The 57,671-nt window shown below is 71.1% G+C and carries 45 protein-coding genes (1 of these 45 running past the window's edge); 16 read left to right on the top strand and 29 right to left on the bottom strand.

Features of this window, described 5'->3' with window-relative positions:
- The 3 genes from K7C98_RS29705 to K7C98_RS29695 form a co-directional block, all read right to left on the bottom strand.
- Positions 1 to 130 carry the start of a PP2C family protein-serine/threonine phosphatase gene (locus K7C98_RS29705; RefSeq protein ID WP_096328098.1) on the bottom strand. It extends 689 nt beyond the left edge of the window, so the window shows 130 of its 819 coding nt (coding positions 1–130); the start codon lies at positions 128 to 130; the stop codon falls past the left edge of the window.
- 202 nt (positions 131 to 332) lie between these two features.
- Entirely contained in the window at positions 333 to 1,886 is a 1,554-nt protein-coding gene (locus tag K7C98_RS29700; protein ID WP_224195173.1) for a SpoVR family protein, read from the bottom strand.
- A gap of 3 nt (positions 1,887 to 1,889) precedes the next feature.
- Complete coding sequence (locus K7C98_RS29695; RefSeq protein ID WP_224195172.1) at positions 1,890 to 3,002, bottom strand: DUF444 family protein; 1,113 nt, start codon at positions 3,000 to 3,002, stop codon at positions 1,890 to 1,892.
- 155 nt (positions 3,003 to 3,157) lie between these two features.
- On the opposite strand from K7C98_RS29695, the gene K7C98_RS29690 reads away from it, so the two are divergent.
- A complete protein-coding gene (locus K7C98_RS29690) occupies positions 3,158 to 5,209 on the top strand; it encodes a PrkA family serine protein kinase (RefSeq protein ID WP_224195171.1) in 2,052 nt (683 codons plus the stop codon).
- A gap of 85 nt (positions 5,210 to 5,294) precedes the next feature.
- On the opposite strand, the gene K7C98_RS29685 is transcribed toward K7C98_RS29690, so the two are convergent.
- The 3 genes from K7C98_RS29685 to K7C98_RS29675 form a co-directional block, all read right to left on the bottom strand.
- Complete coding sequence (locus K7C98_RS29685) at positions 5,295 to 7,136, bottom strand: PAS domain-containing sensor histidine kinase (protein ID WP_224195170.1); 1,842 nt, start codon at positions 7,134 to 7,136, stop codon at positions 5,295 to 5,297.
- Between the two features lie 288 nt (positions 7,137 to 7,424).
- Positions 7,425 to 8,210, bottom strand: coding sequence for an exodeoxyribonuclease III (gene xth / locus K7C98_RS29680; RefSeq protein ID WP_224195169.1), 786 nt, complete (start codon positions 8,208 to 8,210; stop codon positions 7,425 to 7,427).
- A gap of 11 nt (positions 8,211 to 8,221) precedes the next feature.
- Complete coding sequence (locus tag K7C98_RS29675) at positions 8,222 to 9,565, bottom strand: APC family permease (RefSeq protein ID WP_224195168.1); 1,344 nt, start codon at positions 9,563 to 9,565, stop codon at positions 8,222 to 8,224.
- Positions 9,566 to 9,712: 147 nt separating this feature from the next.
- On the opposite strand from K7C98_RS29675, the gene K7C98_RS29670 reads away from it, so the two are divergent.
- The 8 genes from K7C98_RS29670 (at position 9,713) to K7C98_RS29635 (ending at position 17,823) form a co-directional block, all read left to right on the top strand.
- A complete protein-coding gene (locus K7C98_RS29670; RefSeq protein ID WP_224195167.1) occupies positions 9,713 to 10,639 on the top strand; it encodes an outer membrane protein assembly factor BamD in 927 nt (308 codons plus the stop codon).
- Entirely contained in the window at positions 10,636 to 11,901 is a 1,266-nt protein-coding gene (gene truD, locus K7C98_RS29665; protein ID WP_224195166.1) for a tRNA pseudouridine(13) synthase TruD, read from the top strand. Before K7C98_RS29670 ends, truD begins: the two co-directional genes overlap by 4 nt.
- Before the next feature lie 74 nt (positions 11,902 to 11,975).
- Positions 11,976 to 12,632, top strand: coding sequence for a MotA/TolQ/ExbB proton channel family protein (locus tag K7C98_RS29660; protein ID WP_224195165.1), 657 nt, complete (start codon positions 11,976 to 11,978; stop codon positions 12,630 to 12,632).
- Between the two features lie 10 nt (positions 12,633 to 12,642).
- The gene (locus K7C98_RS29655; protein WP_224195164.1) at positions 12,643 to 13,086 is read left to right on the top strand and encodes an ExbD/TolR family protein; all 444 of its coding nucleotides are present in this window, start codon (positions 12,643 to 12,645) and stop codon (positions 13,084 to 13,086) included.
- A gap of 15 nt (positions 13,087 to 13,101) precedes the next feature.
- Entirely contained in the window at positions 13,102 to 13,893 is a 792-nt protein-coding gene (locus K7C98_RS29650) for an energy transducer TonB (RefSeq protein WP_224195492.1), read from the top strand.
- 114 nt (positions 13,894 to 14,007) lie between these two features.
- On the top strand, positions 14,008 to 15,213 hold the full coding sequence (locus K7C98_RS29645) for a hypothetical protein (protein ID WP_224195163.1): 1,206 nt from the start codon (positions 14,008 to 14,010) through the stop codon (positions 15,211 to 15,213).
- 262 nt (positions 15,214 to 15,475) lie between these two features.
- The gene (locus K7C98_RS29640) at positions 15,476 to 17,386 is read left to right on the top strand and encodes a TolC family protein (RefSeq protein WP_224195162.1); all 1,911 of its coding nucleotides are present in this window, start codon (positions 15,476 to 15,478) and stop codon (positions 17,384 to 17,386) included.
- Between the two features lie 197 nt (positions 17,387 to 17,583).
- Positions 17,584 to 17,823, top strand: a complete 240-nt coding sequence (locus K7C98_RS29635; RefSeq protein ID WP_224195161.1) for a hypothetical protein — start codon at positions 17,584 to 17,586, stop codon at positions 17,821 to 17,823.
- A gap of 21 nt (positions 17,824 to 17,844) precedes the next feature.
- Here K7C98_RS29635 and pgeF read toward each other — a convergent pair whose 3' ends face one another.
- The 3 genes from pgeF to K7C98_RS29620 are packed head-to-tail and all read right to left on the bottom strand — an operon-like array spanning position 17,845 to position 19,833.
- Positions 17,845 to 18,579: a peptidoglycan editing factor PgeF gene (gene pgeF, locus K7C98_RS29630; protein ID WP_224195160.1), complete on the bottom strand. Its 735-nt coding sequence runs from the start codon at positions 18,577 to 18,579 to the stop codon at positions 17,845 to 17,847.
- Between the two features lie 9 nt (positions 18,580 to 18,588).
- Positions 18,589 to 19,527 carry an RluA family pseudouridine synthase gene (locus K7C98_RS29625; RefSeq protein WP_224195491.1) on the bottom strand — a complete coding sequence of 313 codons (939 nt, stop codon included), beginning with the start codon at positions 19,525 to 19,527 and terminating at the stop codon, positions 18,589 to 18,591.
- A gap of 36 nt (positions 19,528 to 19,563) precedes the next feature.
- Positions 19,564 to 19,833, bottom strand: coding sequence for a hypothetical protein (locus tag K7C98_RS29620; protein WP_096328116.1), 270 nt, complete (start codon positions 19,831 to 19,833; stop codon positions 19,564 to 19,566).
- 152 nt (positions 19,834 to 19,985) lie between these two features.
- Here K7C98_RS29620 and K7C98_RS29615 point away from each other — a divergent pair, with 152 nt between their 5' ends.
- Positions 19,986 to 20,702, top strand: coding sequence for a hypothetical protein (locus tag K7C98_RS29615; RefSeq protein WP_224195159.1), 717 nt, complete (start codon positions 19,986 to 19,988; stop codon positions 20,700 to 20,702).
- Positions 20,703 to 20,733: 31 nt separating this feature from the next.
- Here the strand turns inward: K7C98_RS29615 and K7C98_RS29610 are convergent, their stop codons facing one another.
- Positions 20,734 to 21,924 carry a hypothetical protein gene (locus K7C98_RS29610; RefSeq protein ID WP_224195158.1) on the bottom strand — a complete coding sequence of 397 codons (1,191 nt, stop codon included), beginning with the start codon at positions 21,922 to 21,924 and terminating at the stop codon, positions 20,734 to 20,736.
- 548 nt (positions 21,925 to 22,472) lie between these two features.
- Here K7C98_RS29610 and K7C98_RS45090 point away from each other — a divergent pair.
- The 3 genes from K7C98_RS45090 to K7C98_RS29595 all read left to right on the top strand — a co-directional run bounded on the left by K7C98_RS45090 (position 22,473) and on the right by K7C98_RS29595 (position 27,912).
- Entirely contained in the window at positions 22,473 to 24,581 is a 2,109-nt protein-coding gene (locus K7C98_RS45090) for a sensor histidine kinase (RefSeq protein WP_224195157.1), read from the top strand.
- A 45-nt stretch (positions 24,582 to 24,626) separates the two neighbouring features.
- Positions 24,627 to 26,135, top strand: coding sequence for a sigma-54-dependent transcriptional regulator (locus tag K7C98_RS29600; protein ID WP_224195156.1), 1,509 nt, complete (start codon positions 24,627 to 24,629; stop codon positions 26,133 to 26,135).
- A 304-nt stretch (positions 26,136 to 26,439) separates the two neighbouring features.
- Complete coding sequence (locus K7C98_RS29595) at positions 26,440 to 27,912, top strand: hypothetical protein (protein ID WP_224195155.1); 1,473 nt, start codon at positions 26,440 to 26,442, stop codon at positions 27,910 to 27,912.
- Between the two features lie 276 nt (positions 27,913 to 28,188).
- Here the strand turns inward: K7C98_RS29595 and rsmI are convergent, their stop codons facing one another.
- Together rsmI and K7C98_RS29585 are read right to left on the bottom strand one after the other, a co-directional pair.
- Positions 28,189 to 29,061 (bottom strand): 16S rRNA (cytidine(1402)-2'-O)-methyltransferase, encoded by an 873-nt coding sequence (rsmI, locus tag K7C98_RS29590; protein WP_224195154.1) that lies wholly within the window; start codon positions 29,059 to 29,061, stop codon positions 28,189 to 28,191.
- Positions 29,058 to 30,191: an RNA polymerase factor sigma-32 gene (locus K7C98_RS29585; protein WP_224195153.1), complete on the bottom strand. Its 1,134-nt coding sequence runs from the start codon at positions 30,189 to 30,191 to the stop codon at positions 29,058 to 29,060. The genes rsmI and K7C98_RS29585 overlap by 4 nt, the downstream gene beginning before the upstream one ends.
- Positions 30,192 to 30,386: 195 nt before the next feature.
- On the opposite strand from K7C98_RS29585, the gene K7C98_RS29580 reads away from it, so the two are divergent.
- Positions 30,387 to 33,599, top strand: a complete 3,213-nt coding sequence (locus K7C98_RS29580; protein ID WP_224195152.1) for an MXAN_5808 family serine peptidase — start codon at positions 30,387 to 30,389, stop codon at positions 33,597 to 33,599.
- Positions 33,600 to 34,346: 747 nt separating this feature from the next.
- Here the strand turns inward: K7C98_RS29580 and K7C98_RS29575 are convergent.
- The 15 genes from K7C98_RS29575 to K7C98_RS29505 all read right to left on the bottom strand — a co-directional run bounded on the left by K7C98_RS29575 (position 34,347) and on the right by K7C98_RS29505 (position 51,769).
- Complete coding sequence (locus K7C98_RS29575) at positions 34,347 to 35,783, bottom strand: carboxypeptidase-like regulatory domain-containing protein (protein ID WP_224195151.1); 1,437 nt, start codon at positions 35,781 to 35,783, stop codon at positions 34,347 to 34,349.
- 316 nt (positions 35,784 to 36,099) lie between these two features.
- The gene (gene clpX / locus K7C98_RS29570; protein ID WP_224195150.1) at positions 36,100 to 37,362 is read right to left on the bottom strand and encodes an ATP-dependent Clp protease ATP-binding subunit ClpX; all 1,263 of its coding nucleotides are present in this window, start codon (positions 37,360 to 37,362) and stop codon (positions 36,100 to 36,102) included.
- Positions 37,359 to 37,997, bottom strand: coding sequence for an ATP-dependent Clp endopeptidase proteolytic subunit ClpP (gene clpP / locus K7C98_RS29565; protein ID WP_224195149.1), 639 nt, complete (start codon positions 37,995 to 37,997; stop codon positions 37,359 to 37,361). Before clpP ends, clpX begins: the two co-directional genes overlap by 4 nt.
- A 194-nt stretch (positions 37,998 to 38,191) precedes the next feature.
- Positions 38,192 to 39,550, bottom strand: a complete 1,359-nt coding sequence (gene tig / locus K7C98_RS29560) for a trigger factor (protein WP_224195148.1) — start codon at positions 39,548 to 39,550, stop codon at positions 38,192 to 38,194.
- A gap of 132 nt (positions 39,551 to 39,682) precedes the next feature.
- Positions 39,683 to 44,266, bottom strand: a complete 4,584-nt coding sequence (locus tag K7C98_RS29555; protein WP_224195147.1) for a hypothetical protein — start codon at positions 44,264 to 44,266, stop codon at positions 39,683 to 39,685.
- A gap of 20 nt (positions 44,267 to 44,286) precedes the next feature.
- Positions 44,287 to 45,714: an acetyl-CoA carboxylase biotin carboxylase subunit gene (accC, locus tag K7C98_RS29550; RefSeq protein WP_224195146.1), complete on the bottom strand. Its 1,428-nt coding sequence runs from the start codon at positions 45,712 to 45,714 to the stop codon at positions 44,287 to 44,289.
- Positions 45,714 to 46,223, bottom strand: a complete 510-nt coding sequence (gene accB, locus K7C98_RS29545; protein WP_224195145.1) for an acetyl-CoA carboxylase biotin carboxyl carrier protein — start codon at positions 46,221 to 46,223, stop codon at positions 45,714 to 45,716. Before accB ends, accC begins: the two co-directional genes overlap by 1 nt.
- Before the next feature lie 39 nt (positions 46,224 to 46,262).
- On the bottom strand, positions 46,263 to 46,718 hold the full coding sequence (gene aroQ, locus K7C98_RS29540) for a type II 3-dehydroquinate dehydratase (RefSeq protein WP_224195144.1): 456 nt from the start codon (positions 46,716 to 46,718) through the stop codon (positions 46,263 to 46,265).
- A 7-nt stretch (positions 46,719 to 46,725) separates the two neighbouring features.
- Positions 46,726 to 47,076, bottom strand: coding sequence for a roadblock/LC7 domain-containing protein (locus K7C98_RS29535; protein ID WP_224195143.1), 351 nt, complete (start codon positions 47,074 to 47,076; stop codon positions 46,726 to 46,728).
- 120 nt (positions 47,077 to 47,196) lie between these two features.
- Positions 47,197 to 48,315: a 3-dehydroquinate synthase gene (locus K7C98_RS29530; RefSeq protein WP_224195142.1), complete on the bottom strand. Its 1,119-nt coding sequence runs from the start codon at positions 48,313 to 48,315 to the stop codon at positions 47,197 to 47,199.
- Between the two features lie 56 nt (positions 48,316 to 48,371).
- The gene (locus tag K7C98_RS29525) at positions 48,372 to 48,938 is read right to left on the bottom strand and encodes a shikimate kinase (protein WP_224195141.1); all 567 of its coding nucleotides are present in this window, start codon (positions 48,936 to 48,938) and stop codon (positions 48,372 to 48,374) included.
- 17 nt (positions 48,939 to 48,955) lie between these two features.
- Entirely contained in the window at positions 48,956 to 49,573 is a 618-nt protein-coding gene (gene pilO, locus K7C98_RS29520; RefSeq protein WP_224195140.1) for a type 4a pilus biogenesis protein PilO, read from the bottom strand.
- Positions 49,574 to 49,582: 9 nt separating this feature from the next.
- On the bottom strand, positions 49,583 to 50,137 hold the full coding sequence (locus K7C98_RS29515; protein WP_224195139.1) for a hypothetical protein: 555 nt from the start codon (positions 50,135 to 50,137) through the stop codon (positions 49,583 to 49,585).
- A complete protein-coding gene (gene pilM, locus K7C98_RS29510; RefSeq protein ID WP_224195138.1) occupies positions 50,134 to 51,180 on the bottom strand; it encodes a type IV pilus assembly protein PilM in 1,047 nt (348 codons plus the stop codon). Before pilM ends, K7C98_RS29515 begins: the two co-directional genes overlap by 4 nt.
- 151 nt (positions 51,181 to 51,331) lie before the next feature.
- Positions 51,332 to 51,769, bottom strand: coding sequence for a helix-turn-helix transcriptional regulator (locus K7C98_RS29505; RefSeq protein WP_224195137.1), 438 nt, complete (start codon positions 51,767 to 51,769; stop codon positions 51,332 to 51,334).
- Positions 51,770 to 52,135: 366 nt separating this feature from the next.
- On the opposite strand from K7C98_RS29505, the gene glpK reads away from it, so the two are divergent.
- A complete protein-coding gene (gene glpK / locus K7C98_RS29500) occupies positions 52,136 to 53,620 on the top strand; it encodes a glycerol kinase GlpK (RefSeq protein WP_224195136.1) in 1,485 nt (494 codons plus the stop codon).
- 152 nt (positions 53,621 to 53,772) lie between these two features.
- Here the strand turns inward: glpK and ppx are convergent, their stop codons facing one another.
- Both ppx and K7C98_RS29490 read right to left on the bottom strand, forming a co-directional pair.
- Positions 53,773 to 55,287: an exopolyphosphatase gene (ppx, locus tag K7C98_RS29495; RefSeq protein ID WP_224195135.1), complete on the bottom strand. Its 1,515-nt coding sequence runs from the start codon at positions 55,285 to 55,287 to the stop codon at positions 53,773 to 53,775.
- A gap of 206 nt (positions 55,288 to 55,493) precedes the next feature.
- Entirely contained in the window at positions 55,494 to 55,880 is a 387-nt protein-coding gene (locus tag K7C98_RS29490; RefSeq protein WP_224195134.1) for an amphi-Trp domain-containing protein, read from the bottom strand.
- Between the two features lie 140 nt (positions 55,881 to 56,020).
- Here K7C98_RS29490 and K7C98_RS29485 point away from each other — a divergent pair.
- Positions 56,021 to 57,671: hypothetical protein (locus tag K7C98_RS29485; protein ID WP_224195133.1), on the top strand; the 1,651-nt coding region annotated here is incomplete at its 3' end.

The raw sequence follows: 57,671 nt of genomic DNA, 5'->3' as shown, positions 1-57,671 counted from the left end.
CCCCGCCGGCGTGGCCACCCATGCCGTCGGCGACGAGATACAGCCCGAGCGAGCTGTCGACGAGGAAGCTGTCCTCGTTCGCCATGCGGACGCGGCCGACGTCGGTGGATGCCCACGCGATCAAACGCACAGCCTGGACGATACCACGTACGGCGGCAGTTCGAGACGAATCGCTGCGGGAGGGTGAGCGCTCGGCGTCGGTTGCTGGCGCAGCCGGGGCCGCGCCGGCAGCGCGTGAGTAAACCGACGGCCTCCGCACGCCCCGGCGGGCGCTGCGGCGGCCGAAGCGGTCTCGCGGCCAGGTGCGGCGCGGGGGCCGGTGTGCGGCCGGATCACACGCGGAAGGCCGCCGGCTCGTCGGACATGGAGATCTCCGCGCCGTCGAAGCGGATCCGCTTGGGCTTGTCGTCGAGGACGGTGAGGATGGAGACGGGTCGCCGCCAGATGCGCTCGACGTTGCGGAGGGTGTCGCGGGCGTAATCCATCTTGAGGTCGATGCCCTCGTGGCGGTGGCCGAGCAGCAGCTCGCTGCGATTGAGGTAGTTGGCGTCGACGACGTAGATGAACGGCTGGCCGAAGTTCGACAGCTGCTGGAGGATCTGCTGCTTGATCTTGCTGAACTCGCGGCCTTCGATCTCGAGCCGACCGGTGCGGCGGTTCTCCTTGTAGGTGAAGAATTTCTGCTCGCGGCAGAAGTCCTCGGTGAAGAACTCGTCGAGGAAGGTGACGTCGTTGTGCATGCGCCGGACCTCGTAGAGCTTCTGGCGCCCGAGGCCGAGCTTCTTGTCCCACGCCGCGCGCTGCGACAGCGAGGTGCACTCGTCGTACTCCTTGCCGAAGCGGCCGGTGTTCCAGCGGTCTTCGATGTGGCGGTAGAGCTCGACGCCGAGCTTGTACGGGTTCAGCTGGCCGGGGCCCATCGCGGTCACGCCGCTGGCGGCGTCGGCGTAGTCGATGAGCTCGTCGTCTCGCAGCGCGCGGGTGGTCATGATGCGCGAGTGCCAGTAGGTGGCCCATCCCTCGTTCATGATCTTCGTCTGCATCTGCGGCAGGAAGTAGTAGGCCTCCTCGCGGATGATGCCGAGCACGTCGGCCTCCCACGCCTCGAGCGGCGCGTACTGCATGAGGAAGCCGAGCACGTCGCGCTCCGGGTGGGGCGGGTTCTTGCGCTTCTGGGCCTCGTCGGCCTGCTTCTTCTTGGCGCGCTGGGCGGCGATGAACTCGGGCGGGTTGATGTAGCCCTCGAGGTAGCTGCGGGTGTTGTGCAGGCGGCCGGGCTCGGGGCCTGACGACTCGGGGTCGCCCTCCGCGGCGGGGGCGGCGGCGGGCTCGGGCGCGCGGCGGGTCTCCTTGCGGCGGAACGGCAGCCACGGGTCGATGAGGTTGTCGACCGAGAGGCAGGTGTCGACGAACGTCTCGACGTTGGACACGCCCTGGCGGTCCATGTAGCGGCGCACGCGGGCGGCGTTGTTGGCCATCCCGTCGATCATGCGGCGGTCGGTGTGCGAGAAGAAGTAGTTGTTCTTGAAGAAGTCGCAGTGGCCGTAGACGTGGGCCATCACCAGCTTCTGGTCGACGAACGAGTTGCCCTCGAGCAGGTACGCGTAGCAGGGGTTGGTGTTGATGACGAGCTCGTAGATCTTCGACAGCCCGTACGTGTGGCTCTTGAGCATGTGGTCGTACTCCATGCCGAAGCGCCAGTGGGGGTAGCGGACGGGGAAGCCGCCGTAGGCCGCGATCTCGCACATGTGGCGGTAGTCGATGGTCTCGAACACCACCGGGAAGGTGTCGAGGCCGAACTCGTCGGCGTACGACTTGATCTCGTCCTGGAGTTCGCGGAGCGCCGGCGGCAGCTGGCCGGAGGGGCTGTAGAGCGAGCGCGACATGGCTTAGCGGCCCCCCTTCAGGAATTCGCGGATCGAGTCCATGATGTCGTCCTTGCTCTTGATCTCGCTGGTGACGAGGGCGATGTTCTTGGCGAACGCGGACCGCAGGTCCTTGATGAACTGGCCCGAGCCGTAGGGCGACTCGACCTGGCCGTAGCCGAACTGGTTGCACTTCGGCAGCAGCTGGTGCTTCACCAGCTGGATGCACGTGGCGGTGTCGTCGACCGACCAGTTGTCGCCGTCGCTGAAGTGGAACGCGTAGATGTTCCACTGCTCGGGGCTGAACTCGGCGTCGATGAGCTCGGCGCACAGCTTGTAGGCCGAGCTGATCATCGTCCCGCCCGACTCGCGGGTGCGGAAGAAGACCTCGCGCTCGACCACCCGCGCCGTCGCGTCGTGGATGATGTAGCGCGACTCGAGGCCCTTGTACTGGCTGCGCAGCCAGGTGTCGATCCAGAACGACTCGATGCGGACGATCTCTTTCTGCTCGTCGCCCATCGAGCCCGACACGTCCATCATGTAGATGATCACCGCGTTGGTCTGCGGCCGCGGGTCGGTGCGCCACGAGCGGTAGCGGCGGTCCTCGCGGATCGGCACGATCACCGGGCGCGCCGGGTCGTAGGAGCCCATCGCGACCTGGCGGCGGAGCGCGCGCTTGTAGGTCGCCTTGAAGTTGCGCAAGCTCTCGGGGCCGCTGTTGCGCAGGCCGACGTAGCGGTCCTTGCGGGTCTCGAGCGAGTGCGTGCCCTTCGGCTGGATGTTGGGCAGACCGAGCTCTTCACCCATGATCTGAGCGAGCTCTTCGAGCGTGACCTCGACTTCGAGCGCCTTGCCACCCTCCTGCTCGCCGGCCTTGCCGGCGCCGCCCTGCCCGTCCTTGCCGGTGCCGCCGACCGGGTCGCCGGGCTCGCCGTCGCCCTGACCGACGCCCTGGCCGCTGTTGTCGCCGTGGACGAACCGCGGGATGTTGATCTGCGGCATCGGGATCGCGACCGTGCCCTGACCCTTCGGCGCGACCATATCGCCGCGAGAGATGTATTTGCGCAAGTTCTGCCGAATTTTGCCGCGAATGATCTCTCGGAAGCGGCTGTGGTCCTGCTCGATGCGCGAAATCATGGACAACCAGAGTATGCGAGGTGCGCGGCGGATGCGAGGGCAAGCGCGCTCGGCGGCGCATTTGCCTGTTTCTCCGCGGTGCGCGCCGACGCGGCTCCGCGCGCGTCGCTTCCGCGGTGGCCGCTTCCGCCACCCTCGTGTACCATCTGGGGACGATGTCATCCGTCTCGCTCGTCGACCGCGTCGCCGCCCTTCAGGACCAAAAGCGCTACGAAGACCTGCACTGGAGCGGAACGTTCGAGGAGTACCTCGAGCTCGTGCGCAAGAACCCGCGGGTGGCCCGGACCGCGTACGAGCGCCTCTACGACATGGTGCTGTCGCACGGGACCGAGGAGTACGTCGACAGCAAGAAGAAGATCACGCGCTACCGGTTCTTCCAGGACGAGGTGCACGAGGGGCGCGACGCGATCTTCGGGCTCGACATCCCGCTGATGCGGCTGGTCAGCGTGCTCAAGGCGGCGGCGCTGCGCTACGGGACCGAGCGGCGCATCATCCTGCTCCACGGCCCGGTCGGCTCGTCGAAGAGCACGATCGCCAGGCTGCTCAAGAAAGGCCTCGAGGAGTACAGCCGCACGCCCGAGGGCGCGCTCTACACCTACGAGTGGACGCTGCCCGAGGGGCTGCGCTACCTGACGGCCGGCAACGAGAGCTTCTCGTCGCCGATGAACGAGGAGCCGCTGAAGCTGATCCCGGCCGACGTGCGCGAGCAGGCGATCACGTCGCTGGGGCTCGAGCGCGACGGCTTCCGCCCGTACATCCGCGGCAACCTCAACCCGGCCTGTCGCTTCATCTTCCGCGAGCTGATGCTGCACTACAAGGGCGACTGGTCGAAGGTCGTGCGCCACGTGCGGGTCAAGCGGCTGCTCCTGTCCGAGGAGGACCGCATCGGCATCGGCACCTTCCAGCCGAAGGACGAGAAGAACCAGGACTCGACCGAGCTGACCGGCGACATCAACTACCGCCGGATCGCCGAGTACGGCAGCGACACCGACCCGCGCGCCTTCAACTTCGACGGCGAGTTCAACGTCGCCAACCGCGGCGTCATCGAGTTCGTCGAGATCCTCAAGCTCGACGTCGCCTTCCTCTACGACCTGCTCGGCGCCACGCAGGAGCAGAAGATCAAGCCGAAGAAGTTCGCGCAGACCGACATCGACGAGGTGATCATCGGCCACACCAACGAGGCCGAGTACAACCGCCTGCTCGAGAACAAGTTCATGGAGGCGCTGCGCGACCGTACGGTCAAGATCGACGTCCCGTACATCACGAAGCTCAGCGAAGAGATCAAGATCTACGCCAAGGACTACAACCCGAAGAAGGTCCGCGGCCGCTTCATCGCCCCGCACACGCTCGAGATGGCGGCGATGTGGGCCATCCTCACCCGCCTCGAGGACCCGAAGAAGCACCAGCTGTCGCTGCTGCAGAAGCTCAAGCTGTTCGACGGCAAGACCCTGCCCGGGTTCACCCAGGACTCGGTCAAGGAGCTGCGCAAGGAGGCCGTGCGCGAGGGCATGGAGGGCATCTCCCCGCGCTACATCCAGGACAAGATCGCCAACTGCCTGGTGTCCGAGCGCGGGCAGATGAGCATCAACCCGTTCATGGTCCTCAACGAGCTCGAGGGCGGCCTGCGCAGCCACAGCCTCATCAACAACGACGACCAGCGCAAGCGCTACACCGAGCTGCTCGCCGTGGTCAAACAGGAGTACGAGGACATCGTCAAGAACGAGGTCCAGCGGGCCATCAGCGCCGACGCCGACGCCATCGCGCGCCTTTGCGGCAACTACATCGACAACGTCAAGGCGTACACCCAGCGCGAGAAGGTCAAGAACCCGTACACCGGCCAGGACGAGGAGCCCGACGAGCGGCTGATGCGCTCGATCGAGACCAAGATCGACATCCCCGAGTCGCGCAAGGACGACTTCCGCCGCGAGATCATGAACTACATCGGCGCGCTCGCCATCGAGGGCAAGCAGTTCGACTACCGCACCAACGAGCGGCTCTACAAGGCGCTCGAGCTCAAGCTGTTCGAGGACCAGAAGGACAGCATCAAGCTCACCAGCCTGGTCTCCCAGGTGGTCGACCGCGAGGCGCAGGAGAAGATCGACGTGGTCAAGCAGCGGCTCATCCGCAACTACGGCTACGACGAGATCAGCGCGTCCGACGTGCTCACCTACGTCGCCTCGATCTTCGCCCGCGGCGAGATGAAGTAGCCGGCGGCCCGCCGCGAATGTGACTGCGGGGGCCCTGGCGGCCCCCGCGGCCGTTCATTGCCGTATCTTGCCGTATCTTGCCGTATCATGGCGGCGCCAGCGGCAGGTCGACGCGGAAGGTCGTACCGACGCCGAGCTCGGAGTCCAGCGTGATGGTCCCGTGGTGGGCCTGGACGATCTCGCGAGCGATGTAGAGGCCGAGGCCGAGGCCGCCGAACGAGACGGCGCGGTGGGCCCGCTCGAACGGCTGGAACAGCTTCTCGCGCGCCTCGACGGCGATGCCGATGCCGTGGTCCTCGACCTCGATGCGCGCGAGGCCGCGGGCCGGGAAGCTGAGCCGCACGGTCACCGGCCGGCCCGCGCCGTACTTGAACGCGTTGCTGACCAGGTTGTCGAGCACCTGCTCGATGCGCCGCCGGTCCCACGACGCGAACACCGGCGGGCTGGTGGGCGCCGGCAGCTCGAGGTGCAGGCCCGCGCTGGCGCGCGGCTCGTGGTCGACCGTCTGCGCGACGTAGGTCGACAGCAGCTCGACGACGTCGGTGCGCGTGCGGTCGAGGAACAACTTCTTGTGCGACAGGCGGGTGGCGTCGAGCATGTCGCCGACCAGCGAGTCGATCTTGCGCGCCTGGCGGATGATGAGCTCCAGGGCCGCGACGAGCGGCTGGGGCTTCGTCGACGCGGGCTCGGGCGCCGGCATCTTCTTCAGCAGCGACTCGGCGCGCAGCAGGATCGAGGTGATCGGCGTGCGCAGCTCGTGGCTGGCGACCGACAGGAATTCGTCGCGCACGGCGATCGCGTCGCGCAGGACCTGCTCGGCCTGCTTGCGCGCGGAGATGTCGACGAGGGTGCCGGACATCCGCACGCCGTCGCCGGCGTAGTCGGAGAACACGCCGCCCTGCGAGAACAACCAGCGGTCGCGCAGCTCGGGGTCGCGCAGGCGGAAGTCGGCGCGGAAGGTCGAGCGGGCCGCCAGCGAGTCGGACAGCGCCTGGCGCACGCGGTCGCGGTCGTCGGGGTGGATCAGCTTGAGGAACTCGTGGATGTCGTGCGGCTGGTACTCGGAGGCGCAACCCATCAGCGTCCTCGTCGTCTCCGACCAGATGACCTGGCCGGTGCGCGCGTCCCAGTCCCACACGCCGGTCTCGGCCGCGCGCATGGCCTCGTTGACGTCGGCGTACTGACGCAGGCGCGTGCTGAGGTCGACGACGTAGCCGATGAACTGGTTCTGCCGCGGGCGCACCAGCGTGTAGCCGATCAGCACCGGCACGCGGCTGCCGTCCTTGCGCAGGTAGTCCTTCTCGTAGGGGCGGCACTTGCCGGTGCGCAGCGCCTCTTCGATGCCCTGGTGGTCGCGCATCAGGTGCTCCGGCGCGGTGCAGCGGTCCCAGCGGAAACTGCCGCTCTCGAGCTCCTCGCGGGTGTAGCCGAGGATCCGCAGGTACTCGTCGGTGGCCTCGACGAGCTGGCCGTGCATGTCGCTGACGAACAGGCCGACCAGCTGGGCCAGGCCGCCGGCCTTGGCGGCCTCGTAGAGCGCCGTCTCGCGCAGGCTCTCGACCACGCACACGGCGCCGAGCAGGCTGCCGTCGAGCCCGAGCACCGGGCGGGCGGTCTCCCGCACGCGGAGCTGACGCCCGTCGCGCCAGCCGATCGCGTAGGTCTGCGCCGGCGTGCGGGCTCGCGTGCGCAGCGCGAGCGCGACGGCGGTGTCCTCGCGGCGCAGCGGCGTGCCGGTCAACGTGGCGAACTCGTCGGCGGGGCAGTACGGCGGGGCGTCCGACGAGCTCAACCTCAGCAGCGCGGCGGCGTCGGCGTTGAACGCGACCAGCTCCCCACGCGCGTCGCAGACGTAGGCCGCGAGCGGCAGCCCCTCCAGCAGGTCGCGCGCGCCGAGCATGCCGATGGTGGCGTCGGTCCCGTTCATTGGCAGCGCAGACACAGAGTACCGCGGGCGACAGTCGTGCGGCGGACCGTGCCGGACGTGGGATTGAGAGCCCGCCCGCGGGTCTCGCGCGCTTGCGAACGCAGACCTATCGCAGCGGCACGACGGGCCCCGAGCTCGCCCTCTCGCCGCCGCATCGGCGGGCGCCTCCTGCGACTCTCGCCACCCGCAGGCTCGCCTTCACGTGAGGCAGGACAGGAGCGGCGCCACCGCGACGCACCGGCCGGGCACGCCGCCAGGGGACCGCGCGGCGGACCCGGCGTCCGCCCCTCACGGCCCGCGGAAGGTGGCGATGACCGGGATGTGGTCGGACGGCGCGTCCCAGCCGCGCGGGGTCTTGTCGTGGACCACCGCGTCGCAGCGGGCGTACAGCGGGGCGCTGGCGTAGACGTGGTCGATGCGCATGCCGCGGTTGCGATCGAAGTCGCCGCGGCGGTAGTCCCACCAGGTGTACTGGCCGGCGCGGTCGTCGTGCTTGCGGAAGCAGTCCTGCAGGCCGAAACCCAGCAGCTCGCGCAGGGCCGCGTGCTCCTGCGGCGAGAAGTGCGTGCAGCCCTCGAGCGCCCGCGGGTCGACGACGTCGCGCTCGTCGGGGGCGATGTTGAAGTCACCGCACAGGATGAGCGGCGTGTCGGGCGTGTAGTGCTCGACGAGCTCGGCCTTGAGGCGCGCCAGCCAGGCCAGCTTGTAGGCGAACGCCTCGGTGCCGAGCGCCGTGCCGTTGGGGACGTAGAGGTTGTAGAGGCGGAGGCCGTCGATCTCGGTGTTCAAGATCCGGCAGTGCGAGTCGGCGTCGCCGCCGCGGAAGCCGGTGACCACCTGCGTCGGCTTGACCTTCGACAGCGTGGCCACGCCGGCGTAACCCTTGGCCCCGTGGACGTCGACGGTGTAGCCGAGCTCGGCGAACGGCACCCGCGGGAACACCTTGTCCTCGCATTTGGTCTCCTGCAGGCAGGCGACGTCGGGGTTCCGCTCGGCGAGGAAGCTCAGCACGTCGTCGAGGCGCGCGCGGATCCCGTTGACATTCCATGTCAGCAGCGTGAAGGGCCGGTTCATGGCCGCGAACCTTAGCGCAGCCGCGGCGCGACGACGAGGCCGTGGAACAGCAGCGCCAGCGCGAACCACCCGGCCGCCATCAGCACCGAGAGGTCACCCTTGACCGCCAGCGCCCCGAGCACGAACACGCTCGAGACGACGTAGATGAGCGGCGCCCACGGATAAAAGCCCAGGCGGTACGGCCGCGGGTGCGCGGGGTCCTTGCGCCGCAGCGCGATCACGCTGGCGACCGCGAGCGAGCCGGAGATCAACATCGCCGCGGCGGCGTAGTCCATCAGCTGGTCGAACTGACGGCTGAGGATCAGCGCGGCCGCCAGCGCGGCCTGCAGCCACAGCGCGACCACCGGGGTGCCGAAGCGCGGGCTCAGCTGCCCGGCCGCGGCGAAGCAGTGGCGCTGCCCGGCCATGGCGTAGGCGATCCGCGAGCCGGCCATGACGGTGCCGTTGATCGAGCCGAGCATCGCCAGCAGGATCATCAGCGTCACCACGATCACGCCGGCGTGGCCGAACAGCGCCCCCGCGGCCGCGGTCCCGGCCTCGCCGGCGCCCGCCAGCGCGCTCATGTCGAACACCGCGAGGTAGCCGGCGCACAGCACGAAGTAGAGGACCGCGACCATGGCCGTGCCGCCGACCACCGCGCGCGGCAGGTTCTTGCCCGGGTCGGCGATCTCCCCGCCGATGTAGATCGCCGCGTTCCACCCGGAATAAGCGAAGTAGATCGGCAGGTACGCCTGGGCGAGCTCGGCCGCCGAAGGCGCGGGGCTCAGGCCCACGCGCAGGCTCTCGCGCGAGACCTCGACCGCGCCGATGTCGCCGACCACGAACAGACTCACCGCCAGCAGCACCGCCAGCGGGATCATCGTCACCACCAGCTGCACCCGCCCGGACAGCACGATGCCGATGTGATTGAGCGCCGTCAGGCCGACCACCAGCGCCAGCGCCCAGAACGTCGGGCCCGCCATCGTCGCCACGCCGAGGTCGACCGGCGCGGCGAAGCTCGGCCCGAGCAGCACCGGCAGCTGGAACGTGGCTGTCCCGACGGCCATGGCCGCGAGCGAGCCGGGGAAGGTCGCCAGCAGCTGCAGCCAGCCGGTCGCGAACGCGATGCCCGGCCCGTAGGCGGCGCGCAAGTACGGGTACTCGCCGCCCGCGCGCGGCATCATCGCCCCGAGCTCCGCCACGCACAGCGCCCCGCACAGCGCCGCCAGGCCGCCCGCCAGCCACAGCGCGAGGAACCACAACGGGCTCTGCACGTGCGCGGCGACCACCGGCGGCGAGATGAAGATGCCGATGCCGAGCATCGAGCCCGCGACCAGCGCTTGCGCCGCCCAGCGGCCGAGGTGTCGCGTCTCCATCCGGGGCAGCCTAACCGATGATCGGGGTCCGAGCGTCCCGACGCAAGAAAGCGGACCTGGAAGTCCAGGCCAGGCGCAGGCTCCACGAGCGGGCCGAACTTTGGCCTTTGACAGCGGGCCGGGCGGCGGTTAGCTTCGCGCCTCGGCATGCGGCGGCTCTGCAGCGCGGCGCTGGCGGTGGGGCTCAGCCTTGCGGCCTGCAAGACGGGTCCCAACCTCAGCACGGACTACGGCCAGACCGCGCGCGAGAACTACGAGCTGGCCGTCGGTGAGTTCACCGACAAGGACTACGAAGAGGCGATCCAGTACGCCGACTTCGTACGGATCCGCTTCCCGTTCAGCCGCTACGCCGTCGAGGCCGAGCTGCTGATCGCCCGCGCCGAGTTCGCCCAGGGCAACTACACGACCTCGCAGGACCAGTTCAAGCAGTTCTACAAGCTGCACCCGACGCACAAGCACGTGCAGAACGGATGGTGCGCGTACATGGCGGCGGTCTCGGCGTACATGAACGCGCCCGAGGGCTTCTTCCTGATGCCGCCGCACTACCAGCGCGACCAGGACCAGCTGCAGGACGCGCTGGTCGAGCTGGCCTACTTCTTCGACCACTACCCGAGCAGCCCGATGCACCCGCTGGCGATCAAGCTGCAGGACGAGGTCCGGCGCCGCCTGCTCGAGCACGAGCTCTACGTCGCCAAGTTCTACCTCGACCGCGACCGCCCCGAGGCCGCGATCGGCCGCCTCGAGTCGGCGCACAAGGTGTACTCGGGCATCGGCCTCGACGCCGAGGTGCTGTTCCTGCTGGCGCTGACCTACCTGAAGATGGACGAGATCGAGCTGTCGCGGACGACCTTCGCCGAGCTGCAGGCGCAGCACCCGAAGCACCACCACGGCCGCCAGGCCCGCCTCTACCTCAAGTACATCCAGGACACCTACGGCCCCGCCGACGCCAGCCGCAAGCGCCCCGACCGCAGCCCGCCGCGCCCGATCGCCCCGCCGCGGCCCAAGCCGGTCGACGAGCCCAAGGCCAAGGGCAAGCCGAAGGCGTCCGTCGAGGGCCGCACGGGTTCGATGTGAGCGCCGACGACCCGCGCGACGACGAGACCGGCGCGCCCGATGCACCTGTCCCCGAGGACAGGCGAAGAGCGCCCGAGTCAGATGTCCCCGAGGACAGGGCCGACTCGCATGTCCTCGCGGACAGCTCACATGTCCCCGAGGACAGCCAGCCTGACGCCGCCGGCGCGCCCCGCGGTGGCGACGCGCCTCGCGCCCGCCGCGGCCTGTCGGCCGCCGACCTCGAGCGCCTGCGCGACCCGCCGCTGCAAACCGCCGACCTCCCCGGCGTCGGCGGCGCCATCCGCCGGCGCCCCGAGGACTTCCGGGTCCGCGAGGTGCCCGCCTACGACCCCGACGGCCGGCCGGGCGCGCACGTCCTGCTCGTGCTGACCAAGCGCGGCGTCGGCAGCGAGGACGCCGTCGCCGAGGTCGCGCGCCAGCTCGGGGTCCCGCGCGCCGAGGTCGGGCTCGCCGGCCTGAAGGACAAGGACGCCGTCACCGAGCAGTGGATCTCGCTGCCCGCCGCCGCGGCCGCGCGCCTCGGCCAGTTCGTCCATTCGGACATGTCCCTCGGGCCAGCCTACCCGCACGGCAACAAGCTGCGGCGCGGCCACCTCCGCGGCAACCAATTCACGATCGTCGTGCGCGACCTCGCCGTCGACCCCGACGAGGCCCTGGCGCGCTGCCGGGCCAAGGTCGAGCGCCTGCGCGCGCTCGGCGGCCTCGACAACCTCTACGGCGAGCAGCGCTTCGGCGGTGACAATTTGACGCGCGGGCTGGCCGCTCTGGCGCGCGCGCGCCGGCGCGGGCGGGCCGACTTTTTGCTGAGCGCCGGGCAGTCGGCGCTGTTCAACCTCTACCTGCTCGAGCGGCGCGCCCGCGGCCTCATGCGCGAGGTGCTGCGCGGCGACATCTTGAAGAAGACGGCCACGGGCGGCCTGTTCGAGTGCACCGACCCGGCCACCGACAAGGCCCGGCTCGATGCCGGGGAACTCCTCATCACCGGGCCGATGTTCGGCAGCAAGATGCGGGCACCGGGCCTCGACACCCCCTCGGGGGCGCTGGAGGCGGAGATCCTGGCGCGCGCGGAGATCGACCTGACGACGCTGCAAGGCTTAGGTCACACCCTCGAGGGCACGCGGCGGCCGCTGCAGGTCGCGCCCTTCGCGGTCGAGATGGAACTCGCGCGCGACGACTTCGGCCCCGGGGTCGCCCTCAGCTTCGAGCTCCCCTCCGGGAGCTACGCCACGGCCCTCCTGCGCGAGCTTCAGCGGCCGGTCTGAACCGGCGTGCGCCTGTGTCGCCGGCGAACACTGGCCGTTTCGCGCCGGCTGGGCTACGGTTCGCGGGCTCACCAATGAAGCTCTCGGAAAAATTCCTCGAGCTCTCGGCGGTCGGCTCGGAGTGGATCCTCTGGATCCTCGTCGGGCTGTCCGTCGTGAGTGTAGCCGTGATGATCGAGCGCCTGATCTTCTACTCGGGCGTCCAGGGGCGTGACACGGCGTTGGTCCGGGCGCTCCACGCCGCGCTCGCCGACCGTGACATCGCCAAGGCCCAGGAGGTCCTGCGCGCGGCCACCAGCCCGGGCGCGCGGATCGCCGCGCAGATGCTCGAGACCAGCCAGCGCGGCGCCGCCTCGATGTCCGCGATCATGGCCGCGCTGCGCCCCGGCGAGAAGCTCCGGCTCGAGCGCAACCTCAACTTCCTCGGCACCGTCGGCTCGAACTCGCCGTTCATCGGCCTGCTCGGCACCGTGCTCGGCATCATCGAGACCTTCCGCGCCATCGAGCGCTCGGGCGTGATGGGCAGCGCCGAGTACTCGAACGCCGTCATGGCCGGCATCTACGAGGCGCTGGTGGCCACCGCCGTCGGCCTGCTCGTCGCCATCCCGGCCGTCATCGCCTTCAACTTCTTCCAGCGCCGGGTCAAGGCGCTGCTCGGCGAGGCCGACGCGCTCACCAACATGGTGCTGTCGCTGTCGAGCAACCAGGACGGCGCCACGCGCCCGCACTGAGGAGCCAGCCGTGGCCGCCGACACCAATCAGGACGACGAAGAGGGTATCAACAGCATCAACGTCACCCCGCTGGTCGACGTCATGCTCGTGCTGTTGATCATCTTCATGGTCACGACCACGAAGATCCAGGAGTCGGAGGCGCTGGCGATCGACAAGCCCGACGCGCAGACCGGCCAGAAGCTCGAGCCGAAGCAGCACCACATCCTCCTCACGTGCGCGAAGGACGGCACGCTGCAGGTCGACCACCAGCCGGTCGACGGCGACGCCGCGATCAAGGAGGCGATCACGCGCAAGCTGGCCGAGGGCCGCGACCTCCAGGGCATCATCCAGTGCGACGAGGAGGCCCAGGTGCGGTCGATGATTCACCTCGTCGACCTGCTGCGCGAGGCCGGCGTCAAGAAGTACGCCATCGCCACGGAGAAGCCCAAGGCCACGACCGGCGCCCCGTCCTAGCCAGCGAGTTTGCGGATGCGCCTCGGCGGCAGCTTCATCTCTCGATCGGGCACCGGCGCGTTCGGCTCGCTCGGCCTGCACGCCCTGCTCGCGCTGCTGCTGGGCTATCTGTCGGTCGAGCCGCCGACGCCCGAGGAGCCGCAGATCGACATCGTCGAGTTCGAGATCCCCGAACCCGAGCCCGAGCCCGAGCCCGAGCCCGAGCCCGAGCCCGAGAAGCCGCAGGAAGAGCAGCCGCCGCCCGAGCCGGTCCCCGAGGTCCGCAAGGAGGAGCCGCCGCCCAAGCCGCGGCCGCGACCAAAGGCCGACCCGGTCCCGCAGCAGCCCGACGACGCCCCGCCGCCGCTGCGCATGGACGCCAGCCAGACCACCACCTCGGGCAACAGCGGCGTGAAGATCGGCGTCGGCACCCCCGGCGGCACGCCCGGCGGCACCGGCAGCCCCGACTCCAAGGGCAAGAGCGGCAGCCCGAAGGGCACCGAAGGCGGCACCGGCACCGGCGGCCCCACCTGGGAGCCGCGCGGCGAGCTCTACATCCGCGAGCTCCCGGCCGTCGTCAACGTGCCCCAAGAGCAATGTCCGGCAGTACAGGAGCTCGGCATCGAGGGCGTCGTCATCCTCACCGTCCAGGTCCGCCGTGACGGCTCCGTCAAGGACGTCAAGGTGGCCAAGGACATCGGCCACGGTTGCGGCAAGATCGCCGCCAAGGCCCTGCGCAAGGCCAAGTTCCGCCCCGCGATCGCCACCAACGGCCAGCCGGCCGACTTCGAGCTGCGCTACGAGTACGAGTTCCAGCTCGGCGACTGAACGCTCCGAAGCCTCGCGCCCGCCCTCGCCCTCACGGTCGCCGTCGGACCGCCCCGCGCGCGTGCGCGTGCGCGTTTGCCCCCGGCCGCGGATCGGCGCTATCGTCCGGCCGCCGTGCCGCGCGCGCCTCACCCTGCCGACCTCGGTCCGACCGCGTCGACCGGCCGCGCCCGGCTCGCCTGTCTCCTGTCTCTCGGGACATGTCTCGGAGTCGCCTGCGCGCCCGACCTCCCGCCCGGTCAGCGGGTCGCCGGCCCGCGGATCCTCGCCCTGCGCACCGAGGTCATCGCCCCGCTGTTCCCCGCCGAGGAGCCGGCCGACGCCGGCGTGCGCTGCGAGGCCCTGCCGTTCGAGAAGGTGCGCGTCACCCCCTTCATGGTCGAGCCGACCGGCGTGCTCGACATCGCCGGCGCCGAGTTCGACCCGATCTGGCTCGCCTGTCAGCTCGGTCCGGGCCAGGGTCTGTTCGCCTGCCTGCGCGACGCCTTGCCGCTCGAGCTCGACGAGCTGCCCGAGTGTCCGGTCCCGAGCTTCACCGACATCGACCCGAACGCGATGGAGCTGCCGGAGTACCCGAGCCCGTGCCGCTTCCCCGACGACGGCAGCGACGACGGGCGCCTCGAATTCACCGCCCCGTTCGCCCCCAACCTCCTGCTCGGCGGCGACATCGAGCTGACGATGATCAGCCGCGCGCCCGGCTCGCCCGCCACCCGCGCGTGCGCCGAGGCCATGCTGAGCAAGGCCGCCGACCTGCCGAACGAGTGCATCTACGCCGTCACGCGCGTCTCGGTCGGGCCGATCGAGCAACTGCTCGCGTTCGCCGGCATGTTCGGGTTCGAGCTGCCGCCCGAGCTCGGCGAGGTACCTGACCCCAAGGACATCCCGGACGGCGACCGCAACCCGCGGATCGCCAGCTTCCGCGTCACCGTCCTCGACCCCGCGGCCGACGAGGAGACCGAGTACGGCGAGGTCGAGCGCGGCGGCAAGATCACGGTCAAGCGCGGCCAGACGATCGAGATCGACACCGACACGCCCGCGGTCGACCTGCAGACCTTTCCCGTCCCGATCAACAACGGCGTCGGCGGCATGGGCTCCGAGCTGCAGACCGAGCGGCTCGACGGCTCGTGGTACCGCACCTGGGGCACCCTGCTGGCCAGCGGCAGCGACGACCGCGAGGCCTTCAATCAATGGACCATGCGCAAGGGCGAGGCGGACGCGGACGAGCTCCCACCCGACGGCCGCGCCCTCCTCTATTATGTCCTGAGGGACAGCCGCCTCGGGGTCGACTGGTGGTGGCTCGAGGTCGAGGTCGAGCCCTGAACCGGCGGGGGCGCGCGCGAGGCGTCGCCCGCGGTCAGGCCCGGCGATCGACGAATTTTTGCCTGGACCTGGCTCACGCGGGCGTGCCGACCCCCTGTCGGCCCTGATAGTTTCAGCGGCCCGCGCACGCTGTCGCGCCGCTGTGCGGGTAGCGGCCCGTCGATCGGGGCGCCGTTGGCTGCGCGGCGCCGGACCCGGGCTGCGGACCCGGGGAGAGCCGCTTGACCCCGCCGGCCCCCGGCGTTACTAGCCGTCTGGATCCGTGCTGGGCCTCACCGCAACCCTGCTCGCCGCCCTGCTCGACGCCCCCGCGCCGGGCACCCTCGACCCGACCACGGGGGCTCCTCAGGACATCCAACCGCGGGCGACTCCCCCGACGGTCGAGCCGCGGCCGTCGCCCGGCGTCAACTTCGGTCAGTCGCCGACGAGCGTCACGCCGCCCGCGACCCGGCCGCCGAGCCCCGCCGATCCGACCGCCCCGCGCACCCCGCTGATGCGCCCGCGGCCCGACGCCGGCCCGGCTCCGTCCCCGGGGACAGGTCCTTCGGAGCAGGTCCAACCGACCAGCCCCGCGCCCGACCCGTCCACGCTGTACCCGCTGTCGTTCGCGGCCGAGGAGCTGTCGCTGAGCGACGTCCTCAAGAGCGCGCTCGAGGGCAACATCGACCTGCGCAACAGCGCGATCGACATCGCCATCACCGAGAAGCAGGTCACCGCGGCGCTGGGCGCCTACGACGTGTTCTTCCTCGCCGGCACCACCGCCAGCAAGGCCGTCACGCCGCAGCGCGGTTCGGCGGCGGCCTTCACCGTCGGCAACCAGTCGTTTTCGGGCAACTTCGGCTTCGAGCGCAAGCTCGAGTCCGGCGGCACGCTCAACTTCACCGTCACGGCCACGCGCAGCACGATCCTCCAGCCGATCAACTTCTTCAACGCCGCGGCCGGCACCCGTCAGCTCAACAGCTACATCATCTCGCCGAGCCTGACGCTCACGCACCCGCTGCTGCGCAACGCCGGCGTGCGGGTCAACCGCGCCGACATCGACCGGGCCCGGATCGCGCGCACGCAGATGGAGGCCAACCAGCTGCAGATGGCCCAGACGGCCATCCACGACATCATCCTGGCCTACTGGGACGTCCTGTTCGCCTCGCGCGACCTCGAGAACAAGCGCCGCAGCGCCGCCACCACCTCGGAGCAGCACCGCCGGGTCAAGGCCGAGGTCGCGGCCGGTCGCAAGTCGCAGCTCGACCTCGACACGATCTACCAGTCCCTGGTCGCGCGCGAGAACGAGGTCGTGCTGGCCGAGAACACCCTGCTCGACCGCAGCCTGACGCTGCGACAGTTCATGGGTCAGGACTTCGCGAAGCGCAAGGTCCTCGGCGTGTTGCCGCAGACCGACCCGCAGGCGCTCGCGCCGCGGGAGATCGACCTCGAGGCCGAGATCAAGAAGGCGTACGCCGCCAACCCGCAGCTGCGCTCGCTCGAGATCGGCATCGCCAGCCGGCGCATCGACGAGCTCGTGGCCGCCAACGCCCGCCTGCCGGTCCTCGACTTCCGGTTCCAGTTCGCGCCGCAGGGCCGCAGCGTCGACCTCAACGCCGTCGCCGAGACCGGCGTCCCGGCCCAGCGCGCCTCGTGGCCGCAGGCGTTCTCGAACTTCTTCACCGCGACCGACGTCGCCAAGGTGAACTTCAACACCGGCCCGTTCGCCGACTTCAACATCAGCGGCTCGCTCAACTTCAACTTCGACATCCAGGGCCGCACGCCGAAGGCCAACCACGAGCGCGTGGTCCTCGAGATCCGCAAGGCCGAGTTCAACCTGCAGAAGTCGCAGCAGCAGATCTCGATCGCCGTCATCCGCTCGGTCAACGCCATGCGGACCGCCAGCGCGCGCCTCACGATCACCTCCGAGGCCGTCCGCCTGGCCGAGTCGAACCTGCGCGCCGAGGAGGCCCGCTTCCGCGTCGGCCGCTCGACCAGCTACGACGTGCTGTTCCGCCAGGACGAGCTCGCCCTGGCCCAGTTCAACGCGCTCTCGGCCCAGATCGACTTCCTGCGCGCGACCGTCGAGCTGCAGACCCTGACCGGCCAGCTGCTGCCGTCCTACGGCCTCGAGCTGTCCGGCGCCGCCGCCCCGCGCCAGGCCTCGACGCCGACCGGCGGCAGCTACCGCTAGTTCCTCGCGGCCTCCTGCGCGCGCACGCATCGGCAGCCGCGAGGCCGTCGGCGGGCGCGCGAGATCTCCCCTGAGCCCGCTCCTGCAAAGCCCTCGCGCAGCCTCCGCCGGGCCCGGGACGCCGGCTCGGCTTGTTTCGCCGCCCGCGCTCGTGTTACGTTGCTGCGTGCTCGCCTGCGGGCGCCCGGAGTGCTGCCATGTCCGCTTCTGAAATCGCCGACAACAAGTGGGAGCTCGAAGCTTCCAAGCCCCCGATCTCCGACGTCGGAGGCATTCTCCAGATCGTCGTCGTCGCGTTCTTCGCGGCCCTGTTCGGTTGGATGCTGATGTTCACCTTCCAGGGCATCTTCGGCTCCAAGCGCGAGACCCTGGCCGACGCGTACGGCAACCTCACCGTCGACGGCAAGAAGGCCCCCGAGGCCCCGCCGGCGGAGTGAGCCGCGGCGCCCCCGGGCGCCTCAACGAATGCCGATGAACGCGAGCATCTGACCGATGCCCGCGCCGTCGCGACGATAGCTGAAGTAACGCTCCGGGTTGCGGCAGGTGCACCCGCCGACGCGTTCGATGCAATCCCGCGAGACGCCTGCGTCCTCCAGCTGAGCCCGGACTGCCGCCACCAGATCGACGTGTGGCCGCCTTCCGGGCTCGCGGCGTACGTGCGCGGGCGCGAACTGGCTGGCGACCTCCTCGCCGACCTCGAACGCCTCGACCTCGATGCACGGCCCGATCGCCGCGCGTAGCTGCGACGGGTCGACGCCGTCGGCCACGAGCGCGGCGATCGTCGCCCCGACCACGTTGGCGACCGTCCCGCGCCAGCCGCTGTGGATCGCCGCCACCGCCGTCGCCGCGTGATCGGCCAGCAGCACCGGCACGCAGTCGGCCGTCATCACCCCGACCACCACCGGCCTGTCGCTCGCGCGGGCCCACAGCGCGTCGGCCTCGGCCCCGGGCGTCAACGCCGACACGCGCAGCGCCGTCGCCCCGTGGACCTGTCGCACCAGTCGCAGCTCTTCGGGTTCGAACCCGCCGGCCTCGGCGACGCGACGGAGGTTCTCGTCGACGTTGGCGGGCTCGTCACCCCAGCGACGGCCGAGGTTGAGGCTCTCGAAGCGACCGCGGCTGACGCCACCGGTGCGGTCGGTGAAGCCGTGGACGATACGCGGTGAGGACAGCAGCACGGCGCGGGCGAGCACCCTGAACTCTTAGGAGTCCGGGCCGCCGAGCGCAACAATCAGGGCGCGGAGCTCGGGTGGCAGCGCGCTCTCGAAGTCGAGCTCGGCGTCCGAGATCGGGTGGCGGAACCCGAGCACTGCGGCGTGGAGCGCGTGGCGCCCGAGGCTCTCCGCGAGCGCGCGGATGGCCGGCGAACCGCCGAGCCCGCCGTACAGCGCGTCGCCGACGATCGGGTGGCCCAGCATGCGGCAGTGCATGCGGATCTGATGCGTCCGGCCGGTCTCGAGCTGGAAGCCGAGCAGCGCCGCGCCGGTCAGGCGCTCGAGCGTGCGGACGTGCGTCACGGCGCGGCGGCCGTCCCTGGCGTCCCAGGTGAAGCGGCGGCGATCGACCGGGTCGCGCCCGTGGCCGGTGCGCAGCGTCTTCTCGTCGAACGGCGGCGCGTCGCGCACCACCCCGAGGTAGCGGCGGCGCAGCGAGTGCCGGCGGAACTGCGCCGCCAGCCCCTCCTGCGCCTGCATGTGCTTCGCCACCACCAGCAGCCCGCTCGTGTCGCGGTCGAGGCGATGCACGATCCCCGGGCGCGTCGCGTCGTTGCCGGGCAGCACCGGCAGCGCCTCCGCGCCCGCCCCGAGGTGATGCAGCACCGCGTTGACCAGCGTCCCGTGACTGTGGCCCGGCCCGGCGTGGACCACCATCCCGGCCGGCTTGTCGATCACCAGCAGGTGTTCGTCCTCGAACACCACCTGGAGCGGCAGCGCCTCGGGCGTCGCGTGCAGCGGCGCGGGCGCCTGCAGTTCGACCTCGACCTCGACCTCGGCGTCGACCAGGCGCGAGGCCTTCAGCGCCGCTCCCCCGGCCGCCCACACCTTCCCGGCCGCGAACGCGCGGGCCAGCTGGGAGCGCGTGCACGGGTGCCCGCGGCGAGCGAGCTCGGCGACGAGGGCCTGGTCGAGGCGACGCCCGATGGCGTCGGATCCGAGGTGGAGGCGCAGGCCCGAAGCCTACCAGATGTGGGTCTTGAGGCTCGCCATCGGCTTGATCACGCGGTCGACGATGGCGCGGTCGTAGTAGTTCTTGCGGAACAGCTCGGGCGTCACGCGGCCGCGGAACAGGTCGCGGCCCTCCATGATCTCTTCCCCGAGGGCGTCGAAGAAGTTGTCGTTGATCAGCGCCTCTTCGATCTTCTGCTTGTTGTAGAGCTGGATGTCCGAGGCGATCGCTCGGGCGAGCTGCTGCGCGCGGGCGTCGTTGTCGATGGGCGTGGCTGCCATGACCGCGAGGATGCCACAGCGCCGCGGCGCCCGCCAAGTCGCCGCAATTTCGCCGCCCGCGGCCTCGAAAACGCCCCTGCGCCCCGGCGCCAGGCGAGCCGCGCGCTCGCCCTCTGCGAGTGACGGCGCCGCTCCTGGTAAAGTCGCGGCGGATGACCGAGCAAGCGAACTTCGAGCTGGATCGCGGCTCGCTCTCGGCGGCCGCGGTCGGCAAGACCATTGTGCATCGGCCGACGCGCGACGCCGGCTTCCCGCTGGTGTTCGGCGGGATCTGCGGCGCACTCGCGCTCGGCCTGGTGGTCGCCGCCGTCGTCACCGCCGGTGCCGTGCCCGCCACCTTCCTCATCGTCCTCGAGCTGCTGATCGCCGCCGGCCTCGGCTGGATGGCGAGCTGGTTGCTGCCCGACGCGCTCGCAGCGCACCGTTTCAATCGCCGCCGCTACGAGGTGCGCTTCGAGCTCCGGCACATCGAGATCCGCAGCCGGGACGGCGTCGAGCAGGTCGCCCTCGCCGACGCGCCGGCGCATCCGTTCCTGCGCTCGCTGGCGATCGACAGCCGGCTCCACCCGCTCTTGCGGGTGCGCGCCGCCTGCGAGCGGCTCCCCCCGCGCGCCGATGTCCGCGTGATCCTCGAGACCCTCGCGCTGCTGCACCTCGACGACGAGCCGAGCGACGCGCCCGTGCCTCCACCGACTCGCCCCTACTACGCCACGATCGTCGGTGGCGCGGCGGTGTTCTTTCGCGCTCCCGAGGAGCTCGCGCACCTGCGCGACGCCGGGACCTCGGTCTACCGCATCGACACCGCCTGGGACCCCGCGTCGCGGACCCATACCCCGCGCCTCACGCCCGCGAGCGTACGGCGCGTGTGACGAACCATCGGCCAGGTGAACGCACCCGGCCTCACAGGAACAGCCGCAGCGCCTGCTGCAGGAAGTTTCGCACCGCGCTGGTCGTCGCCGCCAGCGGCAGGGCCGGGAGCAAGCCGACGAGCACGAGCACGAGCGCTTCGCGGCGACCGAGCGGGACCGGGCGGATCGAGCGGACGACGTCGTGATCGGCGGCGAGGTCGGCGAGCGCTTGCACGTCGGACGTGCCGAGCAGTGGTTCCTCGCTGGGCAGCGCGGGAGCGAACCACTTCGACTCGAACTGCTGGGTGTAGCGGCTCGCCAGCGCGCCGTGCTCGAACAGCCCGCGCGACCGCAGGCGCAAGAGCGCCGGCACGACCGCGAACAGCGGACCTATCACGATCACGAGCGTCAGCACCAGCAGCGCGATGTAGCTCGAGTGGTACTGCTCGAGCGTCGCGCCCGCGAACAGGATCCGCGTGGCGATCGCGCTGGAGATCGCGGCGCTCGCGGCGAACACCAGGATCCCCCACGGCAGGAGGCCATCGCCGAGGAAGCCGAGCCCGCCGGCGCGATCGGGGTGCGTCGCGGTGAGCCGCAGCTCGAGCCGCGACACCCGTCGCAGGAAGCGGCCCCAGACGAACAGCCGGTGCACCCAGCGATACAGCACGAAGTGAAACAGCGGCAACGAGACCAGCGCGAACCATCGACCCGCCAGCGTGAGCGTGGGAGGCGGCCCCGCCGTGTGCCAGCTGCCTCCCGCATGGCTCTCGCCGAGCACCATGATGCCCAGCGCGGAGACATAGGCCGCCGTGATCACGATCAGCGCGGCGACCCCCGAATCCCGGGTGCGATGCGCCTCGACGAGGAGGCCGGCGAACACCGGTCGATCTTCGGCGCGCACCAGATCGGCGGCGATGAACTGCGCGGTGCAGCGGTCGAGCTGCGCCCCGATCGGCAGATCGGCCAGCACGAGCAGCGGCACGGCGACGAGGAAACGGACGTGCGCCGCCAGATCGTGGAGGAACGGCAACGCGGTGCGGCCGACCAGCACGCCGTCCACACCCGCGAGCACGAGCAGCGGAAACCACGCGAACAGGGCCACGCCCGCCGCCACCGCGGGCGCGCGCCCACGCAACGGCGCGGCACGGAGCCGACGCAGCGCGGCGTCACCGGGCCCGCCGTCGACCCAGAACAACTCGGGAGCGTCGGCGAGGTCGCCGCGCGCCGCTCGCTCGTCGCGCATCCACGCCACAGCGTGCGCCTCGAACGACCCCGCGCGCCTCTCACGGGTTCGCCTCCACGCCGCGCCCGACCCTCTGCCGCTGCGTCCGGCGCCTGCCGGCGCGTTCGCGGCTGCCGCTCTCGCGCGGCCCGACTGCGAACTCGCGCCCGTTCATCCACGGAGGTCTCCATCAAGCCCACCGAATTCACCCTGTTCAAGTCGCGCAGCCGCTTCACCGACGACACGTCATGACCGCGTCTCGAGCGTGAGGCATCCAGCGCACGCACGCGGCGAATTACCTCGCCCAGGATCTGCGGGTCCGCGGCTCATCAGCTGTCTCTTCGGGCATCCCCTTGCCGGCCGGATGCTGGTCCGCGAGCGACACCGATCCGCCGACCTCGTCCGAGCGCGGCGATCGCCGCAATCTCACCTCACGCGCCGCGCCGCGCCGACTGCCCGCGGAACATCGCTCCGCGCCGTCCGGCGGCGAACCGCCGGCGCCGGCCGGTCGCCGTGAAAATCAGTTCACCGGCTCGGCCGCGGGGACGCGCTGCTACCATCTGCGCCGCGTGTCCGGGTCGAACCTCTACGCCAGCCTGAGCTCGCTGCTCGCCGCCGCGGTCGCCGCCGCGATCGGCATCAGCGTCTACCTGCGCGACCGCTCGCGGGTGCAGTTCTCGCGCTTCTTCGCCTTCTGTCTCAGCCTGTGCCTCTTCCACCTCGCGCGCTTCTTCGCCGGTCTGCCGAGCCTGCCGCGCTCGCAGTGGGTCGCGGACACCCTGAGCCTGCTGCTCCCGCTGATGGCCGACCGCTTCCTCTCGGGCTTCTTCCCCGCGGCCGGACCGGCGCCCGGGCGCAACCCGGTGCAGGGGCCGCTGCTCGGCGTCCTCCTGGTGTTCCAGGTGTTCGCCCTCGTCTTCCCGCAGCTCGCCGACGAGCCGTGGTGGGTCGTCATCGACGTCAGCATCAAGATCTACGTCGTCGGCGGCCTCTTCTACGCCGTCATGCGCATGTGGCGGGCCGCGCGCGCCGCCGAGGGCACCGCGGCCGGCCCGCGCCTGCGCTACCTGTTCTACGCCGCCCTGATCGCGCTCGCGCTCGGCCAGCCGGGGATCCCCGTCATCGGCCCGATCGTCACCGCCGTCTACTTGTACTTCATGGCGCAGACGCTGACGCGCGAGCGTCTGCTCGACCTGCCGGAGATCCTGGCGCGGATCGCCAGCATGACGCTGCTCGTGATCACCGTCACCGCGGTCTACGCCGCGCTGGTGCTGTGGGTGCCGTGGACCTTCGCCGGCGAGCCGATGCTGCTGGTCTTCAACACCTTGCTCGCCTCGTTCGCCGTGCTGGTGTTGATCGACCCGCTGCGCACCGAGCTCGATCGGCGCCTCGAGAGCTGGCTGTTCCACGACCGCTCGATCTTGCGGGCCCTGCTCGACCGCCTGCGCCGGCGCCTCGTCAACCTCATCGATCCCGACGAGATGGTCCGCGTCGTCATGAACACCTTGCGCGGATCCGAGCGGGTCACTCGCGCCTCGCTGTTCCTGCTCGACCGTCAGGGTTCGGCGTTGCGACTGCGCGGGCACACCGGCGCTCCCACGCCGCCGTCGAGCCTCGACCTCGCGACCCGGCGGCCCCTGCTCGAGCGCATGCGGCAGAGCGGCCCGCTGCTGCGCGACGTGCTCGAGCGGCAGCGCGAGCGGGCCAACAACGAGCTCAAGGCCGAGCTCGACGAGTGCCTGGACACCTTCGCCGAGGTCGGCGCCAGCCTCGCGCTGCCGATCCGCGGCCTCGCCGGCGAGCAGCTCGAGAGCGGTCCGCCGCGGCTGCACCTGCTCGGCGTGTTGTTCGTCGACGACGAGCGCCTGCTCGAGCCGTTCTCGCGCGAGGAGGTCGAGCTGTTCGAGGGCGTGGTGGCCCAGGCGGCGGTGATGATCGAGAACTCGACCGTGTACGAGCAACGCAAGGAGCGCGACCGCCTGGCCGCGCTCGGCGAGATGGCCGCCGGCCTGGCCCACGAGATCCGCAACCCGCTCGGGGCGATCAAGGGCGCCGTCCAGGTCGTCGAGCCCGGGCTGCAGAACGCCGACCCGACCACGCGTGAGTTCCTCGGCGTCATCGTCGAGGAGGTCGAGCGGCTCAACCGCGTCGTCACCCAATTCCTCACCTACTCGCGGCCCTACACCGGCCAGATGGGCCCGGTCGCGCTCGGCGAGGTCGTCGTCACCACCATGCGCCTGCTCGACGAGGACGCCCGTGGGCGCGTCACCGTCACCCAGGCTGCGAATCTGCCGCCGGTCCGCGGCGACGCCGAGGCCCTGCGCCAGGTCCTGCTCAACCTCCTGCGCAACGCCTTCGACGCCCTCGCCGGCCAGGGCGCGCCCGGGCGGGTGTTCGTGTCGTTGGGCCTGCGGCGGCACGGCCTCGGCAGCGGCGACGCGGTCACCCTCACGGTCCGCGACAACGGCCCCGGGTTCGCCCCGGGCGCGCTGGCCAACCTGTTCGTGCCGTTCCACACCACCAAGGCGGCCGGCACCGGCCTGGGGCTGCCCATCAGCCAGCGGATCGTGGAGAATCACCGCGGGCTCATCGAGGTCAGCGCCCCCGAGGGCGGCGGCGCCCAGTTCACGATCGTCCTGCCCGTGTACGCCCAGCCGCGCGCCGAACCTCCGGCCTGACCGACCTCGGCCTCCGACCAATCTGCTCTTTCAGACAGGTCCATCTTGTCCCAAGTACAACACCGCATCCTCCTCGTCGACGACGAACCCAACCTGCGCAAGGTCCTCGGCGCGCTGCTCAAGCAGCTCGGCTTCGAGGTCCACGCCGAGAACGACGGCGCCGCAGCGCTCGCGCGGGTGCGGGCCGCCCCGCCGGGGACCTTCGACGTCGTGATCACCGACCTGCGGATGCCCAACCTCGACGGCATGGGCCTGCTCAAGGCCTTGCAGGTGCACGAGCCGGGGCTGCCGGTGATCCTGTTGACGGCGCACGGCAGCATCGACAGCGCGGTCGAGGCGGTCAAGCTCGGCGCCTTCGACTACCTGGAGAAGCCGTTCGACAAGGACCAGATCCACCAGATCGTGCAGAAGGCGATCACGACGCGCGAGCGCTCCGGACCGAGCATCCAGCCGAGCCCGCCGCCCGGCGAGATCACCGACCCGTGCGCCGCCGCCGGCATGGTCGGGCGCTCGCCGTCGATGCAGGCGATCCGCGAGATCGTCGGCACCGTCGCCGCCAGCCCCTCGACCGTGCTCATCGCCGGCGAGAGCGGCACCGGCAAGGAGCTCGTCGCCCGCGCCCTGCACCTCGGCTCGGCGCGGCGCAGCCAGCCGTTCATCAAGGTCAACTGCGCCGCGATCCCCGGCGGGCTGGTCGAAAGCGAGCTCTTCGGCCACGAGCGCGGCGCCTTCACCGGCGCCGTCAGCACGCGCGCCGGTCGCTTCGAGCTCGCCGACGGCGGCACCCTCTTTCTCGACGAGGTGAGCGAGATCCCCAAGGAGATCCAGGTCAAGCTGCTGCGCGCGATCCAGGAGTCGGAGTTCGAGCGCGTCGGCGGCGTCAAGACCCTGCACGTCAACGTGCGGCTGATCGCGGCCACCAACCGCAACCTCGAGGAGCTCATCCGCGACGGCCAGTTCCGCGAGGACCTGTACTACCGCCTCAACGTCGTCCCGATCCACCTGCCGGCGCTGCGCGAGCGGCTGGAGGACCTGCCGTTCCTCGTGTCGCACTTCGTCCAGCGCTGCAACGAGCGCCTCGGCAAGACCGTGCAGGGCCTGACCCCGGCCGCGTTGGCGGCGCTCGAGCGCTACCCGTGGCCGGGCAACATCCGCGAGCTCGAGAACTTGATGGAGCGGATGGTGCTGTTCGCCTCGGGGCCGCTGATCGACGAGGACGACCTGCCGGACGCCTACGCCGGCGAGGCGGGCGCGAGCGCGCCCTCCGCCGCGGAATCGAGCACCCGGCTGGCCGAGCCGGGCGACCGCCAGATCCGCCTGCCGCTGTCGAGCCTGGGCCAGGACCTCAAGGAGGCCGTGAAGGCCGGGTCCCGCCTCGTGGAGGAGGCGCTGATCCGCGAGGCGCTGGCGAAGACCGACGGCAACGTCACCCGCTCGGCTCGCGCCCTCGGGATCAGCCGCCGCAGCCTGCAGTCCAAGATGAAGGAGCTCGGCCTGCGCGAGAGCCCCGACGAGGGCGGCCCCAAGGGCCCGCCGCCGCAGCCGGCGAGTTGAGCCGACCCCCGAAGCCGGTGACGGGCCGCGGCGGCGATCACAGCAGATCTCGCCCACACGCCCGCACGCTGCGCCGAGGCGGCCGCGCGGGGTCCGCGACGCCGATAGCCGCCGGGCGGCCGGAAACGAGGTCGTGTGCCCGTCAAAGGGTCCCTGCGCCCGGGTTTTTCGCCGCGGCGATCGATTCTTGCGGAGCGGCGATCGGGGTCGGGATCGTGGCTGCCCCGGCCGCTTCGGCCCAGGAATGTTGACGCTGCCGCCCGCGCGCTGGTAGCGTGCAGCGACCCCTCTTGAGGTGCTCCCTATGCGGAAACTGTGCCGCCTCCTGCCCGTCCTGACTGCTCTCGGCGCGGTCGCCCTCGGCGTGACTTCCACGGCGCACGCCGCCGAGGTCACGCGCGTGGCGAGCTCCTTCGACGGCGACAACAAGTTCGATTTCCACTTCGGGGTCGGCTACGACTTCAACTTCAAGCAGGCGGCGATCCTCCGCGAGTGGAGCGATCCGAACAACCCGAAGAGCACGATGGTGCGCGACCTGCTGTACCGGCAGCAGCGGCACGTGGTCACCCCGACGATGGAGATCGGTCTCTACAAGGACCTCGCCATCTACGCGGCCCTGCCGATCGTCGTCAGCGACCAGCGCACCTACGGCTTCGACCAGAAGGCCGAGCCGTGCGTGTACGCCGACGAGGCCAGCGGCACCAACCCGGCCACCTGCGTCCGCCACGACAACAGCACCACGATCCGCGACGGCATCATCCCGCGCGACGGCTTCAACGCGATGAACGCGGCCAACCCGTTCGGCGCGTTCGGGGGCATGGGCACCGAGACGATCTTCAAGGGCGCCAACCGCTACGGCCTCGACCAGCTGATCGTCGGCCTGAAGATCGGCATCCTCAACCAGGATCGCCTGTCGCACATGCCGAAGTGGGTCATCGGCCTCGAGGGCCGGTTCGCCGTCGGCAAGCCGATGACCTTCTCGCGCGACACCGTCGACGCCGACCCGGCCGGCAACCACCGCGTCGGCCGCGGCACCCACGAGCTCGGCGTGTGGACCGCCCTGTCGCGCCGCTACCGCTTCCTCGACCCGTTCTTCACCGCGTGGTGGTACCAGGCCATCCGCGCCAACGGCTCCGAGTTCAAGAACTACGGCTCGACGCAGGACCGCGTGAACCCGCAGTCCAACGTCGGCGTGTCGTTCGGCACCGAGATCGTGCCGTTCGAGCGCAAGGCCAAGGGCCAGAAGGTCGCGCTCAACCTGCGCGGCCTGGCGATGCTCAAGTACGGCGGCCGCGGCTACAGCGAGGCGTGGGAGCTGTTCGCCGACAGCCCGGCGCTGGTCGGCACCTACCAGCCCGGCCAGGCCAACCTCGAGTGCAGCCGCGCCGACGTCGACAGCGTGATCCAGTACGCCAAGGACAACCCGCAGGACGGCGACCCGCTGGGCAACTCCGGCGCGCCCCAGGGCTGCCAGCGCTTCAACGGCATCACGAACATCCAGGACTTCGCCACCTTCGGCCTCAACATCGCGCTGCACGCCCACCTCAGCAAGTACGCGGTGTTGATGATCGGCACCACGCTGACCACCGACACCCGCCACCTCATCACCGCGGCCAGCCGCGGCAAGGCCCAGCTCGGCGGCGACCCCAACCTCGTCGACCAGCCGCAGGAGATCAACCCGATCCGCCGCGACGTGATCGACCAGGTCGGCCGCCGCTACGCCGTCGGCGACGTGTTCGGCGCCATGGGCTACTTCCGCTTCCTGCTCACCTTCTGAGCGGGCAGGCCTGCCCTCCGAGACATGTCCGCGCGACCCTGGTCGCGCGGACATGTTCGTTTAAGCGGGCGAGTTCCTCGTCCCGACGGACCTCGCAACCTTCGCTCCGGCCTGTCCTTCCGAACAGCTCGCCTCGGTCCGCCGTGCGCCGGCTCATCCTCGCCTGCCGGCCCTCGCCGCGCCGCGTCGACCGCCGGCGCCCGCGAGTCCGGCTCGCCGCGGCCTGTCCTTGCAAACAGCTCGCTACAACCTCGCCTGCGCCGCGTCCTGCCGGTCTCAGCCCTCGCCGGCGCCGCGGCGCAGCGCCCCGAGCTGCTCGTAGATCGCCCGCGCCTCGAGCCCCGTGAGCGCCGCGATCTGCTTGGCCTTCTCGCGCGGCTTCAGCGTCGGATCGCGCACCAGCTGCCACAGCGCCCGCGCCGCGTCCTGCGCCGGATCGGCGGCGGGGGGCGCCAGAGTGCCCGCGAGCACCAGCGTCACCTCGCCGCGCAGCGCCTCCTCGACCGACTCCGCCAGCTCGGCGAGCGTGCCGCGCACGACCTCCTGGTGCTGCTTCGTCAGCTCGCGGCCGATGGCGACCCGCCGCGCGCTCGCGTCGGGCAGCGCGCCCGCGAGGTCGCGCAGCAGGGCAGGCACCCGGTTGCCCGCCTCGTACAGCAGCACCGTCCCGCGCTCCTGGGCGATCGCCGCCAGCCGCTCGGCCCGCTCGGGCCCGCCGCGCGGGAGGAAGCCCAGGAACCGCACGTCGTCGGCCGGCAGCCCGCTGAGGCACAGCGCCACCGCGGCGGCCGTCGGCCCCGGCACCACGTCGACCGCGTAACCGGCCTCGACGGCGGCCTGGACCAGCCGCAGCCCCGGGTCGCTCCACACCGGCAGCCCGGCCTCGGACAGGTACGCGACCACCTTGCCGCGCGCCAGGTTGTCGAGAAGTAGGGTCACCCGCTCGCCCTCGTTGGCGACGAAGCAGCTGATCCGCGGCGGCAGCGTCGCGCCCTCGCCGAGCAGGCGCAGCGGGCTGCGCGTGTCCTCGCAGAACAGCACGTCGGCGCCGACGATCGCCTCGCGGGCGCGCGGGCTGAGGTCGCCGCGGTTGCCGAGCGGCGTGCCGACCAGCACCAGCTTGCCGGGACCCGACGCGTCCGCGCTCATGTGTCGTGACCCAGGGCGATCTGGACCGCGTCGCCGAGCTCGGCCTGGAGGAACTCGCGCAGGCGCAGGACCATGCGCTTCTCGAGCTGCCGCGCCCGCTCGCGGCTGACGCCCCAGCGGTCGCCGAGCTCCTGCAGCGTGATCGGCTCGTCGGCGACGATCCGGTCGCGGAAGATCTCGAGCTCGCGGCCCGACAGCGTGGCGCCGAAGCGGCGCAGCTTGGCGTGGAGGATGTCCTTGAACTCCGTCGACTCGACCTCGACCTCGGGGTCGTCGCTGCTGTCCTCGATGATGTCCATGCGCGTGCGGCCGTCGTCCTCGTCGCCGCTGCTGAGCGGGGCGTCGAGCGACATGTCGGGGGCCGACAGCCGGCGGTCCATCTCGATGACCTCGGCCTCGCTGACGTCGAGCGCGGCGGCGATCCGCTCCGGCGTGGGGTCGACGCCGGCCTGCTTGAGGCGGTCGACCTGCTTGCGCAGGTTGAAGAACAACTTGCGCTGGTTCTGCGTGGTGCCGATCTTCACCAGCCGCCAGTTGTTGAGGATGAACTTGAGGATGTAGGCGCGGATCCACCAGCCGGAGTAGGTCGAGAGCTTGACCCCGCGGTAGGGGTCGAACTTCTTCACGGCCTGGATCAGGCCGACGTTGCCCTCCTGCACCAGATCCAGCAGGTTCTGATAGGCGCGCTTGTACTCGTGGGCGATCTTCACCACGAGGCGGAGGTTCGACGTCACCAGCTGCTTGGCCGCCTCGGCGTCGCCTTGCTCGACCCACCGGACCGCCAGCGCGTGCTCCTCCTCGCGCGTCAGCAGCGGATGGCGCCGGACCTCGGCCATGTACTGGCCCATCGGGTCGCGCCGCACCAGCGCCGTCACCGGCGCCGCGGTCTGCGTGCCCGGAGGTGTGGTTCCGATCTCCGCCTCGATGAGGTCGAGCTCGGCGTCGGTCGCCGGCTCGGTCTCGCCCAGCACCTCGGCCGCTTCGTCGGCGTCCTCGTCGTCCGGCTCGGGCTCGGGGGCGACCGGCGTCGCCTTCACGGGGAGAGCCGCGTCGCCGGGCGCCTCGACATCGACGACCGCGGGCGCCTTGCGCGAGGACTTCTCGGACGGGCTGCGCTTCGGTTGAGACATGCCGGGGCGGAGTCTACGCCGCCCCTCGCCATCTTTGACAGGTCGGCGGAGCTTCGTCCGTGCGCGACCTCCGGACCGACCCCCGAGCGCCCGTCGCGGTTTCGCTGCGCCGCCACCGCGCGGCCCCGGACGGCGCCCCGACGCCCGGCTGCCATTCGGTGGCCATCGCAGTTGCCCCCCACTACACTGGCGATCGTGATCGCTCCGCTTCGTGGTCGACTCGGCCGGGCCTCCGCCCCGGCCATCGTCTTCGGCTCCTTCGCCCTGGCGCTCGGCCTCACCGCCGTCCAGGACAGCGAGGCGCTGGCGCAGCGCAGCGAGGCGCGCGCCCCGGTCCGCGCCGCCGCCCAGGCCTACGACGCCACCGACCTGCGGATCCTCGACTGGACCCTCTGGTACGTCGCCAAGTACTACGTCGAGCCCGAGCGCATCGACCCCCACCGGATGACCATCGCCGGCCTCGAAGGCCTCGAGCAGGCCATCCCCCAGGTGCTGGTCGAGCCGGTCGGCGGCAGCGCCAAGGCCTCGCGGGTCAAGGTGCGCGTCGGCACCGCCGAGCAGGAGTTCGACCTCGGCAGCGTCGACGCGCTGTGGGCCGTCGGCACCCACGTGCGCGACGTGTTCCGCTTCATCGCCCGCCACACCCAGCTCTCCGAGGACGACCGCCGCGACGCCGAGTACGCGATCGTCGAGGGCGTCCTCGGCACCCTCGACCCGCACACCAACCTGCTGCGTCCGGACGAGTTCGACGTCATGAAGACCAGCACGAAGGGCAGCTTCGGCGGGCTCGGCATCGAGGTCGGCATGCGCGACGGCATGATCACCGTCATCCGCGTGATCGACGGCAACCCCGCCGCCAAGGCCGGCATCGAGTCGGGCGACCGCATCGTCCAGATCGACGAGGAGTCGACGGTGACGATGAACCTCAACGAGGCGGTCGACCACATGCGCGGCGAGCCCGGCACCGCGGTCGCGCTGCACATCCGCCGCGAGGGCGTCGACAAGCCCAAGCGCTTCCGCATCACCCGCGACGTCATCACCCTCGACAGCGTCACCGGCACCGTCCTGCCCGGCACCAACAGCGAGGGTCAGCCAGTCAAGGTCGGCCTGGTCCAGATCAACCGCAACTTCGCCCAGACCACCGGCAAGGAGCTGCGCGCCAAGCTGGCCGAGTTCGAGAAAGCCGGCGTGCGCGGCATCGTCCTCGACATGCGCGACAACCCCGGCGGCCTGCTCACCGCCGCGGTCGAGGTCGCCGACGCGTTCCTCAAGTCGGGCGTGATCGTCTCGACCGTCGGCCCCGGCGCGCCGCGCGAGGACCTCACCGCCGACGACCGCTACGACTTCGCCGACGTGCCGGTGGTCGTGCTCATCGACCAGGGCTCGGCCAGCGCCACGGAGATCGTCGCCGGCGCGCTGCGCAACCTCGGCCGCGCGGTCCTGCTCGGCCGCCGCACCTTCGGCAAGGGCTCGGTGCAGGTGCTGCACGACCGCAAGGTCGCCGACAAGGAGCTCGCGCTCAAGCTCACCATCGCCCAGTACCTCACGCCCGGCGACGTGTCGATCCAGTCGGTCGGCGTCAGCCCCGACCTCGAGACCCTGCCGGTCGTCGTCACCAAGGACTTCGTCGCCTACCACGGCCGCAAGCGCTTCGACCTCGTGCGCGAGGAGTCGCTGGCCTCGCACCTCACCTCGACCAAGGCCGACCCGTCGCAGAAGATCACCGCCGGCCCGCTCTACTTCCTCAGCAACGCGCAGCTGCCCGACGACGACGGCGGCGAGGAGAAGTCCGAGGCGGCCAAGCAGAAGGAGCGCGACAAGGCCCGCGCCGCCAAGACCGACAAGGCCGGCAACCTCACGCCCGAGGCGCTGCTCGAGGACCCGGAGATCCGCATGGCCCGCGACCTGGTGGTGTGGGCGCCGTCGCCGTCGCGCGACGCGATCCTCGGGCGGATCGGCGAGTTCGTGTCCAAGCAGTCGGCGGTCGAGGAGAAGCGCCTCGCCGAGGCGTTCGCCAAGCGCGGCGTCGACTGGAGCGCCGGCGCCGCGCCCGAGGCCGGCAAGGGCGCCGTGCTGCGCATGACCGTCAAGACCGACAAGAAGGACAACACGGTCCTCGCCGGGGAGACCGGCATCGTCACGGTCAGCGTCACCAACGAGGGCACCGCGCCGGCCTACCAGGTCCGCGCCTTCACCGACTCCGACTACTCGTACTTCGACGAGCGCGAGCTGCTGCTCGGCCGCATCGACCCCGGCCAGACCCGCACCGCCACCGCCAAGGTCAACGTCAACGAGCACGAGCTGTCGCGCACCGACCGCATGGAGCTGCAGCTGTTCGACCGCCACGGCTCGACGGTGTCGCCCAACTCGCAGCGCTTCATCGACATCAGCAGCGCCGGCATCCCGCGCCCCGACTTCGCGCTGGCCTATCAGCTGCTCGACGACCCGCGCGCCGGCGCCAACATCCACGGCAACGGCGACGGCGCGCTCCAGGTCGGCGAGCGCGTGCGCCTGCGCGTCCACGTGCGCAACACCGGCGAGGGCCAGGCGCTCGACGCCTGGGTCAACCTCAAGAACATGAACGGCGACGCGGTGTTCCTCCACACCGGCCGCGAGCAGCTCAAGGCGATGCCGACCGGCGACGGCCGCGTGGTCGAGTTCGACTTCGAGGTGAAGAAGGCGCCGAACGAGGGCGAGATCAAGCTGCAGCTGTCGGCCCACGACGCGAAGATCGGCGTGGCCCTGGCGCAGAAGCTGCACTTCCCGCTGGCGCAGAGCACGGTCACGCTGGCGCCCGCCAGCGGCACCGCGGCGTGCGAGAAGACCTGCGACCTCGTGCAGAGCCCGCTCGCCGCCGACCAACTGGTGGCCCGCGCCGAGCCCGGCTCCGGCCTCAAAGTCCTCGGCCGCACCGACGGCTGGCTGCGCGTCGACCTCGACGGCAAGCGCTTCGCGTTCGTCAAGGACACCCAGGCCAAGCTCGGCGAGCGCGGCGGCAAGCCGAAGATCACCGACGTGTTCGCCATCAGCCCGCCGCGGATCGCCCTGGCCGCCAGCCCGAACCAGACCGCCGACCAACGCATGAAGGTCAGCGGCACGATCACCGACAGCGAGGCCGTCCGCGACGTGTTCATCACGGTGGTCAACCCGTCGCGCGACCTGTTCGGCAAGGCCGAGAAGGTGTTCTACCAGGCGGCCGCCAACCCGAAGGACGGCAAGCTCGAGTTCTCCGCCGACATCCCGCTGACGCCCGGCAACAACTTCATCGAGGTCCGCGCCCGCGAAGACGACGACGTCAGCGCGGCCAAGCACATGTGGGTGCTCCGCACGAGCGGGCTCGAAGAGGCGCGCTCGAACGAGCTCCACAAGTCGACCGGCAAGCTCAGCGTCGATACGTTGGCGAAGTGATGCTCCTCGCGAAGTACAGGACGCGCCGCTCGTCGCGTGGGCGAGGGCGGACGCGCCGCTCGTCGCGTGGGCGAGGGCGCGGGGCCGGGAGATTGGCGAGGGGCGAGCGAGGGGCGGCGTGGCGGGTCCCTCGCGACGCGAGACCTGCCATGCCAGATGCTCGGCGCGGAGTGCTTTGTGCGAGCATGTCCGAAGAGACATCCCGCGCCTGCGCGTCAGGCATGGGGCCCCTCGCTGCGTCCCACCACGCCGCCCCTCGCTCGCCTCGAGACGATCGTCGCAGGCCCCGCTCGTGGGTCCACGGCGGTTCTCTCGGCTGAGATCGAGGCGGCTCGAGATGCTCGGCGCGGAGTGCTTTGCGCGAGCATGTCCGAAGAGACATCCCGCGCCTGCGCGTCAGGCATGGGGCCCCTCGCTGCGTCCCACCACGCCGCCCCTCGCTCGCCTCGAGACGATCGTCGCCGGCCCCGCTCGTCGGTTCGCGGCGGCTCTCGTCTGACCGCGAGGGCTCGCTCAGCCAACCTTGGGGAGCTTCCCGCCCGCCTCGGTGAGCCGCTCGTCCCGACATTATCGAAGAGCGAGGAAGGGGCAGCGTGGCGGGCCCCCTTGCGACGCGAGAGCTGCCACGCCAGATACTCGGCGCGGTGCGTTTTATCCTAGCATGTCCGAAGAGACATCCCGCGCCTGCGCGTCAGCAGCTCTCGCTGCGTTCCCACCGCGCTCGGCCATCTCGGAAGCTCACCCCCGTCACTTCTTGTCGGCGAGCTTGATGAGCCCGATGTCGTGGACCTCGCCCTCCTTCATCGCCGAGTTCATTGCGAAGCCGAGGGTCGTCATCCACTTGCCGCCGACCTTCACGGCCACGCCGTACTCGCCGAGCGGCACCTCGGGGAAGCTCCACGCGCCCTGGGCGTCGGTCTTGCCAGTGAAGCGGACCGGCTGATCGGCGCACGGCGTCGTCGTGTAGATGAAGGCCGGGTTCGGGCACACCTCGATGGGGGCGTCGGCGACCGGCATGTCGTCGGGGTGGGCGATCGTGCCCTTGAGGCCGCCCTTGCGCACGGGGCCCGCGCCGGGGAGCGTCGCCGGGCCGCTGCCGAGGACCAGGATGCCCTTGATCTCGCCGGCGATCTCCGGAGCCGCGCCGCTGGCGAACTCGGTCTTGCTGCCGTCGGCGTTGAGGATCGACAGGCCGAAGTCGGAGCCGATCCACACGCGCCCGCTGTCATCGGCGCCGACGGCCCAGATCGACCCCTTATTAAAACTCTTGCCGCTGCGCAGCACCCGGAGCTTGCCGTCGGCCGGCCGCGTCGCCGTGACCTTGTCGACGTCGACGAGCGCGAGGTCGCCGGCGGTGCTGACCGAGAACTCGCTGTACGAGCCGGCCCCGCCGAGCTTCAACTTCTTGGCCGGCTCGGCGCCGACCAGGTGGAACACGCTGTCCATGCCGAGCGCGTACACGCTGTCGTCGGGCGCGAGCTCGAGGCGGCTCAGGTAGTACGGGCTGCGCGCCCTGGCCGGCTTGAGGTCGACCGGCTTCCACGCGTCGCCCTCGCGCACGAACAACTTCTGGCTCGACGCCAGCCAGGCCTTGCCGGCCCGGTCGACGGTGACGGCCTGCGGGTAGTCCTCGGCGCCGAGGGCCAGCACCGTGGCGGCCTCGCTGGTCCACGCCTTGCCGTCGAAGTGATCGATCGAGCTGTAGCTGACGCCCCAGATCTGCCCGTCACCCGCGACCGCGTAGTCGCTGAGCGAGTTGGGAATCCTCGCCTCCCCGTCGCCCGCGACGACCGTGAAGCCCGCGTTGTCGAGGCGCCCGATCTGCGAGTAGTTGGCCGCATACACCTGCCCGTCGGCGCCGACCTTCATGCGCTTGAACGAGCCCGTGTCGGCGCCGGCCACCGGCGTGAACTTGCGGTCGTCGAGGCGCACGATGCCCTTCTTCTCGACGGCGATGAACGCCGGGCCCGGCGCACCCGCGGTGACCGTCAGCGGAGCCGCGAGTGCAGGCCTGTCGGCCGCAGCGGGCTCGGCCTTCTCGTCGAGCTTGGCCTCGGCCTTCGCGTCGGGTTTCGCCTCGGCCTTGGCCTCGACCGAGACCGACGGCGCGCTCTTCTTCGTCTCGGAGGTCGGGGCCGGCTGCCCGCCGTCACAGGCCAGCATCAGCAGCGGAACGGCGAGCACACACAGTTTCATCGGGGGGGACACGCGGGGGGTTTGCACGCGGCGATCTTGCCAGCCCCGCCTGCGCTGTCAACGCCGCATGGCCGCCGGCACATGTCCTTTTCGCCATCTTACTCATGCGGACATGTCCCTGAGGGCATGTTCTGGACACCAGGCCTCGCCACGCGATCGGGGCATCTCGACCCCACTCTCTAGCGATGACGATCGAGCGCCTCGCTACCGAACCGAGGGCGCGGAGCTCCGGCCCGCAGAAACACGAAGGGCCGCGCCGGCGCTGTGCCGGTGCGGCCCTTCGGGCGAGCGGAGACGCAGCGGCTCAGCTCGCCTCTTTCTTCACCTCGCCGTCGTTGGCGTAGACGACCACGGGCTGCTTGCCCTGGAGGATGCAGTCCTCGTTGACGACGACCTCACGGATGTTGCCCTGGCTGGGGATCTCGTACATCACGTCGAGCATCGCGCGCTCGAGGATGGTCCGCAGGCCGCGGGCGCCGGCCTTCTGCGCGCGGGCCTTCTGCGCCACAGCCTTGAGGGCGCCGTCGGTGAACTTGAGGCCGACGCCGTCGATGCCGAGCAGGCGCTCGTACTGCTTGACCAGCGCGTTCTTGGGCTGGGTGAGGATGGCGACCAGCGCGGCCTCGTCGAGGTCGTGCAGCGGGGCGACGATCGGCAGGCGGCCGATGAATTCGGGGATGAGGCCGAACTTCATCAGGTCCTCGCTCTGGACCTGCTGCAGGAGCTCCCACTGGCGCAGCTCCTTCTTCTGTCCGTGCTGCACGCCGAAGCCCATCGTCTTGGCGCTGATGCGGTGGTCGATGATGTCCTCGAGGCCCGCGAACGCGCCGCCGCAGATGAACAGGATGTTGGTCGTGTCGACCTGCAGAAAATCCTGCTGCGGGTGCTTGCGCCCGCCCTTCGGCGGCACGCTGGAGATGGTGCCCTCGAGGATCTTCAGCAGCGCCTGCTGCACGCCCTCGCCCGACACGTCCCTGGTGATCGACGGGTTTTCGCCCTTGCGCGCGATCTTGTCGATCTCGTCGATGTAGACGATGCCCCGCTGGGCCCGCTCGATGTCGTGGTCGGCGTTCTGCAGCAGGTTGACGATGATGTTCTCGACGTCCTCGCCGACGTAGCCGGCCTCGGTCAGGCTCGTGGCGTCGGCGATGGCGAACGGCACGTCGAGGATGCGCGCCAGCGTCTGCGCCATCAACGTCTTGCCGGAGCCGGTCGGGCCGAGCAGCAGGATGTTGCTCTTCTGCAGCTCGGTCTCGTCGGGCAGCTTCTTGGCGTTGATGCGCTTGTAGTGGTTGTAGACCGCGACGCTGATGGTCTTCTTCGCCAGCTCCTGGCCGATGATGTAGTCGTCGAGGACCTTGCGGATGTCCTTCGGCTTCGGAATCTTCGCGCTGACGTCGGCCCGCTCTTCCTTCTGGACCTCCTCCGCGAGGATGTCGTTGCAGAGCGAGATGCACTCGTCGCAGATGTAGACCGAAGGCCCGGCGATGAGCTTCTTGACCTCCTTCTGCGACTTGCCGCAGAAGGAGCAGCTGAGGTTCCCGTTGTTGTCTCGCTTGGAGCTCATGGAGTCCCCCCCGTCGACCGCTCCTTCCGCGGCCGGCTCAGCACCTCGTCGATGAGCCCGTAGCTCTTGGCCGTCTGCGGGTCCATGAACTTGTCGCGCTCGGTGTCACGCAGGATGTCGTCGACCGTCTTGCCGCTGTGCTCGGCGAGGATCGCGTTCAAGATGGCCTTCAGGCGCCGGATCTCGAGCGCCTGGATCTCGATGTCGGTGGCCTGGCCCTGCACGCCGCCCGACGGCTGGTGGATCATGATGCGCGCGTTCGGCAGCGCGAAGCGCTTGCCCGGCGCGCCGCCGGCCACCAGCACGGCCCCCATCGAGGCGGCCTGGCCGATGCAGTAGGTGGCGACGTCGCAGCGCACGTGCTGCATGGTGTCGTAGATGCCCAGGCCCGCCGTCACCACGCCGCCCGGGGAGTTGATGTACATCGTGATGTCCTTCTCCGGGTCCTCCGACTCGAGGAAGAGCAGCTGAGCGATGATGACGTTGGCGACCTGATCGTTGATCCCGGTGCCGAGGAAGATGATCCGGTCCTTGAGGAGCCGGCTGTAGATGTCCCACGAGCGCTCGCCGCGGTGCGTCTGCTCGATGACGAATGGGATATTTGCGACCGGGCCCAGGTCTTCGTGGTGCTTCATGCGGCGGCTCCGCGCTCCTTCTAGGTGTCTCGGCCTATCGTGACCGCCTCGCCGCGGCGATGCAAGGCCTCAGAACGCGCGGCCTCGTCATCTACTTTCTCACCGTCGATCGAGAAAGCGGCTGGAGCCACCCGGGGGTGGCTCCTCTCGCTGTTCGGCGCACTCGGCACCGGCGCGCGCGGCGGACTCGCTCGTCAGGTCGCGGCGGTCTCGCCGCTGGTCTCCGACGCAGCGGGCGCCTCGGGCACCGGATCGGGCGCCTCGGTGACCTCGGCCTTGCTCATCAGGAAGTCGAGGATCTTCTCCTCGCGGAGCTGAGCGCGCAGGAGCAGCAGCTGGTTGTTCTTCTCCATCGTCGCGCGCAGACGATCGACGTTCTGGTTGCGCTCCGCGGCCATCTCCTTCAGCTCGGCCTCGACCTCGTCCTCGGCGACGACGATGTTCTCGGCCTTGCCGATCGCGTCGAGGAGCAGGAACGCCTTGACGTTGAACAGCGCCTGCGGCCGGTACTGCGAGCTGAGCTGCTGCTCGGTGATGCCGAGCCGCTGCAGGGTGAGGCCCTGCTGCTGGACCTGACGCTTGAACAGGTCGACCTGGGCGGCGACCTCGCGGGCGACCAGCGAGGGCGCGACCTCGAAGGTGTTGCGCTCGAGCAGGACCTCGACCAGGCGCTTGCGGGCGTCGCGCTCGGCCTCGTTCTTGTCCTCCTCGAGGAGGCGCTCGCCGATCTTGGCCTTGAGGCCGTCGAGGCTCTCGGCCTCGCCGGTGTCGCGGGCGAAGTCGTCGTCGAGCGCGGGGACGTGCTTCTCGCGGAGGTCGCGGAAGCCGATCGTCAGCACCGCCTCGTGGCCGCGCAGCTCCTGCTTGAGGCGCTCCTGCGTGGGGCTGAAGCGCACGACCTGGGTCTTGCCGACCTGATCGACCGTGAGGTTGGCGAGGGCGGCGGCGAGGCCGGGGATGTACTCGTTCTCGGTCTCGCCGATGTCGACGCGGAGGTCCTTGCGGGCGATCTTCTGCGGGCCGATGTGGCCGTCGAGGTCGATCGTCCACACGTCGCCGGGCTGGGTCACGGTGCGCTCGCTGCCCTCGGCGAGCGGACGCAGCTCGGTCAGCTCGTCCTGCTTCGCCTTGAGCTCGGCGGCGATCTTGGCTTCGTCGGCGACGGCCGGGCGCCGGCGGACGGCGATGCCGGTGTAGTCCTTCGGGGTGATCTCCGGCGGGACTTCGAAGCGCGCGGCGTAGTTGAAGGTCTCGTCCTTGTTGAGCGTGCCTTCCTCGAGCACCGGCTGGGTCAGCGGCACCTTGCTGTGCTGCGTGACCGCGGCCTGGAAGGTCTCGTCGACGAGCTCGCGCGCCAGCTCCTCACGCACGCTCTTGCCGAACATGCGCTCGAGCATCTGCGGCGGCACCTTGCCCGGACGGAAGCCGGGCAGGCGAGCCTTGCCCTGCAGGTCGCGCAGCTTGCCGGCGAACCGGGGCGAGATCTCCGCCCACGGGATTTGCACACGCACGCGGCACTCGACCGCACTGATCCTCTCGATTTGACTTTCCATGGCGAGCGAAAGCGGGGACGGTCCAGTACCAGAGGGCCGCCACGATCACAAGCCTGGGCGCGCACGCAGGCCCGCGGCCGGGCAGGCCGCGAGCGCGTGACGCCGTCCGAGAGGCGTGACAAGCCGCACGGCTCAGCCTTCGTGCTCGGCCAGCAGCTCGTCGCGATCGCGGTAGCCGGGGCTCACGTCGCGCAGCGCGGCGGCGGCGGCGGCGGGGTCGCCGAGGGTCATGTAGACCTCGGCGAGGCGGTACTGGGCCGCGTCGCGCTCGTCCTCGTCGTTGGCGGCGTCGACCGCCTCGCGCAGGGCGGCCACGGCGACCGAGGGCTCGCCGCGGAGGATCCGGAGGTCGGCGATCATCACCTTGGCCCGCGACTGCCAGGTGCTGTCGGCGGCGGCGAGGCCGAACTGGGTCAGCGCGTCGTCGATGAGGCCCATCTCGTGATAGGCCATGCCGAGGTCGAAGTAGGTCTGGGCGTCGGCCTGCTCGGTGAGCGTGGCGACGGCCCGCTGCTGCGACGACTTCTTGCGGCTGGTGGGCGACGGCTCGTCGAAGATCGAGGACAGGAAGTCGTCCTCGTCGTCCTCGTCCTCCAGGCGCTGCACGGTGCGCCCGGGGCTGGCCGCGGCCGGAGCGGCGGGGGCGACCGGCGGCGGGGTGTCCTCGATCGTCACCGGCGCGGCGGCCGACTCGAGCTTGGCGCCGGTGGCGAAGCGGTCGGCGAACTCGTCGAGCGCCGGGTGCCCCGGGTAGCGCCGCTGCAGCTCGAGGTACGTGAACTGGGCGTCGTCCTCGAAGCGGCTCTTGATGAAGAAGCGCAGCTCCTCGATCTCGTCGGTGATGTCGGGGTAGTCCGGCGCGGCCGGCTCCTCCGCCGAGATCTCCTCGACCGGCTCGAGCTCCTCGACCGCGTCGAGCTCCTCGGCCGGCGGCTGAGCCGCCGCGTCGGTGGACTCGCTGTCCGCCGAGACAGGTGTGGCCGGGGCGGGCTGGCTGTCCTGCGGGACAGGTGCGGCGACGGCCTCGGGCGCCTCGGGCTTGCTGTCCGCGAGGACAGCCGCGGTGGCCGCCGAGGGCTCGGCGGCCGAGCTGTCCGGAGAGACAGCTTCGAGCTTCGCCTCGGCCTCGGGCTTCGCCTCGCTCGCGGCGTCGGCCGGGCTGGCGGCGGGCGTCGTGGCCTCGGTCGCCTCTGCGGGCTTCGTCTCCGTCGCTTCCGCAGGCTTCGCCTCGATCGCTTCGACGGGCTTCGCCTCGATCGCGTCGGCGGGCTTCGTCTCCGTCGCTTCGCCAGGCTTCGCCTCGATCGCGTCCGCGGGCTTCGCCTCGATCACGTCGGCGGGCTTCGCCTCCGTCGCTTCCGCAGGCTTCGCCTCCGTCGCGTCGGCGGGCTTCGCCTCCGTCGCGTCGGCGGGCTTCGCTTCCGACGCGTCGACGGGCTTCGCCTCGATCGCGTCGGCGGGCTTCGCTTCCGACGCGTCGACGGGCTTCGCCTCGATCGCGTCGGCGGGCTTCGCTTCCGACGCGTCGACGGGCTTCGCCTCGATCGCGTCGGCGGGCTTCGCTTCCGACGCGTCGACGGGCTTCGCCTCGATCGCTTCCGCAGGCTTCGCCTCGATCGCTTCCGCAGGCGCCGCCGCCGCCGCGTCGGCGGGCTTCGCCTCGCTCGCGTCCGCGGGCTTCGCTACGGTCTCGCTCGTGCTGTCCGCCGGCTTCGCCGCGTCGGCGGGCTTCGTCTCGCTCGCCGGCGCCGGGCTCGGGCTGTCCGAACGGGCAGCTTCAGGCTTGGCCGCGGGCGTCGCGGGCGGTTTGCTCTCGAGCCGTGTGATCGGCTTCGCCGGCTTCGCGCCGGGGCGCAGCGCCCGCAGCCTGGCGGCGGCCTCGGACTTGGCCGAGGGGTTGGTCGCCCGGACGATCTCCGCCTTCGGCACGCTCGTCGGCTTGGCGACCTCGGACTTCGCGGCCTCGACCTTCGCGGCCTCGGCCTTCGCCTGCGCCGTCTCGGGCTTCGTCTCCGCAGCTGCCGGGGTCGTCGCCGAGCTGTCCGCGGGGACAGGTGCCTCGGCCTTCGCCGAGCTGTCCGCCGGGACAGCTTCGGGCCTGGCCTCGGTCGCCGCGGCGTCGCTGGCGGCGGGCTTGTCGGCGCTGTCCGTCGGGACAGCCTCGGCCTTTGCGTCGGCCTCGATCTTCTCCGGGCTGTCCGTCGAGACAGCCTCGGCCTTCGCGCCGGCCTCGATCTTCTCCGGGCTGTCCGTCGCGGCAGCCTCGGCCTTCGCCCCGGCCTCGCTCTTCTCCGAGCTGTCCGTCGGGACAGCCTCGGCCTTCGCGCCGGCCTCGATCTTCTCCGGGCTGTCCGTCGCGGCAGCTTCGACCTTCGCCCCGGCTACGCTCTTCTCCGAGCTGTCCGTCGGGACAGCCTCGGTCTTCGCCGCTGCGGGCGCGGCCGTCACGACGCTGTCGGTGCGGACGTCCGGCTTCGCCTCGGGCGCGGCGTCGGGCTTGGCGGCCCTGGGCTTGATGGGGGGCGTCGGGCGCTGCGGCGGGCGGGCCAGCTTCGGCGGGGCCTTCTTGGGCGGCGCCGGCTTGCGCGGCGCCGGCTCCGGCGCGGCCTCGACGATCTCCTCGAGCTCCTCGACCTCCTCGACCTCCTCCGCCTCGAGCTCCTCGACCTCCTCCGCGCGCGGCGCCGCCTTGGCGTCCGACTTCTCGGTCGGCGGGCGGGCCGGCGGCCGACGCGGCGGCTTCGCGCCGGCGTCGGCCGGCGAGCTCGCGGCCTCGGGCTTCGCGGCCTCGGGAGCAGCTGTCTCTGCGGACAGGTCCTCCGAGCCAGCCGACTTGGCCAGCGGCTTGGCGGGCGGCTTGAACCCGGGCAGCGGCGTCTTCTCGCTGCCGACCCGCGGCAGCGGCGTCTTCTCGGGGAACTTGCCCGGCAGCGGCGACTTGACGGCGCTGTCGCCCTCGTCGCGGGACGGGGGCGCGGCCAGGCCGAGCGCCAGGTCCTTGAGCCCGCTGGTCTCGCGGGCGGGCGCGGCCTCTTCGGCAGCGGCGGCGGCCTGGGGTGGCTCCGGCGGCGGCGCAGGCGCGGGCGTCGGCGTCAGGTCGTCGACCTGCGCCTTGGAACCTGTCTCTGTGGACGTGTCCGAAGAGACATCCGGAACGAGCGCCGAGCGGGCCGAGTCGGCCGGCGAGTTCAGGCCGGCGCCGCTCTGGCCGGCGACCGGCGGGGGCGCCTCGGCGTCGCCGGCGAGGCGCTCGTGCTTGATGCCGCGGACCAGCGGCGCGGCCTCGTCGGGCTGGCTGGCGCCGGCCTCGAGCGCGGCCTGGACCATCTCGGCCTTGGTGTGGTTGGGCGCGAGCTTCAGGGCGCGCTCGACGTGGTCGCGCGCCAGCTTGAGGTCGCGCGAGGAGACCAGCTGAGCCAGGCGGGCGTAGGTGTCGGCGGCCTCGGGGTTGCGGCCGAGCGCCTCGAGGATCGAGGCCTGCAGCTCGAGCGCCTGCACGTTGCTGGCGTCGCGGACGAAGATCGAGTCGAGGTGTCCGAGCGCGTGCTCGAACATCTTGTACTTGATGTAGACCCGGACCTCGAGCAGCAGCTTGTCGACGTCGCCGACGTTGTCCTCAGGCTCCTCCGCGGCGCTGGGCGCCAGATTCGCGCCCACTCCCGCGAAAGGGCGCGAAGGGACGTCCTCGACTTCCACGTCGAGCTCGAGGTCGGTTCCGGTCTGCGCCGCCGCCTCCTCCTCGACGACGTCGATGTCGAGGCCCTCTTCCTCCCGGTCCTTGGGGTCGACGGGCATCGCCGCGATCTCGGCGTCGATCTCGGCGGCGGTCTTCTTGAGCTCCTCGGCGTTCTCGGGCGCGAGCGCGAGCGCCTTGCGCAGCACGCGGGCGGCCAGCAGCTTGGCCTTGCGCCCGCCCTTGCGCTGCTCCTTGGCCAGCTCTTGCAGCACGCTGACCGACTTGTCCTGCTTGCCCAGCGCGACGAACGTGTCGGCCAGCAGCTCGAGGCCCTCGGGGTCGGCGGGGGCCGAGCGCAGCAGCGCGTTCAGCTTGACCAGCGCGCGCCGGTTCTCGTTCTGCGACAGGTAGATCCGCGCCAGCGAGCGCAGGACCGGCAGGTCGTCTTCCTTGTGATAGATGAGCCGCTCGGCGACGCGGATGTAGTCGTCGATCCGGCGGTCGGCGAACAGCTTGTCGGCCGCGAGCCGGAAGTGCTCCACGGCCTGCGGCACCATGCCCTCGCGCGAGTACAGCTCGGCCAGCCGCAGCCGCTTGCCGACGGCGCCCGGGTCGAGCTCGGCGACCATGCGGAAGCCCTCGAGGCCCTCGACGATCTGGCCGCTCTGGAAGTACGCCTGGGCGACGAACTCGTAGGTGGCGATCGCGTCCTGGATGCGGTTCAGCTCCTTGTAGAGCGCCGCGACCTTGGCCTGCACGTCGAGCCGGCCGGAGTCGATCTGCAGCACCTGCCGGTAGACCGCGAGCGCCTTCTGGTGCTCGCCGGCGTCGGTGTAGTGCTTGCCGACGAACATGAAGCGCTCGCTCGCCCCGGCGGTGTCACCCATCTGCCGCAGCGCGTCGGCGTAGAGGAGCCATGAGCGGATGTCCGAAGGGTCAGCTTCGACGACCGCCGCGTACTCCCTCGCCGCCCGATCGTGCTGACCCTTCGCCGCGAACTTCGCAGCGGCTGCCAGTGCCTTGTCGCGGTTGAACGCCACCCTTTTCCTTCTTTTCTCCTTCAGGCTTGCGCTTCGGCGTCGGCCTCGGCACGCACGGCCTCGGGGTCGAGCGACGACTCGAGGAAGTGGGTATCGTATTTACCACTAATGAACGCCGGTTGCTTGAGAAGCCACCGATGGAGCGGGATATTGGTCTGGATGCCCTCGATGACAGTTTCGCCGAGCGCGCGCTGCATCCGCCGGATCGCCTGCTGGCGGTCGGGGGCGTGCACGATCAGCTTGCCCAGCATCGAGTCGTAGTAGGGCGGAACCGTGATGCCCTGGTACATGTGGCTGTCGACCCGGACCCCGTAGCCACCCGGGAAGTGCAGTGCCGAGATCGTCCCCGGCTGGGGCGCAAATTTGATCGGGTCTTCGGCGTTGATCCGGCACTCGATCGCGTGCCCGCGGGGCCGGAACTCGCGCATCAGGTGCCCCAACGGCTCACCCGTGGCCAGCCGGATCTGCTCCTGCACGAGGTCGACGCCGGTGATCATCTCGGTCACGCAGTGCTCGACCTGGACGCGCGTATTCATCTCCATGAAGTAGAACCGGTCGCCGTCGAGCAGGAACTCGATGGTGCCGAGCGAGTGGTAGCCGATGGCCTTGGCGGCCGCGACGGCCGCCGCGCACATCTCCCGCCGCAGGGGCTCGCTGAGGGCCGAGCAGGGGGCCTCTTCGAGCACCTTCTGGTGGCGCCGCTGGACCGAGCACTCGCGCTCCAGCAGGTGGTTGGCGTTGCCGTGCTGGTCGGCGACGACCTGGACCTCGACGTGGCGCGGGCTCTGGACGTAGCGCTCGAGGTACATGTCGCCGCAGCCGAACGCCTTCAGCGCCTCGACCTGCGCCGTCTGCAGGGTCTGCGGCAGCAGCTTGATGTCGCGGACGATCTTCATGCCGCGGCCGCCGCCGCCCGCCGAGGCCTTGAGGATGACCGGCAGCCCGATCCGCTCCGCCTCGGCCACGGCGTGCGCGGCGCTGGTCAGGACGCCGGTCCCCGGCAGCACCGGGACGCCCGAGCGATCCATCGTCTGCCGCGCCGTGACCTTGTCGCCCATGACGCGCATGTGCGAGGGGTCAGGTCCGATGAACGTCAGCTTGCACTTCTGGACGATCTCGGCGAACTCGGCCCGCTCGGACAGGAAGCCGTAGCCGGGGTGGACCGCGTCGGCACCGGTCAGCTCGGCGGCCGCGATGATGTTCTTGATGTTGAGGTAGCTCTGCGACGACGGCCCGGGACCGATGCAGACCGCCTCGTCGGCGAAGCGGACGTGCAGCGCGTGCTCGTCGACCGTCGAGTAGACGGCGACGGTGCGGATGCCGAGCTCGCGGCAGGCCCGGATCACGCGCAGCGCGATCTCGCCCCGATTGGCGATCAGGACCTTGCGGATCTGCTTCAGCGGCGGCGCGGGCCGCGGCGCGGTCGGTTGCGGCGTCTTGGTCGGCATCAGAGCTTGCGAACCCGGAACAGCTTCGCGCCGTATTCCACCGGTTTGGCGTTGTCGAGCAAAATTTCCTCAATCACGCACGGGAACTCGGCCTCGAGCTCGTTGAACAGCTTCATCGCCTCGACGATGCACAGCGTCTGGCCGCGCTGAACGGTGCTACCGACCTCGACGAACGAGGGCGAGTCGGGGCTCGCCGAGCGGTAGAAGGTGCCCACGAACGGTGATGTGATGAAAGTTCCGGCCTGCGCCGGTGCCACCGGCGCAGTCGGCGCCGGCGCCGCGACCGGGGCAGGCGCCGCCGCCGGGGCCGCTTCGTAGACCACCGGCCGCGGCGCGACCGCGGCGGCCTCGACCGCGCTGGTGCGGCGCAGGAGCACCCGGTGCTCCCCGCTCTCGATCTCGATCTCGTCGAGCTCGTTCTGGCGAAGCACCTTGGCCAGCTCGCGGATATACCGCAGGTCCGGCAGCGAATCAGGCCGTGGAGACGAATCCCGAGGTTCGGACGACATGCACTCTCCGTCAGGGTCGAACGGTCCCGGGCGCGTCGCTCATGACGGGCGGACCGTGTGCTCGGCTACGAGGTAGCGCAGAGCGAGGTGATACGAGGCGGTGCCGAGGCCCATGATGACGCCGACACATGCTACGCCAGACAGGCTGACCTGGCGCAAGCTTTCGCGGCGGTAGAGGTTGCTCAGGTGGACCTCGATCGCCGGCACGGGCACCGCACGCAGTGCGTCCTGTATCGCCACGCTCGTGTGCGTGTAGGCGCCCGGATTGATGATGATGCCGTCGGCCGTGCCGTGCGCTGCGTGGATCCAGTCGAGGAGCACGCCCTCGTGATTGCTCTGCCGACAGGTGAGCTCGGCCCCGAGTTCGGCCGCCAGCGTGTGAAGCGAGGCGTCGAGCTGGGCCAGCGTCTGCGCGCCGTAGATGCCCGGCTCGCGCTGGCCCAGCAAGTTGAGGTTGGGCCCGTGGAGCACGAGCACCCGCGGCGCCGCCGACATTCGCCGCCTACAGGCTCGCCAGCAAGTCCGGAGCCGCGGACTTCAGCACCCAGCGACCCTTGCCGAAGCTCCCCGAGTCGGCCAGCAGCACGATCGTGAAGAACTCGTCGGACAGGCAGCGCACCAGCAGCGTGCCGCGCTCGGCCTTGATCGTGATGTCGGTCAGCGCCCCGAGTTCGAGCGCTTTGGTGGCCTTCAGCAGCTCGACGAACCGGAACGAGAACTCGGTGGCGATGCCCTCGATGTCGACCCCGCTGCCGCCGTCGTACTGCTCGACGGCGATGCCATCAAAGCCCATCAGAATGGCGCCCTTGGCGCCCGGGATCTTGTCGACGATGGATTTGAGGGTGTCTTTCATGGTTGGCGCAGTCCTCGCGCGGGCCGCCAGGTTGGCAGAGCAAATCGGTTCTGGCAAGCCTCAACTCGGCCGCAACGACGCCTTCGCACCCGTCATCCGAGCCGCGGGCGCACGCGCCGATCACTCCGCGGGCAATTGCGCCCGCTGCCGCAGCAGCCCCAAGATCTCGCGCGGCGTCAGCGGCAACACCAAAGGCTCGCCGACCCGCGCCAACGCCACGTAACTCACGGTCCCGCCGACGCGCTTCTTGTCGACGGAGAGCGCCCGCTCGACCGCTCCGCCGCGCTCCCCGACCAACCACGCGTCGAGATCTTGCGGCAACCGCAGCCGCGCCAGCGCCTGCGCGACCATCGGCTCGAGCCCCGGCTCGGCGACCCCCTTGAGCTCCGAGACCCGCGCCGCCGCCCGCAACCCCAGCGCCACCGCGTCGCCGTGCGGCACCTCGTAGTTCGAGGCGGCCTCGATCGCGTGCGCCATGGTGTGCCCGAGGTTGAGCAACACGCGGCCCTTGCCCGCCTCGCCCTGCTCCCACGGGTCGCGCCCGATACACGCCGCCTTGAGCCCGACCGAGGTCGCCACCAGCGGCGTGATCACGTCGACGTCGCGCGCGTAGATGGCGTCGGCCCGGTTCAGCAGCTGCTCGAGGTGGTCGCCCGAGAACAGCAGCGCGTGCTTGAGCATCTCGGCCAGACCCTGCGCCAGCTCGCGGTCGGGCAACGAGCTCAGGACCTCGGGGTCGATGGCGACGAACAACGGGAAGTGAAACACCCCGACCATGTTCTTGGCGCCAGGGAGGTCGACCGCGACCTTGCCCCCGACCGAGGCGTCGACCTGGGCGAGCAAGGAGGTCGGCACCTGCACGACCGGGATCCCGCGCATGAACAGCGCCGCCGCCAGACCCGAGAGGTCGCCGATGACTCCGCCGCCGAGCGCGACGACGGCGTCCCTCCGCCCGAGACCGCCCGAGATCATCTGCTCGAGCACGCCGAGCAGCGTCGGCATCGTCTTGTGCACCTCGCCCGCGGGAACGACGATCGGCACGACCTGGAAGCCGTGCGCCTCGAGGTTGGCCCGCGCCGCCGCGCCGTGCAGACGCGCCACCGTGGCGTCGGTGATGAGCGCGACCGAATTTGCCCCGCCGAGCCGCTGCCGCAGCTCCGTGCCGATCCGCGACAACATGCCGCGGCCGATGAGCACCGGATAATTGCGGCTCTCGGCCGGGACGTGGACGTCGAGCACCAGGGGCCGAGGGCGCTTGCGTTGACTGGATGACCCGCTGTCTTGCATGCAGGACCTCAGAGGATGCGGAAGCTGGTGGCCAGCGCCGTCAGCAACCGGTGGGCCACATCTTGCGGCGGTCCGCTGCCGTCGACAACTCCGTCCGCTTCCTCATACGCCGACCTCCGCTTGTCAAGAAGTTCGGTGACGCGCGCTGCGACCGCATCCACATCGGGCCCGAGCAGCGGGCGCCCGGCGATCGGGGTGCTGCCGAGCCGACGCGCCAGCTCGGCGGGCGGGACGTCGAGGAAGAACACGAGCCCCGCCTCGCGCATGGCGGCGCGATTGTCGGGATCGACGACGAGCCCGCCGCCGGCAGCGACCACGACGGTGCGCGCGCGAAAACCAGGCTCGGCCACCAGGCGCTGCAGCGCGGCCTTCTCGCAGCGGCGAAAGTGCGACTCGCCGCGAGCGAACAGCGCGGGGATCGCCGCGCCGAAGATCCGCTCGATGCGACGGTCGAGGTCGACGAACGGACAGCCCCATGTCGCCGCAAGCAGCGGACCGACGGTCGACTTGCCGGCGCCCATCATGCCGGTGAGGAACACCGGTCGTTGCGGATCGTCTGCACGGCGCGGATTCATGGCGGTGAGAGAGCTCATCAGCGTGCTCGCGGGCTTTCGGGCGGCGGGGTCGGCCGCGTCGGTGGGTCCGCGAGCTCGGCGCGGACCCGCAGCGCGCCGGCGCGGAAGGAGATCTCCAGCGTGTCGCCGACGTCGGGCCAGCGCAGCACGAGGTCGTCGAGCACGACGGTCTCGGGCAACGCGGCCAGGTCCGCCGCGAATTCGAGGAGCGCGGCCCAGCTGCCGCGCGCGTGCACCTGCACCGGCGAGCGCACGCCCCACTCGCCGACGACCTCGTCGGGGAGCGGCTGCCAGCGATCGATCTCGAGGCCCGCGGCGCGTGCGAGCTCGGGCAGGACGAACAACAACTCCGTGCGGTCGCCCGCGGCGCCGGGCGTGGCTGCGAGCGCGACCGCCAGCGCCTCCTCCTCTTGCGCGAGCGCCCCGGCGAGCGCCTGCTGCTCCGCGAGCTCCTGCTGGACCTGTCGCTGCCGCGCCTCGGCGGCCGCGAGCTCGTTGGTGGCCGCGCGCAGGTCGGCGCGCGCGGGCACGTAGAACAGCGCGTAGCCGATCATCGCGGTGACGCTGGCGCCGAGCACCCAGATCAGCAGGCGCTGCAGGATCGACAGGCGCGTGAGGCTCTCGGGCGACAGCACGGGCGGGTCTCACGGGTGCGGCGCGACCTCGAGGTCGAGGCGGAAGCGCAGGCTGCCGTCGGCGGTGCGGGCGTACTCTGGCCCATAGGACAGGTCGAACGTCGCCTCGCGGCGGACGCGAGCGACCAGGCCGGCGAGCGCGCCCACGTCGCGGGCGAGGCCGTCGACGCGCCAGCGGTCGAGGGTGTGCGCGTGGACCTCGAGCGGCCGCAGCGCCGCGTCGGGCCCGGCGAACAGCGCGACCAGCCCGGTGAGCGCGGCCGTGGGACCGCCGCGGGCCTCGCGGAGCTGCGCCAGCGCCTCCTGGCGGATCCGCAGCACCCGCTGGCGCTCGGCCAGGGCCGGGTTCTCGCGCTTCCTCTCGAGCAGGCGGGTCGCCGCGACGGCCTCGGCGGCGTCCGCCCGCAGCTCGTCGGCGCGTGCGCGGTGGCTGGCGATCCAGGCGTGGCCGAGGGCGATGACGACGGCCCAGCCGAGCAGCATCGCTCCGCCGAGCACGGCGCCGCTGCGCAGCCGCAGCCGTCGCCGCCGCTGGGCTCGCGGGAGGAGGTTGATGCGGATCACGGCGAGTCGTCCTCCCGCCGCAGCGCCAGGCCGAAGGCCAGCGCCGCGGCCGCGCCCTCGGCTTGCAAGGCGGCCGCGTCGACGCCGGGGTCGATCGCCAGGCGAGCGAATGGTTCGACCCGGGTGACCGCGGCGCCGAGGCGATCGGCCAGCGCCGCGGCGAGCGTGGGCGTCGGGGCGGCGCCGCCGGCGAGGTAGATCCGCGCCAGTGGTTCGGCGACCGTCGAGTCGAGGAAGAATGCGAGCGAGCGCTGGACCTCGCCGGCGATCGCCTGGGACACCGGCGCGAGCACGTCCGCGAGGCGAGCCGCGGCCTCGGGGTCGACGCCGGCGCGCCGCTTGAGCACCTCGGCCTCGCGCGCGTCGACCCCGGTGGCTTGCTGGATCGCCGCGTCGTAGTCGCGCCCGCCGGCGCCGAAGTCGCGCCCGTAGGCGGGCACGCCGTCGGCGACGATCGTGATCGTCGAGGTCGTCGCACCGACCGCCAGCACCGCCGTCGTCTCGCCGCCGACCAGGCCGTGGGCCGCCTCGACGCAGTTGTGCAGCGCGAACGCGGCGGCGTCGACGACGACCGGGCGCAGCCCGCAGTCCTCGGCCACGCGGAGGCGCTGGCGGACGATGTCGTGCTTGGCCGCCACGAGCAGCACCTCGATCTCGCCCGTGGCCGGGTTCTCGCGCAAGATCGTGTGGTCGATCAGGACCTCGCCGCGCTGCTGCGGCGCGACGATCTGGTCGGCCTCCCACGCGATCTGGGCCACCAGCGCCTCGGGCCGCAGCTGCGGCACCGCGAAGCGCTTGATGATGACGCCGTTCCCCGCGACCGCGAGGGCGACGTCGCGGCCGAGCGGTCGCACGCGCGCGAGCACGCGCCGGGTCGCGGCGACGGTCGCCGCGTGGTCGACGATCTGGCCGTCCTCGACGCAACCTGGGGCCAGCGGCTCGACGCCGAAGCGAGCGACCCGCAGGCCCGAGCGAGCCTGTCGCAGTTGCACGACGCGGACCGCCGAGGCGCCGAGGTCGAGGCCGATGCAGCGCCTGGTCATGCGTTTAGCGCCCGCCTTGTGCCTTCGCAGCGTACGGAGGTTTGCGGCCTCGCGTGTCGCCGGCCGGTCGAGGGGCGTGCGTGGCGGGGGCTCCGGGCCGTGGCGGCCGGTGGACTGGACGATGGCGGCGCGATGCAGCCGCGAACGCGGCTCAGCCCTGGTCGATGTCGGGGCCGAACACTTGCTCGCGCGCCGAGGGGCTGAGCCCGAGCGCCTCGAGGATCTTGCGCTTGGTATCCATGCGGCATGGACATCCCGACTCCACGCGGTCGATGGTCAGTGGGCTGACGCCGGCACGTCGCGCGAGCTCGGCCTTGCTCATCATGGCCGCCTGGCGCAGCTTGCGGACGTTGTTGGGCTGCACGCCGCCCTTGGCCTTCGCCGTCCCGGTCTCGTTGGCGGCCTTGCGATTTCGCTTCGGCGTCGGCGCCTCGGGCACCACGTTCGCGGCCGCGTGCTCGTCGTCGGCTCCGTCTTCGTCGCGCTCGCGCGGCGCCGCGTCGTCGCGGGTGTACAGCTCGGCCGTGTCCGCGGGGGCGGCTTGCTGCGGCGGCGGAGCTTGAAGCTCCTGCTTCGGGGTCGCGGTCATGGGGCTGGCCGGTCGGGCTACGCTTTCCTACACATTGTCAGCCCCGGCAAGCGCTTCGTCAACGTGGCCGGACCGTCTCAGTGATACGTAAGTGAATGTTAGTGATAGGGATTTGATAGGTCTTTGTAGCGATCCGAGCGACGCCGGTCACCGCCCCAGGAAGATAGGTAAAACCGCGTCTTCAGGGGCCTGAGGCCCCGCAGGTTGCCGTTCAGACCATATGTGCGATTCTGCCCATTCGCGCAGTCGCCGCGCGCGCGTCCACGCACACCTGGGCTTTGGGCAGATCTCCCTGGGTCGTGCCGGGCAATGCTGGGCCCGTCGTCCGGGCGCCGCGATGCGCGCGGGTGATACGCTCCCGGCGCCGTGACCACCGCAGATTTGATCCTCGCCATCGACCAGGGGACCACCGGCAGCACCTGCTTGCTCGTCGACCCGCAGCTCCGCGTGCTGGCGCGCGCGACCCGGGAGTTCCCACAGCACTTTCCGCAGCCGGGGTGGGTCGAGCACGACCCGGACGAGCTGTACGCCTCGGTGCTCGCGGCCGTCGCCGAGGTGTTGAGCCGCAGCGGCGTCGCGCCGGGGCGGATCGCCGCCATCGGCATCACCAACCAGCGCGAGACCAGCCTCGTGTGGGACCGTCGCGACGGTCGCCCGCTGCACCGCGCGCTCGTGTGGCAGGACCGGCGCACCGCCGACACCTGTGAGTCGCTGCGCGCCGCCGGTCACGAGGACCTCATCCGCGCGCGCACCGGCCTGCTGCTCGACCCCTACTTCGCGGCGACCAAGCTGGCGTGGGTCCTCGACCACGTGCCCGGCGCCCGCGCGCGCGCCGAGGCCGGCGAGCTCGCGGCCGGCACCGTCGACACCTACCTCGTGTGGCGGCTGACCGCCGGCGCCGCGCACGTGTCGGAGCCGAGCAACGCCTCGCGCACGCTGCTCTGGCCGCTCCACAGCGGCGGCTGGGACGACGAGCTGTGCGCCCTCTTGCGGGTGCCGCGGGCCATCCTGCCGCAGGTGCTGGCGTGCACCGCCCGCTTCGGCGAGACCCGCGGCGTCCCCGGCCTGCCCGACGGCATCCCGATCCACGGCATCGCCGGCGACCAGCAGTCGGCGCTGTTCGGCCAGGCCTGCTTCAACCCGGGCGAGGCCAAGTGCACCTACGGCACCGGCGCCTTCGCCATGCTCAACACCGGCGACGCGCCCGTGGCCTCGCGGCACGGCCTCCTCACCACCATCGGCTGGCAGATCGGCGAGCGCACCACCTACTGCCTCGAGGGCAGCGCCTTCATGGCCGGCGCGGTCGTGCAGTGGCTGCGCGACGGCCTCGGCTTCGTCGTCAAGGCCAGCGAGATCGAGGCCCTCGCGGCCAGCGTGCCCGACAGCGGCGGCGTCGTCCTCGTGCCCGCGCACGCGGGCCTCGGCGCGCCCTACTGGCGCCCGCACGCGCGGGGTCTCATCAGCGGGATCACCCGCGGCACCACCCGGGCCCACATCGCTCGCGCCGCGCTCGAGGGCATCGCCCTGCAGATCGCCGACCTCCTCCGCGCCATGAGCGCCGACATCGGCGCCCCGCTCAAGGCGCTCAAGGTCGACGGCGGCGCCGCGGCCAACGACCTCCTCATGCAGCTGCAGGCCGACCTGCTCGGCGTCCCCATCGCCCGCCCGACCATGCTCGAGGCCACCGCCCTCGGCGCCGTCTTCCTCGCCGGCCTCGGCGTCGGCGTCTGGTCCGACACCACCGCCCTCGCCGCCGCCTGGCAGCAGGACCGCGCCTTCACCCCGAGCCCGCCGTCGACCGCCCTGGCGACCCTGCGCAGCAATTGGGAGCGCGCCGTCGCCCTGGCCTAAAGGACCTGTCCTCAGGTACAGGTAGAGCCGGCCCGGCCCGCGCGCGTCGGCGAACGCGGGCCGACGCGCGTTCGCGAAGCTCGGCCTCGACCTCGAGGTCTCGAGCGTCGCCGCGCGGCGAGCTCGACCCGGCGCGAGGCGTCGCCGTCGCGTCAGCGCACGCGGAGCTCGAACCCGATCTCGCGCAGCTTCTCGGCCTCCTCGACCAGGTCGGCGAAGGTGAGCGGGTGGGCGTCGATCCAGTCGGGGAGGAACCCGAGCTCGAGCGCGCCGCGGCGGGCGGTCGCGGTGAACGGCGGCTGCGGCGTGGGGCTGCGGCTGCGGGCCAGGCGGAGCGCCACGCGCAGGCAGATCGTCAGCGACTTGGCCAGCTCGGCCTCGCTGTTGGGCAGGCTGGCGAACACCTCGCGGGCGAGGCGCTTGCGCTGGCCGAGCAGCATCGCCGCCAGCAGCTCCTGGTCGGCGCGGGAGAAGCCCGGCATGTCGGAATTCGCGACCAGGTAGGCGCTGTGCTTGTGGTAGCCGGAGAACGCCACCGACAGACCGATCTCGTGCAGGCGCGCCGCCCAGCCGACCAGCTGTTGCCCGAGCGCCGGGTCGAGGCCCCAGGCCTCGCGGACCTGGTCGAAGCAGTGCAGCGCCAGGCGCTCGACGCGGCCGGCCTGGGCCATGTCGACGTTGTAGCGCTGGCACAGCTGGCGGATCGTCTGGTCGCGCACGTCTTCGTGGCGGATCCGGCCCAGCAGGTCGTACAGCAGGCCCTCGCGCATCGACCCGGTCGAGACCGCCATGCGCTCGATGTGCAGCGCCTCGAACGACGCCAGCAGGATCGCCACCCCGCCCGGCAGCACCGGCGCGCGGTCGGCCTGCACCCCGGCCAGGCTCGCCGCCTTGTTCGTGTTGCCCGCGGCGATCAGCGCCTTCTTGAGCTGGCGCAGCCCGCTCGCCGTGATCCCGCGGTCGCTCCAGCCGTTCGCGCGCAGGATCGCGTCGACCGCCGTGATCGTACCCGACGAGCCGACGCAGTTCTCCCAGTTGGCCTCGAGGTAGCGGCGCTCGATGGGCTCGAGCTTGAGGCGGGCCGCGATCTCGGCCCGGCGGAAGTCCTCCGCGCGGATCTTGCCGTCGACGAAGAAGCGCAGGCTGTAGCCGACGCAGCCCATCCCGAGGCTATCCATGCGGATCGGCTCGAAGCGTTCGCCGACGATCAGCTCCGTGCTGCCGCCGCCGATGTCGATCACCAGCCGGCGGCCGCGGTCGTCGGCGAGCGTGTGGGACACCCCGAGGTAGATCAGGCGCGCCTCTTCGTTCCCGGCGATGATCTCGATCGAGTGGCCGAGGGCCGCCTGCGCTCGGGCCAGGAACGCCTTCGCGTTGCTCGCCTGGCGCATCGCGCTGGTGCCGACGGCGCGCACGCGGCCCTCGGGGATCTCCCGCAGCCGCTGGCCGAACCGCTCGAGGCAGGCGAGCGCGCGCTCCTGCACCTTGTCGGTCAGCTCGTTGTGCTCGTCGAGGCCGGCGGCCAGGGCCACGCGCTCGCGCAGGCGGTCGACGATGTGGAAGTGCGTGTCGTCGACGACCCGGCCGACGACCATGTGGAAGCTGTTCGAGCCGAGGTCGACCGCGGCGACGCTGTCCGAAACCAGGGCCGGCGGTGTCTCGTTCATCGCGGGAGCGCGACCATACGGCCGCGCACGTCGACGCGCAAGCGCGACCGCTCGGCCGCGACAGATCATCCATCCATCACCCACGCATGCCGCGAGCCGCCGAGTCGTCGCACTTCTCACTCGCGGATCGCCACGCACCCGAGCGCCGCGGGTTCGCGGGCCTCGCCCGTCTCACTCGCGGGCTGCCACGCGCTCCGCGGCGCGCATCAGTCCGCCTCGCCGAGCACGACCTCGCCGGGGCTGGTCGGGTCGCTCTCGAGCGTGGCTGCGGCCGCTGATTCGGCCGCGCCGTCTTGCACCTCGGGCGTGGGCGGCAGCTCGGCAGCTGGCCCGATGGCCAGGTCGAAGTCGGCATCGGGCGCCGCGAACTTGCGCCACGACAGCTCGAGCGCCAGCCTCTGCCGCTTGCCCTTCTCGGAGGCCGCCAGCGAGAACCCGATGATCCCGCGCGGCCCGAGGACCACCTGCTCGCCGCCGCGGTAGACACGGACGGTCCCCGACTTGAGGGCGGTCACCAGCTGTTCGAGGTAGGCGATCACGTGCGGCACCTCGACGGCGCCTTCTACCTTCAGCTCCTGCCGTGAACTCTTCATCTCCGGGCTCCTCCCACGATCTGGCCGGGGAGGTCACCTTGCCACGCCAGTTTTGTCGCAGCAAGGCGCCGGCTGCAGGGCCGAGCCGGGCGCCGGAAAGCGACATGATCCGGCGGTCGTCTTGTGCGAAGCTCGCGCCCATGGCTGGTTCCCCCGACCGCTCCGACTCTCCCGATCGTTCCGCGAGCGACCTCGACGTCTTGCGCCGCAGCCACCGCGGCAAGTTCGTCGCCCTCGCCGCCTTGCTCGGCGTCGCCGGCGGGCTCGTGTGGTGGAACAATCGCCCGGGGCCGATCGGCAACGACGAGCAGGCCGAGCGGGTCCTCGTCGTCCCGGCCGCCCACTGGCGCTACAAGCCGTATCTCGAGAAGTGGGGCTTCGTCGCCCAGGAGGGCCGGCTCAAGACCATGGTCGACGAGCTCAAGGAGAAGGTCCCCGAGGCGACCGAGGACGGGCCGGCGGCCGCGCTCAAGCTGGCGGACTGGGCCGGCTTCGCCTTCGTCGCCTTCGAGGACCCGAAGTCGCTCGACTTCAGCGGCCTCGACATCGAGGGCGGCGTCCCGACCTTCGCCGAGCACCACCGCTTCGCCGTCGTCAGCGCCGGCGACTACGCCTTCCCGCACAAGCTCACCGTCAACGCCGCGCCGTCCGAGTTCATGAACGGCCCCGAGCTCGACCTGCTGAGCGCCCTGTTCGCCCAGGAGCCGCTCGCCAGCACCCTGCGCGACGACCCCAAGAACTCGCCCGACGTCATCGTCCTGCGCACCAAGGTCCGGGAGGGCATCGACGCCTTCGACGCGATCGCCGCCGCCGAGGCCACCGTCGCCAAGATCGCCGACAAGGCCCGCGTCCTGCTCGTCGACAAGGAGCAGGGTCAGCCGAAGCCGACCCTCCTCGGCGGCGTGCAGGAGAGCGTCCACCCGATCGCCCTCGCCGACGGCGGCACCCTCCTGCTCGCGCGCAAGGCCAACTTCTCGAGCAGCACCGGCTTCAACGCCGACCTCGAGCTCGCCACCACCTGGCAGTTCTTCCACGTCCCCGCCGGCGCCGATCCGGTCGCCGGACGTGTCCCCTGCGTCGGCCTGCTCGGCGGCAGCCTCGAGGAGACCGGCCGCTCCCCCGTGTTCCGCAGCTCGCCGCAGGGCGACGTCCTGCAGATCCACGAGGCCGGCCGCTCGCGCCTGTTCAAGCTCGAGCAGGGCGGCTGCAACTTCACCGCGCTCGGCGAGATCACCGTCCCAATCGCCCGCGGAGACGATCCCGGCGAGCCGCACCGCAGTGGCCGGGTCGCGCGCGCCCAGGGCGACGGCCGCGAGAGCGTCGTCTACCTCGTCAAGCCGGGCGACGAGGTCGCCTTCGACCTCGTCCGCACCACCAGGGCCTCGCTGCAGCTGCCGGTCTGGCTCGACGACGACGTCCTCGCCGGCCCGGCCGAGGAGCGCGTCGACCCAGACAACTACATCACCCGCGCGGCGATCTACTTCTACAGCGCCAGCCGCCCCGAGCGGGCCCTCCGGCTCGACGCCCAGAACTTCAACGCCGCCTCCCAGCTGCAGTACGTCGCCTGGGCGCCCCCGGGGCCGCAGGGCGCGCGCCTCCTCGTGCGCGCCTGGGGCCCGCAGACCGGCGAGCAGCTGTTCCGCGTCGACGCCCCCGCCCCGGCCTCGCAGCTGTTCGCCGATGTCGTCGCCGAGGCCGAGAAGGCCCCGCTCCCGGCCGAGGTGCGCGACGGCATGGAGCCGCTCGTCGTCCCGATCGACACCCGCGGCTGGACCTTCACGCCCATCGTCA

The sequence above is a fragment of the Nannocystis pusilla genome (assembly GCF_020073745.1).
GTDB classification, from domain to species: Bacteria; Myxococcota_A; Polyangia; order Nannocystales; family Nannocystaceae; genus Nannocystis; species Nannocystis radixulma.
The sequence above is the reverse complement of the archived record's forward strand: the minus strand, read 5'-3'. Positions and strand labels throughout refer to the sequence as shown.

What these genes read in the sequence shown, in the direction of transcription:
- K7C98_RS29700 (WP_224195173.1), bottom strand. Translation starts at nt 1,886, where the DNA reads ATGTCGCGCTCGCTCTACAGCCCCTCCGGCCAGCTGCCGCCGGCGCTC.
- K7C98_RS29695 (WP_224195172.1), bottom strand. Translation starts at nt 3,002, where the DNA reads ATGATTTCGCGCATCGAGCAGGACCACAGCCGCTTCCGAGAGATCATT.
- K7C98_RS29690 (WP_224195171.1), top strand. Translation starts at nt 3,158, where the DNA reads ATGTCATCCGTCTCGCTCGTCGACCGCGTCGCCGCCCTTCAGGACCAA.
- K7C98_RS29685 (WP_224195170.1), bottom strand. Translation starts at nt 7,136, where the DNA reads ATGAACGGGACCGACGCCACCATCGGCATGCTCGGCGCGCGCGACCTG.
- xth (WP_224195169.1), bottom strand. Translation starts at nt 8,210, where the DNA reads ATGAACCGGCCCTTCACGCTGCTGACATGGAATGTCAACGGGATCCGC.
- K7C98_RS29675 (WP_224195168.1), bottom strand. Translation starts at nt 9,565, where the DNA reads ATGGAGACGCGACACCTCGGCCGCTGGGCGGCGCAAGCGCTGGTCGCG.
- K7C98_RS29670 (WP_224195167.1), top strand. Translation starts at nt 9,713, where the DNA reads ATGCGGCGGCTCTGCAGCGCGGCGCTGGCGGTGGGGCTCAGCCTTGCG.
- K7C98_RS29660 (WP_224195165.1), top strand. Translation starts at nt 11,976, where the DNA reads ATGAAGCTCTCGGAAAAATTCCTCGAGCTCTCGGCGGTCGGCTCGGAG.
- K7C98_RS29650 (WP_224195492.1), top strand. Translation starts at nt 13,102, where the DNA reads ATGCGCCTCGGCGGCAGCTTCATCTCTCGATCGGGCACCGGCGCGTTC.
- K7C98_RS29635 (WP_224195161.1), top strand. Translation starts at nt 17,584, where the DNA reads ATGTCCGCTTCTGAAATCGCCGACAACAAGTGGGAGCTCGAAGCTTCC.
- K7C98_RS29620 (WP_096328116.1), bottom strand. Translation starts at nt 19,833, where the DNA reads ATGGCAGCCACGCCCATCGACAACGACGCCCGCGCGCAGCAGCTCGCC.
- K7C98_RS29615 (WP_224195159.1), top strand. Translation starts at nt 19,986, where the DNA reads ATGACCGAGCAAGCGAACTTCGAGCTGGATCGCGGCTCGCTCTCGGCG.
- K7C98_RS29610 (WP_224195158.1), bottom strand. Translation starts at nt 21,924, where the DNA reads ATGCGCGACGAGCGAGCGGCGCGCGGCGACCTCGCCGACGCTCCCGAG.
- K7C98_RS29595 (WP_224195155.1), top strand. Translation starts at nt 26,440, where the DNA reads ATGCGGAAACTGTGCCGCCTCCTGCCCGTCCTGACTGCTCTCGGCGCG.
- rsmI (WP_224195154.1), bottom strand. Translation starts at nt 29,061, where the DNA reads ATGAGCGCGGACGCGTCGGGTCCCGGCAAGCTGGTGCTGGTCGGCACG.
- K7C98_RS29585 (WP_224195153.1), bottom strand. Translation starts at nt 30,191, where the DNA reads ATGTCTCAACCGAAGCGCAGCCCGTCCGAGAAGTCCTCGCGCAAGGCG.
- clpX (WP_224195150.1), bottom strand. Translation starts at nt 37,362, where the DNA reads ATGAGCTCCAAGCGAGACAACAACGGGAACCTCAGCTGCTCCTTCTGC.
- clpP (WP_224195149.1), bottom strand. Translation starts at nt 37,997, where the DNA reads ATGAAGCACCACGAAGACCTGGGCCCGGTCGCAAATATCCCATTCGTC.
- tig (WP_224195148.1), bottom strand. Translation starts at nt 39,550, where the DNA reads ATGGAAAGTCAAATCGAGAGGATCAGTGCGGTCGAGTGCCGCGTGCGT.
- accC (WP_224195146.1), bottom strand. Translation starts at nt 45,714, where the DNA reads ATGCCGACCAAGACGCCGCAACCGACCGCGCCGCGGCCCGCGCCGCCG.
- accB (WP_224195145.1), bottom strand. Translation starts at nt 46,223, where the DNA reads ATGTCGTCCGAACCTCGGGATTCGTCTCCACGGCCTGATTCGCTGCCG.
- aroQ (WP_224195144.1), bottom strand. Translation starts at nt 46,718, where the DNA reads ATGTCGGCGGCGCCGCGGGTGCTCGTGCTCCACGGGCCCAACCTCAAC.
- K7C98_RS29535 (WP_224195143.1), bottom strand. Translation starts at nt 47,076, where the DNA reads ATGAAAGACACCCTCAAATCCATCGTCGACAAGATCCCGGGCGCCAAG.
- K7C98_RS29525 (WP_224195141.1), bottom strand. Translation starts at nt 48,938, where the DNA reads ATGAATCCGCGCCGTGCAGACGATCCGCAACGACCGGTGTTCCTCACC.
- pilM (WP_224195138.1), bottom strand. Translation starts at nt 51,180, where the DNA reads ATGACCAGGCGCTGCATCGGCCTCGACCTCGGCGCCTCGGCGGTCCGC.
- K7C98_RS29505 (WP_224195137.1), bottom strand. Translation starts at nt 51,769, where the DNA reads ATGACCGCGACCCCGAAGCAGGAGCTTCAAGCTCCGCCGCCGCAGCAA.
- ppx (WP_224195135.1), bottom strand. Translation starts at nt 55,287, where the DNA reads ATGAACGAGACACCGCCGGCCCTGGTTTCGGACAGCGTCGCCGCGGTC.
- K7C98_RS29490 (WP_224195134.1), bottom strand. Translation starts at nt 55,880, where the DNA reads ATGAAGAGTTCACGGCAGGAGCTGAAGGTAGAAGGCGCCGTCGAGGTG.